The organism is Sorangium sp. So ce367, assembly GCF_051520455.1.
Taxonomy (GTDB): domain Bacteria; phylum Myxococcota_A; class Polyangia; order Polyangiales; family Polyangiaceae; genus Sorangium; species Sorangium cellulosum_B.
The window spans coordinates 12034802-12092472 of sequence record NZ_CP150334.1; the positions used below are offsets into that span (position 1 = coordinate 12034802).

The following is a 57671-nucleotide window of genomic DNA, read 5'->3' on the forward strand; positions in this document are numbered from 1 at the left end:
CGATTTCCTGGGCCGGATCGACTGCCAGGTGAAGATCCGTGGCTTCCGCGTCGAGCTCGGGGAAATCGAGGCGGCGCTGTGCGCGTGCCCCTCCGTGCGCGAGGCCGTGGTCGTGCTCCACGAGCACGCGCCCGGCGACATGCGCCTCGTGGCATACGTCGTCTCGGACTTCGGCCTGAGCGGCCCTCCGTCGCGCCCCGCGGGCGGGGATCGGCGGCAGGGAGCGGACGGCGTGGACAGCGCCGGCCCCGCGAGCTGCGGCCCCGCGTCCCGCGACCTGTCGAGGAGCCTGCGCCGGTCTCTGCAGGAGAAGCTGCCCGACTACATGATCCCGGCCGCGTTCGTCGTGGTGCCCTCGCTGCCGCTCACCGCGACCGGGAAGGTCGATCGCCGGGCGCTGCCGCCGCCCGACGCCGGCCGGCTGCACACCGGAGCGCCGGAGAGCACCCGCTCTCCGATCGAGCGCCGGGTGGCCGAGATCTGGGCGTCCGTCCTCCATACCGACCGCCCGGAGGTGGACGATGACTTCTTCGAGCTCGGCGGAAACTCCCTGCTGGCGGCGCAGGTGCTCCTCCAGGTGCGGACGGTCTTCCACGTCGACGTGCCCGCGCGCCGGCTGTTCGAGTCACCCACCCTGGCGGGGCTCGCCCGCGCCGTCGAGGAGGCGCGGCGCTGGAAGGCGCGCGGCGCCGCGGCGTCGATGGGCGCGATCGACCTCCGCGCGGAGGCCGCCCTCGCTCCCGACATCCGCCCTTGCGGCTCGTTCGTCGACACGGGCGCTCCGCCTAGCCATGTCTTCCTCACCGGCGCGACGGGGTTCCTGGGCGCCTTTCTCGTGCGCGACCTCCTCACGCAGACGCGCGCCACGGTCCATTGCCTGGTCCGCGCTCCCGACGCCGCCGCGGGCCTGGCAAGGATCCGGCAAAGCCTTTCGGACTATTCGCTCTGGGATCCCGCGGCGAGCGCGAGGATCGTCGCCGTGCCCGGCGACCTGAGGGAGCCGCTGCTCGGGCTCACCCCGGCTTGCTTCGAGGCGCTCGCGCAGCGCGTCGACGCGATCTACCACGCCGGCGCCGAGGTCAATTACATCAAGCCGTACGCGTCCCACAAGGCGGCGAACGTGCTTGGGACACAGGAGGTCCTGCGGCTCGCTTGCCTGGGCCGGACGAAGCCCGTGCATCACGTCTCGACGATCGGGGTCATCGGCCAGATCGGCTATTTCACCGGCGCCCAGACCGTGCGGGAGAGCGACGACCTCGATCGCTGGGTGGACCACCTCCAGACGGACATGGGGTATTCCCAGAGCAAGTGGGTCGCCGAGAAGCTCGTGTGGATCGCGCGCTCGCGCGGGGTGCCCGTCACCGTCTTCCGCCCCGGGTCCATCCTGGGTCACAGCCAGACGGGCGCCGCCAACGTGACCGACTTCGTAAGCAGAATGATCAAAGGCTGCGTCGAGATGCGCTGTGCTCCCGACCTCCCCGCGCAGAGCAAGGAGCTCGTGACGGTCGACTACGCCAGCCGGGCGATCGTACACCTCTCGTGCCTTCCGGGCTCGCTCGGGAAGGCGTTCCACCTGGTGCCCCCGCCGCCTCGGCGGCTCGATCTGAACGGCTTCTTCGATCTGCTCGTCTCCCGCGGCTATCCGCTGGCACGGCTGCCGTACGCGCCATGGTGCGAGCAGCTGCTGGAGCGGGTACGGCGCTCGGTCGACAGCCCGTTCCTTCCCCTCCTGCCGATGCTGACCGAGAAGGTCCACGGCGACCTGACCCGCTGGGAGCTGTACGCGCGGATGCCCGCCTTCGACTGCCAGAACACGATCGAGGGGCTGGCCGGCACGGCGATCGCGTGTCCCCCCATGAACGCCCGGCTGCTGGACACGCTCCTGGCGTATTACCTGCGCAGCGGGCACCTGCTCGCCCCGGCGCCGGCCGAGAGCGGCGTGCGCCCGGCCGCGCCGAGGGCCCGCGGCCCGCTGCGATGGCAAGACGTCGCGCGCCTGCCGCGGCGGGGCGCGCACGGCTGAGCGCGCCTCCCACGCGCGCCACGCGCGCTGCTCGCGGAGGCTGTCCTCGCGGAGGCCGCGCGGGCTACCCGCGATCCTCTTCCCGACGCACCTTCACCGCACAGGCCTTGTACGACGGCTGCCGGGAGTACTGGTCGAAGGCCGGGAACGTCAGCTTGTTCGTGATCTCGTAGTGCATCGGCACGAAGATCTCCCCGGGCTTCACCGAGTTCGTGACGAACGCCCGCGCCTTGATCTCCGCGCGGCGGGACGCGATGACCACCCACTCGTTCATCTCGATACCGATCTTCTTCGCGTCGACAGGGCTCAGCTCGACGTAGATCTCCTTCGGATAGAGCCGCTGCAGCACCGCCGACTTCTTGGTCCGCGTCTGCGTGTGCCACTGGCTGGAGCTCCCTCGCCCCGTGAGCAGCGTGAACGGATACTGCTCGTCGGTCGGCTCCGGCAGCTGGCGCGGCGCCTGGAAGGCGAACTTCGCCTTCTGATCCGGGCGGTAGTACTGGCCGTCCTCGAACAGCCGCCGCTCGTTCGTCTCGAAGGCAGCCCCCTCGGGGTACGGCCACTGGATGCCGCCGCGCTCGTCGAGCATCGTGTAGCCGTCGATGCCCGTGATGTCGCACGGCTGCCCCTTCGAGAGCCGCTTCAGGATCTGGAACACCGCCTCCGGGCTCTTCCACTCCTTGAACAGCTCGCCGCAGCCCCAGTACTGGGCGACCAGCTGGAAGATGTGAAAGTCCGCCAGCGCCTGGCCCGGGGCCCGCGCGACCTTCTTGACGAGGCCGATGCGCCGCTCCGAGTTGATGAACGTGCCCTCCTTCTCGGCCCACGAGGCCGCCGGGAGGACGAGGTGGGCGCGCTCCGCCGTCTCCGTCGTGGCGTACATGTCCTGCACCACGAGGAACTCCAGGCGGCCGAGGAGCTCGTGCAGATCCTCCTGGTTGATCCAGGAGTGGGCCGGGTTCGTCGCGATGATCCAGAGGCCCTTGATCTTCCCCTTCAAGATGCCTTCGATGATCTGGTCGTAGGCCAGGCTGTTCCGGGTCGGGATGACCTCCTCCGGAATGCCGAGGATCCCGGCGATCTTCTTCCGGTGCTCCTCCTTCGTGAAGTCGTGGCCGGCGAACAGGCCCGTCGTGTTGCTGAACATCCGCGAGCCCATCGCGTTGCACTGGCCCGTGATGGAGTTCGCACCGGTGCCGGGACGGCCGATGTTCCCCGTCATCAGCGCCAGGTTGATGAGCGACTGCGCGACCCGCACGCCCTCGTGGCTCTGGTTGACGCCCATGGTCCACCAGAACGACACCCGCTTCCCGTGATGGATCTTCTCCGCGAACGACGCGAGCTGCGCCTCGCTGAGCCCCGTCGCCTCGGAGACCCGCGCCGGCGTGAAATCCTCGACGTGGGCCTTGAACGCCTCGAAATCGACGGTGTGCGCCTCGATGTACGCCGGGTCGATCCACCCGCGCTGGATGAGGATGTGGGCGATTCCATAGAACAGCGTCAAATCCGACTTCGGCGCGAGCGCGTAGTGCGCCGTCGCCGCCATCGCCGTCTCGGTCTTGCGCGGATCGACGACGAGGATCTCGGGGCGGTTCTTGTTCTTGCAGAGCCGCTCCCACATGATCGGGTGGGCGATGCAGAGATTCGAGCCGACGAGCACCACGACGTCGGACTCCTCGAAATCGCGGTACGTGTAGGGCGGCGCGTCGAACCCGAACGCCTCCTTGTACGCGACAACCGACGTCGCCATGCACTGCCGGGTGTTGCCGTCCCCGTGCAACATGCCCATCCCGAACTTCGCGAGCGCCCCGAGGAAGGCCATCTCCTCGGTGACGATCTGCCCGGTGCTGATGAAGGCGACCGACTCCTTGCCGTGCGCCTCCTGGATCGCCTTGAACCGATCGACGAACGTGCGGAGCGCGACGTCCCACTCCACGCGCTCCAGCTTCCCGCGCGCGTTCCTGAGGAGCGGCGTTGTCGCGCGATCGGTCGCGCGGAGCGGCGTGAGCGCCTCCCAGCCCTTCGGGCACGCCATCCCGAGGTTCACGGGATAGTCCGTGTTGGGCGAGAGGTTGATCGCCTCCCCGTCCTTGAGGTGCACGTTCAGCCCGCACCCGGTCGAGCAGAACCCGCACACGACCGTCGTCGTCTGGTCGGGCTTGAGCCGCGCAGGCACCCTCCCGAGGCCGAACTCGCCGGGCGTGAGCAGCAGCTCGCGCGTCAGCGGCCCGTTGCGCTGCAAGAGGAGGTTGTCCGCCTGCTTGGGCGCCGGAGACGGCTTTTTTGCACCGCTTGCATCGCTTGTCGTCATCAGGAGAGCCCTCCGGGCATCTTGGAGGCGGGCGCCGCTGCGAAGAAGAGATACCGCTCGAGGAACTCGCCCGCGAGGCAGAACAGGAACGCCACGACCGCCATCGCCATCAGAACTTCAGAGCTCACGCCGCTGTTCGGCGCCGAGAAGAGGCTGAGCGCCGGCAGGACGATGCCGCCGAGCGCCCCGCAGGCGAAGCGCCAGCCCGTCGCGCCCTTCAGCTCCCCCGTCATCAGGATCGCGCTCCGCTTGAGCGTCGAGTGGCTCCGCTTCCGGAGGTGCCGGAACATCGACAGCTCCACGAGCAGCTTGAGCGCCGTCACCACGCACAGGAACGCGCTCAGCGCGCGGAAGCCCCGGGTCAGGAGCAGCGCCGCGTGCTCGGCGCTCAGGAGCAGCCCGATCATCAGGACCGTCGAGCTCCCGAGGATGGCCGCCGTCGTCGCGAACTTGAAGCCCGTCAGGGCCCCGCGCCAGTGCTCCCGCTGCGTCGCCGCGTACACCATCACGGAGCAGAAGACCCCGAGGATCCCGCTCAGCGCGACCGCATACGAGAGCGGCGCCTGCAGGTGCTCGATGGGGGGCAGCGCCGAGAGCACAGGGAGCGTCGGGAGCGCGGGCAGCCAGAATGACGCCGCGTACAGCGTCGCGGCCCCGGCGAAGAGCGAGAACCCCAGGATCTCCCGGCTGAGCCACGACGTCTTGAGCCCCAGGAAGGCCCGGAACGCGAACTGCGGCCGGCCAAGGTGAAAGAGGCTCGCCTTCAGCGCGGCGATCCCGAAGACGAGCGCGAACGTGGCGCTGTGGCCGCCGAAATCCCGCGTCGCCTGCGCGCCGAGCAGCTCGTTGAGGGCGAGGCTCACGCAGAACGCGCCCACCGAGAGCTGCGTCAGCACCAGCATCGCGACGAGCGGAGGGTGGGAGTGCTCCCGGCTCACCTGGTAGAAGTCCGCGGGGAGCATGTTGCGCGGCAGCGACTTCTGCGTCTTGTAGCTCGTCGTCGGGATCGTGATCTCCGGCGCCGCCGCCCCCGGCAAGAAGAGGCTCGTCTGGCTCTCCTGCACGGCCTGCTGCTGGTCGACCATCGTGATCCGGATGGCGCCGTTCGGGCACGACTGCACGCACGCCGGGGCCTCGTCGTTGGCCAGCCGATCGCTGCACATGTCGCACTTGCGCACGATCCCCCGCTCCGGGTTGAACTTCGGAGCGTCGTAGGGACACATCAGGATGCAGTACTGGCAGCCGATGCACTGGTCATCGAGGTGCTTGACGATGCCGGTGATCGGGTCCTTCTCGTAGGCCTTGACCGGGCACCCCGTCATGCACGCCGGGTCCAGGCAATGGTGGCACGCCGTCGTCACGCTCTGCTGCGCCGGCGCCTGGGGCGTGCCGCCGTGGAGGAGCCCGACGGAGCGCCAGACCTCGTTGTCGTCGAGGCCGTTCAGGCTGTGGCAGGCGGTGACGCACGCCTTGCAGGCCGTGCACGCGTCGAGGTCGACCTCGAAGCCGTACTGCTGCCCGGGCTTCGGCTTCTCGAGCGGGATCAGGTCGCGGTAGTACTTGGACTGCGCCGGGAGCGCGTGCTCCTCGTGCATCTTGGAGAACTTCTCGACCGCCGTGAGCTTCTGCTGGTCGGCCAGGAGCGAGTCCAGCAGGCTCTTGTTGTTGTCGTGGATCTTCGGCGTCGAGTTGACGATGGGTAAGCGAAAGTGAGTGTCCGAGACCTTAGCAACGCTCATCGAAATTCCCTGTCTACCCGGCGCGGAAGCCCAGCCCCGAGAACTCCAAGAGAGACACCGCGAACGGCGGCGCGCCCGCCGCACGGAAGCGCCTGGCGCTGGCTCGCCAGGTCATCCCGTCAGCTCGCCGCCGCGAGCGGCTCCGCCGCGGCCTGGATCTCGACCCGCCCGTTCCGGACGCGGGTGGGATACACGGGGATGAGCACGTTCGGGTCGTCCAGGCACTGACCCGACCGCAGATCGAAGTTCTGCTTGTAGATCGGAGAGGCGATCTTGGGCACGCCCCCCTTGTCCCCGACGATGCCGCGGGAGAGGACGAACGCCTTGCTGAACGGGTCGAAGTTGCTGATGGCGTAGATCTCCTCGCCCTCGCCGACCCGGACCACCGCGATCTGGCGCTTCCCGACGAGCGCGCAGACCCCCGTGTTCGGGATGATGTCCTCTACCCCGCAGACGTCGACCCAACCCTGGGCCGTTGTCTCGCTCCGAGGCGCCTTCGAAGTGTGCAGCTCGCTCATGACGGTTTCCCTCAGACAAGGCCCCTCGGCCCTGCTGTCAGATCATCTCCTCGACGACGTTCGACTTCTCCTGCCACGCCGCGGGGCGGTGCTGCGCGCGCTCGCTGACGAACACGATGCTCCGGTCGGGCTCGCCGACGTTCACGAACTGGCGGAACTGCTTGAGCTTCTCGGGGTCGTTGACCGCGGCCTTCCACTCGCACTCGTAGGTCGCGATGAGGTGGGCCATCTCCTTCTCCAGCTCCTCACAGATGCCGAGCGAGTCGTCGATGATGACCTGGCGGAGGTAATCCATGCCGCCCTCGAGGTTGTTGAACCACACCGACGTGCGCTGGAGCCGGTCCGCCGTGCGGATGTAGAACATCAGGAACCGGTCGAGGTACTTGATGAGCGTCGCCTCGTCGAGATCCGAGGCGAAGAGCTGGGCGTGCTGCGGCTTCATCCCGCCGTTGCCGCAGAGGTAGAGGTTGTAGCCCTTCTCCGTCGCGATGATGCCGAAGTCCTTGCCCTGCGCCTCGGCGCACTCGCGCGCGCAGCCGGACACCGCGGACTTGAGCTTGTGGGGGCTGCGCAGCCCCTTGTAGCGGTTCTCGACCGCGACCGCGAAGCCCACCGAGTCCTGCACGCCGTAGCGGCACCAGGTGCTGCCGACGCACGACTTCACGGTGCGCAGCGCCTTGCCGTACGCGTGCCCCGACTCGAAGCCGGCGGCGATGAGCTCGCGCCAGATGTCGGGCAGCTGCTCCAGCCGCGCGCCGAACAGGTCCACGCGCTGGCCGCCGGTGATCTTCGAGTACAGGTTGTACTTCTTCGCGACCACCCCGAGGGCGATGAGCTGATCCGGCGTGATCTCGCCGCCCGCGACGCGCGGGACCACCGAGTAGGTGCCGTCCCGCTGGACGTTGGCCAGGTAGCGATCGTTCGTGTCCTGCAGCGGGAGGTGCTTCTTGCTCAGGATGTGCTCGTTCCATGTCGACGCGAGGATCGACGCCACCGCGGGCTTGCAGATCTCGCAGCCCTTGCCCTGGCCGTGGCGGGCGAGCAGATCGTCGAACGTCTTGATCTGGTGGATCCGGACGAGGTGATAGAGCTCCTGGCGCGAGTGGTTGAAGTGCTCGCAGATGTAGTTGTTGACCGCGACGCCGGCCTTCTTGAGCTCCTTCTTCAGGATGTCGGAGATCAGCGTCGTGCACGATCCGCAGCCCGTGCCGGCCTTGGTGTGCGCCTTGATGCCGGCGACCGTGACGTGCTTGTCGTCGCAGATGGCCGAGCAGATGGCCTTCTTCGTGACGTTCAGGCACGAGCAGATCATCGCGGTGTCGGGCAGCGCGTCGACGCCGAGGCCCGCCGGCTTCGCGCCGTCCCGCGCCGTGACGATGAGATCCTCCGGGTGCGGCGGGAGGACGATCTTGTTCTGCACGAGCTGGAGCAGCTGGCCGTAGTTCGCGGCGTCGCCGACCAGGATGCCGCCGAGGAGGAGCTTGCCGTCCCCGCTGACGACGAGCTTCTTGTAGACGTTCGACGTCGCGTTCATGAAGCTGAGCACGCGCGCGCCCTGCTGGGTCGCGAACGCGTCGCCGAAGCTCGCGACGTCCACGCCCATCAGCTTGAGCTTCGTGCTCATGTCGAAGCCGCTGAAGGTCTCCTTCCCGCCGGTGATGGCGTCGACCGCGACCTTGGCCATGTGGTAGCCGGGCGCCACCAGGCCGTAGAGCTGGCTGTTGTAGCTGGCGCACTCGCCGATGGCGTAGATGTCCGGGTCCGACGTCTGACAGCGCTCGTTGATGGCGACGCCGCCGCGGTTCCCGAGCGCGAGATCACACGCCCTCGCGAGCTCGTCCCTCGGGCGGATACCGGCCGAGAAGACGATCATGTCGGTCGAGAGCTCGCTCTGGTCGGCGAAGACCATCCTCGCCACGCGGCCGTGCTCCGCGACGATCTCCGTCGTCGACTTGCTCGTGTGCACGTTCACGCCGAGCGACTCGATCTTCGCCCGGAGGATCGCGCCGCCGGCGTCGTCGACCTGGAGGGCCATCAGGCGCGGCGCGAACTCCACGACGTGGACCTGGAGGCCCATGTTCTTGAGCGCGTTGGCCGCCTCCAGCCCGAGCAGGCCGCCGCCGATGACCGTGCCGACCTTCGCGACCTTGGCGTAGGCGTCCATGGCCTCGAGGTCGTCGATCGTGCGGTAGACGAAGCAGCCCTTCGCGTCTTTGCCCTTGATCGGCGGGACGAACGGATACGAGCCCGTGGCGAGGATGAGCTTGTCGTAATAGACCGTCTTCCCCTTCGCCGACGTCACCGCCTTCTTCCGCCGATCGATCGAGACGGCCTTGTCGTTGAGGTGGACCTGAATGCCCGCCTCCTCGTAGAGGCCGGGCTTGACCATCGAGAGATCGTCGGCCGATTTGCCGTTGAAGAAGGCGGACAGGTTCACCCGGTCGTAGGCGAGCCGCGGCTCCTCGCAGAAGGTCGTGATGTTCCACTCGCGCAGGAAGCCACCGAGAACCATGTTCTCGATGAACTTGTGCCCGACCATGCCGTTGCCGATGACGAGGAGGTCCTTCTTCTTGCTCATGAAACCCACCTTTGGACCCGGTGAGTCCTTCTCACCGTCACTGCCGCGCTGCCGTCCGAACCAGGCGTCAGCCACAGTCCCGGACCAAAAACTGTGTACTGTGGGCTCTGTTTCGCAACTGTTTCGCAGGAATAAATTGTCGGCCCGACGGCGCGCACGGCCTCTTACACAATGGCCTCTCCCACCTCTGCCACCTCTGTTTCATGCATGTTTCGCGGCTTTTGACGGGCACAACAAGGCCCCGAGCGCGTCAGCCCGCGTCAGCGCCGATGAAAGGAAATGGGCGCAGCGTTCAGAACTGGAAGAGCCTGTTTCAGCGATGTATCGCGCGCCTGGCGGGAGGCGCGGCTGCATTGCACTTCTGAAATGGAGCGCGGGCCAATCAGCCGCGGGGGGCGGCTTCGGCGAGCAGGGACAGGAGCTGCTCCGTTGCAACCGGCTTGGTGAGGTGCGCGTCGAAGCCGGCTTCTCGCGAGCGGCGGCGGTCCTGGTCTTGCCCGTAGCCGGAGAGGGCGGCGATGTAGGCGCGCGTGAGCTCGGGCTCGGCGCGCAGGCGGCGGACGACCTCGTAGCCGTCCATCCCGGGCAGGCCGATATCGAGCAGGACGAGATCGGGCTTCGACGCCCGCGCGGCCTCGAGCGCCGCCGGGCCGTCGTGGGCCATCGAGACGGCGTGGCCGTGGAGCTGGAGGACGCGCCGGAGGCCGTCGGCGGCGTCGACGTTGTCGTCGACGAGGAGGACGTGGAGGGCGCGCGGCGCGGCGCGCGGAGGGGCGGCGCCGGGCGCTTCCGGAGCGGGGGCTTCGGCGGGCGCGCTCGGCGCGCCGGCGAGCGGGAGCCAGACGCTGATGGCCGTCCCCTCGCCGGGGCCCCCGCTCAGCGCCTCGACGCGGCCGCCGTGCAGCTCGGCGAGCCGCTTGACCAGCGTGAGCCCGATCCCGAGGCCGCCCTGGGAGCGGTCCAGCGTGCGCCGGGCCTGCATGAACGGCTCGAAGACGCGCGGGAGCAGCTCGGCGGAGATGCCGACGCCGGTGTCGGTCACCCGGATCCGCGCGTCGCCGTCGATCGCGGCGCAGGCGAGCGAGACGCGGCCGCCGGGGTTCGTGTACTTGATCGCGTTGTTGAGGAGGTTCACGACGACCTGCTCGAGCCGGACGCGGTCGCCGTGCACGAAGACGCCCGGATCCACCGACAGGACGAGATCGTGCCCGCGCTGGACGAGCAGCGGGCGGACCGACTCGACGGCGGTCTCGACGACCGAGGCGACGTCGAGCCGCTCCCGCTTCAGCTCGATCTTGCCCCGCGTGATCCTGGAGACGTCGAGGAGATCGTCGACGAGCCGGACGATCGTCTTCACCTGCCGCTCGAGGGTCGCCAGGATCTGCCGGTCGTCGCGATCCACGCGCTCGCCGGCGCTCATCTGGGCGCTCATCTGCAGGAGCTCGAGGCCGGTGGTGATGGGCGCCAGCGGGTTGCGGAGCTCGTGCGACAGCATCGCGATGAACTCGTCCTTGCGCCGGTCCGCCTCGTGGGCCTCGCGGTAGAGCCGGGCGTTCTCGAGGGCGACGCGCCGCTCGCGCTCGACGAAGGCGGCGCGCTCCTCGTGCAGGCGGGCGCGCTCCATGGCCTGCGCGCACTGGCGCGACACCGCGACCAGGAACTCCTGCTCTTCCTGGTCGAACGGGCGCGGCTCCGCGAAGCTCAGCCCGAGCACGCCGATGGGCCGCTCCTGGACCACGAGCGGGAGACAGCAGAGCGACACGGTCGCGCCGGACAGCACGGCGCTCGCGATGCGCGGGTAGCTGGCGGAGCACTCCTCGCGCGAGCGCAGCCAGACGGGCGCGCCGGTCCGCAGCGCGTCGGTGAGCGGGAGGGCGGCGTCGAGGGGCATCTGCCGGAAGCGCTCGACGGTCTCGCGCTCGTAGCCGACCTCCTTGAGGCACTCGAGCCCGTCGCCGGCCGTCACGACGATGGTGCCGGCGTACGCGCCCGCGGCGGCGACGCCGATGTCGACGACGACCTGCGCCACGGCCTCGCTGGTGAGCGCGTCGGCGAGCGCCGCCGTGATCCGCTGGAGGCCGGCCATGCGCTGCGCCGCGCGCTCGGCGGCCCGGCGCGCCTCCTGCTCGGCCAGGAAGCGCCGCCGCGCCTCGGACTCGGCGTCGCGGGCGATGTCGTAGAGGCGCACGCGCTGCAAGGCCACCTCGATGCGCTGCGCGAGCTCCTCGGCGAAGGCGAGATCGGCGGCGTCGCAGGTGCGATCCACCTCTGCGGACGCGAGCGTGAGCGCCGCGAGGACGCACCCGTCGCCGCGGATGGGCACGATCACCGCGGAGCGGCAGCCGAGCTCGCGCAGGGCGGCGAGGTGGTCCGCGCCGGCCAGCGCGTGGTCGGCGAGGTCGGGGAGGAGCCGGCCGTGGCCGCCGTGGAGCACCTCGTGCAACAGCGACGTCCGCGTCCCGGGCTCCGGCAAGGGGCGGCCGAGCCGAGTCAGCCGTGCTGCGAGCTCCGCCTTGGCCGGATCGGCGTGCGCGACGACCCGCGCGTGGACGGAGCCGTCCGGTTCGAGCGTGTGGATGGTGCACAGATCGGCCACCGAGGTGACGGCGAGGGCCGCGACGCGCCGGAAGCCCGCGTCGCGGCCCTGCGCCGGATCGAGCGCGGCCGACGCGTCAGCCAGGAAGCGCCGCGCGTCCTCGGCGCGCTTCTGCTCGCTGACGTCCGAGACGAGCGCGAAGAAGCCGCGCACGTCGCCGCTCGCGCCGCGGTGGGGGATGTACTGGATGCGCACGTGGCGCCGGCCGCCCTTCCGGTAGGTGAGCCGCGACTCGAAGTCTTGCGGCCGTCCGGCGAGCACCGCGGCGATGTGCGGCTTCACGGCGGCGTAGGCGGCGTCGCCGATCACCTCGCGCACCTGCCGGCCGACGATGGAGCCGCTGTCTTCGCCGAACCAGCGCTCGTAGGCCCGGTTGACGACGCCGTAGCGCTCGTCGCTGTCGATATACGAGATGAGCGCCGGCAGGGCGTCCAGCAAGCGCTGGAGCTGCTCGGCTTCCATCGTCACGCTCGGCTCGCCTGCGCTCATGAGACCGCTCTCGTGCGCCGTGGCGGGGGCTTCCGGCCTACGCATGTGCGCGTAGGCATATCCGCAATCCTCGCTGATCGCCACTCGCCGGTTCGCGGCGGTCCGGCTCGAGCGTGCTATGGTCGCCGCCGATGCGGATCCTCGTTGTCGGCGCGGGCGCGGTGGGCGGCTATTTCGGGGCGCGGCTCACGCTCGCCGGGGAAGACGTCACCTTCGTCGCGCGGGGCGCGCACGCCGAGGTGATGCGGTCCCGCGGGCTCATCGTCCGCACGCCGTCCGGCGAGCTGCGCACTCCCCCGCTCCGTGTCGTCGAGCTCGACGGGGCGCGCGGGCCGTTCGATCTCGCGCTCATCGCCGTGAAATCGCCGTCGCTCGCCGCGGCGAGCGCGAAGCTCGCCGGGCTGCTCGCCCCGGACGGCCTCGCCGCGCCCCTCCTGAACGGGCTCGACTCCGAGGACGTTGTTGCGCGTGACGTCGGCGCGCAGCGCGTGATCGCCGCGATCGCGTACATGTCCTCGGGCGTCGCCGGGCCTGGCGAGATCGAGACGCTCGCGCCGACGCGCGCCGGGCTCGCGCCCTACCGGCCCGGGCAGGAGGCGCGGGTCGAGGCGACCGCCGCGCTGCTCGAGCGCGCGGGCATCCCGGTCCGCCGCGGGGCGGACCACCGCGCCATGCTCTGGGAGAAGATGGTCTGGAACGCCCCCTTCAATGCGATCTGCGCGCTGACCGGCCAGCGCGCCGGCGTGGTCGCGGAGCGGATGGAGGACCTCACCCGGTCGGCGATGCTCGAGGTGATCGCGGTCGCGCGGGCGGAAGGGGCGGAGATCTCCGAGGCGACAGCGGACGCGATGCTCGCCCTCACGCGCTCCGAGTTCCCGCTCACCGAGCCCTCGATGCTGCAGGACGTGCGGGCCGGCCGCGCGACGGAGGTCGATATCCTCCAGGGCGCGGTGGTCGAGCGCGCGCGCCGGGCCGGGATCGACACCCCGGTGCTGCGCACGCTCGCGACCCTCGTCCGCGGCCTGTCGCCGCGGGCGAGCGCGCCCTCCGCGGGCCGATAGACAGACGTCGCGCTCGCGACGGAGAGGGGAGGGCGACGGCGGCGCGCGCCGCTTCCTGGGCGCGTGGGAGCCCTGGGAAACGCGTCGTCGCGACCGCCACCGCGGTGTCTCGGGTGCTTCGAGGAACGGGAGTTGAGCGCGAGGCGCTCATCTCACCTCCTGGAGTCGAGAGGAGAGGAGATGAGATGAGTGCCTGTCTTGAGACGCAGCGATCAGGCGCCGCCGGTGCCGCCCGCGCCGCCGGTGCCGCCCGCGCCGCCGCTGCCGCCGGTGCCGCCCGCGCCGCCAGCGCCGCTGGTGCTGGCCGCGCTGCTGGTGCTGGCCGCGCTGCTGGTGCTGCCCGCGCCGCCGGTGCCGCCCGTGCCGTCGCTGCCGCCCGTGCCGCCCGCGCCGCCCGCGCCGCCGGCACCACCCGCGCCGCCGGCACCACCCGCGCCGCCGGCGCCACCCGCGCCGCCAGTGCCCTCGTTGCTCAGCGGGAACGCCGGGTCGAGGCAGAAGAAGCCATCAGGCGTCTCGGCGCACTCGTCCGGTGCCTTGCACTCGCTGTTGTCCTTGCACGGCAGCTTCGTGAAGACGCAGAAGCCGTTGTCCGGGAAACCGATATTTTGGCAGCGGGCGTTCGGCAACAGGCAATCGTCGTGCGCCGTGCACGCCTTGGTGCAGGCGCCGAAGTCGCCGGCGCCGACGACCTCGTCGAACTGGTAGAGGCAGATACCGTTCTCGGACCCGCCGCAGTCGGACTCGAACGGATCGCCGCCGAAGCCGCAGAACTCGGTGCACGCGGTGACGCCGCCGGGGAAGCCCGCGCACCACCCGGCGCACGGGTCCTCCTCCGCGTCGCGGTCGCACGGGGTCCCCATCGGCAGGCCCTCGTGCGGCGTGTCGACGCACGCGTTCTGCCTGGGATCGCAGCTGCGGCCGGAGTCGGAGCACTGGGAGTCGGAGCCGCAGTTCGGCATGCAGACCGTCACGCCCTCCGCATCCTCACAGCGCAGATCTTCGCGGCCGTGGCACTTGAACGGGTCGAGTTCATCGTTGATGAACTCCAGCTCGGGCTCTCCGAAGGCGCAGCCCAGGTAACACATGCCCCCGAGGCAGGCGCTGCCCTCGCCTTCACAATCGCCGTCGTCGATGCACTCCATCGTGCAGTACCCGCCCGCAGGACCGACGTCCCCGTCCGACTCCAGGGCGCACACGCCGTCCGGCCCGCAGTCGGCGTCGGCCGTGCAGCGGGTGCCGAGGAACTCGGCCCTGCTCCCGCCCGCGCCTGTGGTCGCTGCGACTCCCGATGACGAGCTCGTGGTCGAAGAGGAAGAGCCGCCGCCTGCGCCCCCGTCCGAATCGTCGTCGCCGCAACCGATGAAGCCTGCAGAGAAGGCGACCGAGGTGAGCAGGATCGCCGAAATGCGTTGCACTTTCATTACTGTCTCCCGAGCCAGGAGGCCCTGCCCACATCGGGCGCGCCTTCATGTGATCTCGGGACGGTAACGGAATCGGTTCGGCTCCGCCATACCGGACGGGCGGGGGCGCGCTCGATGTCACGCTCCGCGGAAAGCCCCCGTGGGAGCGGATGGCGCTCCAGGTGGGCCGGGATCAGGACGTCAGTGCGACGACTGATGGTCTATTTTTCAGGTGATACCCGACTGGACCGCTACGCGGATTTCGTGATTTTTGACGTACCGTACGGCCCTCGGGTCGGCGCCGGTGAGCGGCCAGCGATACGTTGGGTCGATCGCGGGCTCCCGCGCCAATCGCCGTCCGCAGGAATGCGACGCGCTTCTGGCCCGCGGCCACCAGGCCGGCCGGGATCACCGCGCGCGGCGCGGGCGCACAGGCTCGCGCCGCGCGGGCCCGGGCTCCGCGCCGGCGTCGCCGAGCGGCAGCGCGCGCTGCGCGCCGACGTCGTAGATCAGGTGGCCGGCGCCGTCGGGCCGGGCGGCGGGGTTCAGCGCGTGCTGAGCCTGCGCGCCGGGGCCGAGCAGGTGGACGACCGCGAGCCCGCGCGCGACGAGGGCGTCGGCGATGAGGCGGCGGTGACACCGCCACCAGAGCGTCTCGGCGCACAGGAGGGCCATTCGCCGTCCAGCGCGCGCTTCCGCCTCGAGCTCGGAGAGCGCGCGCTGGAACGCGGCGGTCTCCATGTGATCGGCGTAGGCCCGGAAGCTCGCGTTCTCCCAGGCGACGTGCGGCGAGTCGGCCCGCCCGGTCCGCCGTCCGCCGAGGGCGTCGCCGCGGAAGACGTAGGTCACCCCGAGCCGGGGCAGCGCCTCGGCGAGCGCGGCGCGGCCGAGGTGAGGGGAGCGGCTCGATCCCGGGAACCTCCGGACGTCGACCAGCGTGTCGGCCGGCCCCTCGCCGAGCAGCTCGACGAGCTCCTCCAGGCTGCGCGTGCCGTGGCCGACGGTGAAGACGGTGTCCACGGGGAAGAGCTTTGCGCCCCGGCGGCGCGCGGGCAACGCCGGGAGCGGGGCGCCCGTGCGCGCTACCCGATGGAGCGCAGCAGATGATCGAGCGCCCGGCGCTCCTCCGCGTCGGTGACCGACCTCAGCGCCCGGTTCACCTCGCCGACGGCGGCCGCCGCCAGCAGCGCGACGGCCGCCGGGTCGGGCGCCCCGCGCGCGCGCAGCCACGCGAGCGCTTCGTGCTCGGTGTTGACGACGATGTGGCTCCGGCTCGCGTCGTAACGGATCGGCCGCCCTGAGCGGCCCTCGACGACGGCGCGCACCGGGGACCCCTCGAGGTTCATCCGGACGATGGCCTCGTGGAGCGCGGCCGCGAGCGGGCTCCCGGCGGCCGCCTCCTGCCCCGCGGGCGTGGCGCCTGGCACCGGGGCCGCCTCGCCGCCGAGCAGGCCGAGCACGCTGCGCCACAGCGCGATCGCCCAGGCCCGCGCGCCGCTCGAGTCGGGCGGCGCCTCCGCGGCGGGCGCCTCCGCGGCGCTCGAGTCGGGCGGCGCCTTCGCGAGGGGCGCCTCCGCGCCGCCGGTGGCCGCGGGCGCCTCCGCGACGGGCGCCTCCGCGCCGCGGGCGCCCGCGGCGGGAAGGCCCGTCCCGGAGGCGGGGCCGATCTCCTCCGCGATCGCCACGGCCGGGGCGGGCGTCGCCGCGAGGGCGCCGAGCTCGCGCAGCGCGCCGGGGGCGGCGCGGTGGCGCAGCACCTCGACGAGCGGCGAGCCGTCGTCGAGCAGCACGAACGGCGGCGAGCCGTCCGGGAAATCGCCGTCCGCGCTCCCCCGGCGATCGGTGATCCACAGGCAGCCGCTCGCCGCGAGCTCGGCGCGGATCGCCGCCGGGCCGACGCTCTCCCCGGAGGCGGTCTGTGCCGCGAGCTTGCCGCCGGAGAGGCGGCCGAGCAGGTGCAAGTTCCAGAGGTACGGCGCCGCGGCCGCCTGATCCGAGAGCTCGGCCGCCATGGAGGCCGCGGCCTCCATGGCGAGCTCCGCGATGGCGTCCCAGCGCGCCTCGCGCGGCGGCCACACGAGGAGCCTCCCCTCGACCGGCGCGAGCGGGGCCACGCCGGTCGTCCCGGGGCCCACGCCCGCCCCGCAGCGCAGCGCGACCGGGGTGAAGCCGCCGCCGTCGCCGCCCTCGCCGAGGATCGCCGCGGAGGGCGCGGCGACGAGCACCTCGGGCGCGCGCGGCCACCGCGCGGGCAGCCACAGCGCGCCGATCACGAACAGCGGCCGGGGCCAGGTGGTGGCGACGTCGATCCACCGCGTCGCGAGCGCGTCGCCGGGCGGCGCGAGCCGGGCGCGCAGCCACCGCGCGGCGGCGTCGCGCACCGCCTGCCGGAGCCTCGACGCGTCCCCGCGGCCCTTGAGCCCGTCGAAGGCGCGGTTCGGCTCGAGCGCGTCGTCGTTGACGGCCGCGCACAGGGGCCACCCGTCTCCGGCGTCGAGCGCGCAGAGCGGGCGGCGCCCCACGTGCACCGCGATGCCCGCCGCCCCGGCGTGCTCCGGGGCGAGCAGGCCGATCTCGCCGTGCGCCGGCGGCGCGCCCTCCTGCGCGCCGGCCGGCTGCTCGAAGGGCAGGATCGCGAAGCACGCCGCGCGCGCGGCCGCGTCGAGGCCGACGGCGGCGAGCGGCGGCGCCGTGAGGCGCTCCTCGGCCGCGCGATCGCGCGCGACCGCGTCGGTGATGTCCTTGACGATCACGGCGGTCGCGAGCTGCAGCCGCTCGGGCCTGCTCAGCGCGAGGACCGGCCGCTCGTAGCGCTGCTTCGGGTAGGGCGGCGGCGTCGAGGTGCACAGCCACTCGGCGCGCGGGTCGCGCCGGAGGTCGTCGAGCGAGAAGAGGTTCCCCTCGATGTCGTGGAAGAGCGGCGCGCGCGCCGCCTCCGCGACGACGCGCTTGCCCTGGGCCAGCGTCTTCAGGACGGCGCGGCGCGCGTGGCCCCGCGCGAACGGCGGCAGCTCGTCGAAGCGCGGCGCCAGCGCGATCAGGTGGCGGCCAGCGGCCTTGGCGAGGCGCGTCAGGATCGCGCGCGAGGCGTCCCTCGACGGGTCCGCCGCGCCGGCGCGCACGAGCAGGCGCAGCGGGATCGGCAGCTCCACCTCCACGCGCCGCTCCGCGCCGTCGGGGCCGACGAAGCGGGCGTCCGACACCGGCCCCTCGACGATCTCGATCTCGCCTTCGAGCCCCTGCACGCCGAGCGCGGCGGCGCTCACCCGCAGCAGCGGGTGCGAGGGCGCGCCTGGCAGCGCGAGCGGCGCGCGCGGCTGGCCAGCGGCCCCGCGCGGGCCCTGCTCCTGCTGCGCCTTGCTGGCAGACGCGCGGCGCTCCTGCTCGGCGGCGGCGCGCTGCCGCCGCGCCGGCACCCCGCTCTGCGCCAGGAGGGCGCGCCCGCCTGCCCACCGCATCAGGGCCGCGCGCTCTCGCGGGTTGCGGGCGACGAGGGGGTGCCAGGAGAGCGTCTCGAAGCCGGGCGCCGCGTCGAGCACCGGGATCGGCGCGGGCGCCGGGTGCGTCGCGTCGAGGGTCTCGAGCGAGCACGCGACCTCCTGGCCGCGCGCGTCGAGCATCCCGAGCAGCGGCAGGCGCCGGATGCGGGCGGCGAGCTCGCTCGGGGCCGCCTCGAAGGGCGCGCTTCCGGGCGCCCGCGCGCGCGCCTGGAGCGCGTGCGCGCTGTCGAGGAGGTAGGCGCTCACGCGGGCGTCCGGCCTGCCGCGCTCGCGGAGCGGATCGCCCCGCAGGCCGAGCCGCGCGCGCGCTGCGGCGTCGCCCTCCAGCGCGGCCACGAGCGCCTCGAGGAGCGCGCGCTCGACCTCGTGGACGGCGGCGTTGTTGCGTGGCGACAGGAGGCCGTCCCAGCGGCTGTTCGGCGCCGCCGTGTCGTCGTCGATCGCGATGGCGGCGGGGCTGAACAGCGGCGCGGCCTCCAGGGTGGCGAGGGGCCGCGACGCGTGGTGCCACACCTCCACCACCGCGTCGCTGGGCGTGGCGAGCGCGAGGAAGCCGGGGCCGCTGACCTCGAGGACGGGCGCGCCGGCGGGGATCGCCCCGAGCCTCTCCAGGGACACCGCGAGCGCGTGCCGCCGCGCCGGCCCTCGCGCCGCGAGCTCGTCCTCGGTGAAGAGCCCCGGGCCGTAGGGGACGAGCTCGCGCTCCGGGAGCGCGGCGGCGAGCCAGTCGAGCTCGCGCTGCGAGACGGCGAGCACCAGCCTCCGGTCGGCCGCGTGCCCCCGCGCCCCGGGCGGCGCCGTGCAGATGCCGCGCGCCGCCCGGGAGAGCGTGGAGAGATCGCTCACGCTCACGAACAACCCCGCCGTGAACGTGGGCCAGATCCGCGCGTCCAGGAGGCCTTCGAAGCGCTCGGGGGCGAGGCCGTCGTCCGGGGGCGGCGCCGCGCCGCCTCCGCGCCGGGGGCCGCCGTCCCCTGCGCCGAGGCGCAGAGGGGCGCAGAACGCCGCGCCGATCGCGGCGCGCAGCGCGGGCCTCACGCGCGCGAGCTCGCTCTCGGGCGCAGGCGCGGGCGTCGTCGAGCCTGCGCCTGGCTGAGCGTCCCCCGGGCTGAAGAGCCGCTTCGCCTCGCGGTCGGCCGCGGCGATCGCGAGCTTCAGCGCGTGGCGGACGGCGCGCCAGAAGCGCGCGTCGCGCTCGACCCCGTCGTACGCGAACCGCGGCCGCACGCGCCCCTTCCACGCGAGCGCGATCTCGACGGGCAAGGGGACGGCGGCGGGATCGAGCTCCACGGTCTCGAGGTGCCGCCCGTCCACGAACACCCGGACCTCCGCGCCGCGCGGGGGCTCGCGGGCGTCGGCGAAGACCGCGAGCTCGCCGCGGAGCCCGGCGAGCGGCCCTTCGTCCACCTGGAAGGCGTCGCGGAACGCGTGCTCCGGGGAGGGCGGCACGACGGGATCGCCGGTCGCGTGCAGGAGGAACGCCCTGCGGCGCTCGGCGCCGAGCTTCACTTGTTCGATCATGGCCTCGGCGTCGGCGAGCGGGAGCCCGGCGAGCGCGCGCTCGACGAGGCCCCCCGGGCTCCAGACCACGTCGCCGGCCCAGGGGGCGAGCTCCTTCGGGAGCCTCGCGTCGCCGCGGAACAGGAAGAGCCGCGGCGCATCGTGCGCGTCGAGCGCCGCGAGCGACGTCGGCCGCCCCCGCCCGTCGCGGAGCAGCGGGAGCTCGCGCACGGCCTGCGCCTCGGCGGGCAGCTCGGCGCCCGCCCGCATCGCCCCGGTCGCGACGCAGGCGAAGGCCGCGAGCGCGTCTGCGAGCCGGTCGCTGTCCTCGTCGACGACGAGCGCGCCGTCGGGGACCGCGCCCTCGCCGCAGACGAGCGCGGCGAGGGTCTGGATGGCGTCGAGCAGCGCGCCGGCCGCCGCCTCGCGGAGCCGCGCGCGGAGGGGCGCGTCCTCGCGCACCGCCGAGCGCGACGCGTTGGTGGGCAGCGCGTCCGCGTCGACGACGACGCGGACCGGGAGCTCGACGCCCTGGTAGGGCGCCGAGGGGAACCGCGGATCGAAGCTCCAGCGCTCGCGGACGAGCCGCACGCCGCGCTCGAGGTAGTCGACGACGGGGAGGTCCGAGGGCAGGGGAGCGGAGATGGGCGCGGCGAGGGGGCGCGAGCGGGGCGCCGAGCTGGCCGGACCTCCTTCGGGCTCGGGGGGCGCGACGATCTCCAGCGCGGCGCGGCGCGCGCCGCGCACGTGGAACGGCACGCGCACGAGCACCTGGAGATCGCTGCTCGGGAGAGCGCGGCGCAGCGGCTCGCCGGCGAGCGCGATCGGGATCGGGAAATCGCCGGTGGCTGCGGCGAGGTGCGCGAGCTCGGGCGGGCTATCGCCCGTGATCGCCCGGCGGAGCACCGACCAGCCGAGCCTCCGCCGCACCTCGATGCGCAGGCCGGCCGCGGGCATTCCGGGCGGCCTCGGGACCTCGTCGCAGGCGGGGCCGGCGGCCGGCGCGGGCGCCTCGGCGGGCGCCTCGATCAGGTCGGGCGTGAAGCGCACGCGCGTGCAGCTCGCCCCGCTGCCCTTGCGGGACGGCCCGGTCGTGAGCAGGTCGACGCGCGCCGGGCGCAGCCCGAGCGCCGCGTTCACGCCGAGCGCGAGCAGGCGGAGCCTCCGGGACGCGGCGTCGGGCGCGGCGTTGAGCACGTGGTCGAGGAGGCGCTCCAGGGCGGGCCCGTCGGGCGGATCTCCGTCGAAGGTCACGACGACGTCGTCGGCGTCGTAGCGGAGATCGATCTGCGTCGCGCCCCCGGCCGCCGCGGCGCGGACGAGCTCGAGCAGGTAGAGGTCCAGGTCGACGAGCAGGTGCTCCCTGAGCTTCTGGACGGCGCGGCGGGCATCGACGCGGATCGCGCCGCGGGCGACGACCCGGCTCACCGCTGCGACCCCCTCGGCGCGGGGCGCGCGCCGCCTGCGGGCGCCCTCTCGCCGCGCGCCGCCCCCGCGCGTGGCGGCGGGCTCGCCGAGAGGTCGAGGAGCCGGTCGCTGTCCTCGGGATCGAGCGGCCCCTTGGCCTCGACGAGCAGCGCGCGGGCGAGCAGGTTGCCGGCGGTCACCGCGTCGACGGCGGCGCGCCTGCGCGCGAGGGCCACGGTGTCGCTCTCGATGTTGAGGTAGAGGGCGTGTCCTGGCGGGAAGCGCGCCGCGCGGCGCACGACCTCGCGCGCCGCGTGGCAGCTCTGCTCGGGCCCGGCGCGCTCCCCGCTCCCGGGCAGCAGGAACCCGCTGCGCTGGCGGAGGGCGCCCTCGACCTGGCAGAGGCTCACCCGGGCGACCCCGTGCCGGGCGCGGGCGAGCGCGTCGGCGATCACCTGGAGGAGCGCGGCGTCGGCCGCGCGGGCGCGTTTCGGCTCCTCGCGCTCCTCGCGCACGAGCAGGTACGCGGCGTGCGCCTTCTCGACGCGCGCCGCCGGGAAGCACCGCTTCAGCAGCGCCCTGGTCGCGGGGTGGTTGCACAGCACGACGGGCAGCCCGCCGCGGGCCATGGCCGCCGTCAGCGCGTCGGATCGCCTGGCCACGAGCAGCGGCTCCCGCCCCGGCGCGAGCGCCCGGAGCCCCGCGCGGCTCCGGTCGCCGGCGACGGGGCTCGCGAGCGGGAACGGGATCTCGTCCGGATCGAGCGCGGTCGGCGGCGACAGCGCTGCCTCCAGCATCGCCGCGTAGGCGGCGGCGCCCTCGGCCTCGCCGGCGGCTGCCGCGGCCGCCGCCTGCGGGAGGCGGGCGGCGAGCTCGCGCCGGAGCGGACCTTTGACGAGCTCGCGCACGCGCGCGATCGCCTCCCAGAAGGCGTCGTCGCGGCGCACGTTATCGCGGCTCAGGGTGTGCTGGAGGTGGGGGCTCATCACCTTGAACCGCACGCCCGAGAGCCCGCTGAAGAGCTCGTCCGCGGTCTCGAACAGGGTGAGCCCGCGGTTGTAGAAGCCGGCGAAGCTCTGGCCGTGCTCGACGGCGGGGTCCCCGCTCGTGGGCTGCGCGAGGTGCTGAGCGCCGGCGGAGGGGCCGACAACGACGGTGGTCTCTTCCTCGACGGCGGTCACGGAGACGGGCGCCGCGATGGCGAGCGGGGCGTCGATGCGCACGGCGCCCGTCCGGGAGCCCCCCTCGTGGTCTGCGATGCTGAGGGTGATCTCGCGGTCGGCGTGGCGGCACCACCGGCGGAGCGCGGCGTGCGCGCGGCGCGCGTGCTCGACGAACGCCTCCCGGTCGAGCCGCTGGAGCAGGGTCACGCGTGTGCCGCTGCCCTGGCGCGGTCCGGCGTCCTCGAGCTCGTAGCTCGTGTCGCTGTGCAGCCGCAGGAGCCATGCCTTTCCGTCGCGCCACGTCTCCACGTCGACCTGCTCCGGCTGGAGGGCGAACACGGAGACGAAGCCGACGCCGTATTTCCCGATCTTCGTCGCGTCCCCTTCCTTCGACGAGTTGAAGAGGGTGAGCAGCGGGCCCTCGATGTCCTCGCGGCTCATGCCGCACCCGTCGTCGGTGACCGAGGTGGCGCACGCGCCGGGCAGCGTCTCGACGCGCACGGCGATCTTCCGCGCGCCGGCGTCCATGCCGTTCTGCACGAGCTCCCGCAGGAAGGCGTACGGGTCGGCGAACTGCTGCACCATGTCGGCGACCGGGCCCGGGGGCGGCGGCGGGGGCGCAGCGCGGTCCTCGCGAGAGGAGCGGTAGGGGGCCATGCGTCCTGCGAGGTTATCACACGGCGGAGCCGCGGTTGGAGGGGGGCCTGCGGGGCTGGAGGGGTGGAGTCTGTGCGAGCGGAGACCGGCCCTATGGCCGGCGCAGGTGCGACCGGTGCAAAGCTCGAAGTGGAGAGAGCGGGGGAGACTCTGCGTCAGGACATGAGGCCGAGTACGAAGAGAGCGTCGGACCAGAGCGGCCAGAGCGTGCGGAAGGGGTGGGTGGCCAGCAGCAGGCCGCCGTTTGGAAGGCGCCGGACGTAGTAGGGCGAGTGGCGCTCGATGAACCGGACGTGTCTCCCCGTGGCGACCTGCACCTCGTAGGAGGCCTCGCCCTCCCTGGGCTCTTCGATGATCTCCTGAACGAGCTCGCGCGCGCGAGGCTCGACGGCGCGCCATGCTTCGTCCGGCACCGCCGAGGCTTCGAGCGCGCCGACCAGCGTGGCCGGCGGCATGGAGAGCGCCGCGAGCACTTGTTCGCGCGTGAGATCCTCGTCGCCTACGAGGCGGGCGCGTGGGACGCGCCGAATGGCGTCCGGGCGGGTCGGCCGCTCGGCCCGCGATCGGGACGCATCGCGGTCGAGGTCGTCGTGCTCGTCGACGCGCTCGACGGTGCTTGCGACCCCGACGCGCGCCCCTCTGGGAGCGGCTTCGACGCGCGCATGCAGCGCGTCCATGGACAAGCCCGCGGCGCGCTTCACGATGTCGCCGTCGTGGATGTGCAACCACGACAGGGCGAGATCCCGCGCGATGCTCGCGGCATCGGCGTGGTAGGTCGCACACGCCTCGACGGGCGCGGGCCAGCTGGAGACGGCCGCGCACGAGCCGGTCGTCACGCGGGGACGCGCGTCCGGCGCGCACAGGCCGAGCAGGATATCTTCCATGTCCTGCTCGAACTGCATCGAGATCATGGCCGCCTCGGCCTCCACGGAGCGCGCATCGTTGCCGATGGCGATCTCGAGGCAATACGGGTAGAGCCCCTTCCACTCGTAGGTGTGTATGCGCAGAGGGCCGCTGGCCCACCGGCGTTCGTGTTCTTCACCATAGCAGTCCAGGCTCAGACCATACCTGGCCAGCCATCTCCACTTCGTGCCGAAATCCACACATATCTGCGAGCGTGCCTTGAAGGCGGGACGTGTCGCCGCGATGACCTCGTCGAGGGGAACCCTGCTGCGCCACAGGTGTTCGGAGGATCCAGGCGTGGAGAGGCTGACATCGCAGAGTCCCCCCGGGTAGACGAGCGCGGAGAGGGCCGCCGCGAAGGCGTCGAACCGGTCCGCCTCGTCGCACCACGCATAGAAATCGGGTCCCCGTTCACTCCGCGCTTGGTTCATATACCGACGCATCGAGAGCACCTATCTGACTTGCAGAGCTCCGACCACCGCTCTTCGCACGTCTCTTGCCGCGAAGAATAGCACGAGCTCAGCGCCTGGAGCATGTCACGGTGAGAGGCCCGACGGCCGAGAGAGAGCGGATGCCCACCCCCGGCCCGTGCTCGGCGCTCCGCGCCTGCGCGCGGTCCGCCCCTCCCCAATCGCGCGCTCCGCGCGCTCAGGGAGGGGGCGCCGTCTGGTACCTGCGGCCCGGGTGCGGAGTCCGGATAAGCGACGACGTCGCACGACCGGCATCAGGACATCAGGTCGAGCAGGAAGAGAGCATCCGCCCAGAGCGGCCAGAGCGTGCGGTAGGGGTGCGTCGCCAGCATGACACCGCCGCTCGGCAGACGCCGCACGTGGTAGGGGGCGTGGCGCTCGATGAACTGGACGTGCTTGCGCGAGGTGACGTCCGCCTCGTAGGTGGGCGCGCCCCCCTTCGTGGCTGCGCTGGTCTCAAGCGCGGCCGATTCGACCGAGCGCCATGCATCGTCCGGCACTGCAGAGGCTTCGAGCGCATCGAGGAGCAGGCTCGGAGGTATATCAAGCGCCTTGATGACGGTTTCGCGCGTGAGCTCGGCGTCTCCCTCGGTTGCGGCGCGCGCTCCGCGACGAACGGCCTCGGCGCGCGTAGGCCGCATGTCTCTCGATGCCGCTGCGGCCCAGTCCATCCGCATGTGCTGGCGCACGAGCTCGACGTCGCCTGCGATACCGACACGCGCCCCACGCGGAGCAGCGTCGATGCGCGTGCGCAGCGAGTCGAGCGACATGCCCGCCGTAGTTGGCGTTTTGTAACCCTCGTTCAGATGGACCCATGAGAGGGCGAGGTCGCGCGCGATCGACGCGACGTCAGCGTGGTAGGTCGCGCATGTCTCGACAGGGGCGCCCCAGTCCCCGACACCCACGCATGCGCCGGTCTTCACGCGCGCATGCACCTCCGGCGCGCAGAGGCGGATCAGGAGATCCTCGATGTCCTGCTGGACTTGCATCGACGCGATCGCCGCCTCGATCTCCACGCCGCCCAGGCCCACGCCCAAGGCGATCTCGATGCGCGACGGGAGCACATCCCTCCGGTCGAACGGCGACCCGCGCAGCGGGCCGGATGGGTACCGGCGCTCGTACTCCTCGCCGAAGCACTCGATGCCGAAGCAGGACCAACGCCCAGATCTCAGCTGCACTCCGAAGTCCACGGAGACGTGCGTATTCGCAGCAAAGGCGGCACGTGTCACTGTGACAACCTCGTCGATGAGGATCGAGCGACGCCATATCCTGGCAGGAGTGTCGAGCGAGGTAATGTCGACATCGCAGCGCCCCTGTGGGTGGACGAGGGCGACCAGGGCCGCCTCGAACGCCTCAACTCGGGCCGCCTCGTCACACCAGGCATAGAACCAAGGGCCTGAATCGCTCATACCTGGATGACCATCACCAGATTCTTGAGCCCTTTGATAGTGATGCGCTCGCCCGTGCTCACCCTGACCAAGTAGTCGTCCACTATCTTCAAATCCTCATTGTTGAGCGCCGCGCCCTTGGGCATGATCAGCTCGACCCTCTGAACATCTCCGGCGAGTCCCTTCTTCTTGAGTGCCTCCATTGCGTTCGTCAACTGCTTGAGTGCCTTATCGACGTCGATGCTCCCCTCCTCAATCGACTTCACCTCGGAGAGAGCGAGCGCGTTCCCCTGGTGACCGACAGGAAATCGGGAGCCTTGGCAAGGTCGGTGAGAGGGGGTGACTGCTTCGGGATATCCAGCACTGTGCGCACGCCGTCATCCCCCACCCCGACGAGCGCCCGCCCGTCGTCCAGCATGAACTTGGCCGCCTTCTTCTCCATCGCGTCGAGCGATTTGCTCGTGACTGCCCCACGCAGCGTCTTGTACCAGGTGCGCCGCGGTGCGCGCAGGGCCGTGGCGAGCTCCTCGCCCATCTGCGCGATCTCCTCGGCAACGCGAATCGCATCCGGCGTCAGCCCGCCAGCGCGACGGACCGCGCGCCACATCGGCCCGACCGCCCCGAGCCCGAACCCCACCCCCGAGAAGATCCGCTCCTCGGTGCTGAGCTCCTGCCCTGACGGCAGGCACCACGCCTTGCCCGTCACGGCCTCGCACAGGTCGAGCGCCGGCCCGACCACGGGCACGAACCCCACCCCGATGCGCGTCGTCGCGTGGACGAGCGTCTGCATCACCTCCGCGTACGCCCCGAACCCCTCGGCGACCGTCGACATCGCCCCCGCGAACGCGCTGATCGTCTGGTAGAGCTGCGTCTGCTCCAGGTCGAGCCCGTCCCCCGTCCACTGGTTCAGGCTATCCTTCATCTGGTCCGCGAGCGCGTCGAACCGCGGCTTCAGCACCGTGTCCACCTGCGCCCGCAGGTCCGCCGGCACCGGCGTGTCCACGAACCAGTCCGACGCATCCATGTACCGCCGCACGACCGCGGTGATCCGGTTCTGCGCCTTGAGGAACGCGTTCGTCTCCGCGAGCGACACCCCCATCCGGTCGCGCAGCGCGATCTCCAGCGCCGCGCTGTTGGCCCGCCACGCCCGCACGTTCGCCACGAAGTCGGCCCGCGCGACCACCACGTCGCCGCTCACGTCGGCCTCCAGCGTCGCGATCACGCCGTCCGCATACGCCGCATAGGGGTCCCTCCCCTCGTCGAACGCTCCGTCCACCTCCGCGATGTCCGGCACCTCGACCCACGGCACCTCGCTCTCGCCGAGCGCGTACGCCCACGGGTCGTCCGGGTTCCACCCCTCGGGGTTGGCCGTCGATGAGGACGGCTCTGCAAGGGCGGAGCACGGCTCCGCGAGGCGGATGCCCACCCCCGGCCCGTGCTCGGCGCTCCGCGCCTGCGCGCGGTCCGCCCCTCCCTAATCGCGCGCTCCGCGCGCTCAGGGAGGGGTGCGCCGTCCCGCAACTCCAGGTGGGAACCTGAGAGCGAGAGCAGGCGGGCAACTCGCGTCAGGACGTGATGCCCAGTAAGAAGAGGGCGTCGGCCCAGAGCGGCCAGAGCGTGCGGTACGGGTGCGTCGCCAGCACCACGCCGCCGCTCGAGAGGCGACGCACGTGGTAGGGGGCGTGTTGCTCGAGAAACCGGACGTGTTTGCGCGTGGTGAGGTCCACCTCGTGCGCGGGCGCGCCCTCTGCGATTATTTTCATGATCTCGCGGGCATAGGGCTCCACGGCGCACCATTCATCGTCCGCGAGCGCGGACGCCTCAAGCGCGTCGAGAAGCACTTCGGGTGCAGTATCAACGGCCCGTAGAACTGCTTCCCGCGAGACCTCAGCGCCGCCTTTGACCGCGATGCGCGCCCCGTGCGGAGCAGCGTCGACGCGCGCACGCAGCGCGTCCATCGACAACCCCGCGGCGCGTTCCACCTTGTCGCCGTCGTGCAGGTGCACCCACGAGAGAGCTAGATCACGCACGACCTCCGTGGCCGTCGCGTGGTAGGTCGCGCCGATTTCGATCGGGGCGCCCCAGTGCCCGAGCTTCGTACATCCTCCGGTCGTTACGCGCCTGCTCGCGCCCGGCGCGCATAGGCGGAGCAGGAGATCCTCCACGTCCTCTTGGACAACGAGTGACGCCATGGCCGCCTCAATCTCGACCGATCTCGCGCTGGCGAGCAAGCCGACGGGCAGGCGAAGCGGGAGCAGTTCCTCCTTGTCGAACGGCGACATGCCGAGAGGACCTGAGGCGCCGCGGCGGAGCTGCCCGTCGCCGCAGCAGTGGCCGCTGAAGCCTAACCCACGTCCGGAGCTCAGCGTCACGCCGAAGGACGCCCAAGCGTACGCGTCCGTGCCGAACTGGGCATGCAGCGTCGCAGCGACTTCGTCAATAGGAATCTCATCGCGCCGTGTGTCGAGTATCGACAGGCTGCTACAGAACCGCCACGGGTGAACGAGAGCCGACAACGCCGCTGCAAATGCGTCGATTCTATCCGACTCGTCACACCACGCGAAGAACGAAGGGGTTGATTCCCTCAAAACCCGCTGACCGCTTGACTCGCTCATATCTCGATGATCCTGACAAAATGCTTGAAACCCTCTCCGGAAATCTGAACGGTCTTGCCTGTAGCCTTGTCGAATAAATAGCCATTCTTGATGATCTTGTTGTGATCGTCGAACGCCACGCCCTTCTTGATGATCATCTCGACTCTTGTGACGTCGCCGGCGAGCCCCTTCTCTTTCAGCGCCTTCAGAGCGTTCGTCAACTGTTTGATCGCTTCCTGGACGTGCGTTCCACTTTTCGCCTCGCTCACTGCCAGTTTGTTCCCTCGGGTCACCGTCACAAAATCGGGCGCCTTCGCGATGTCGCTGTAGGGAGGAGCCGTCCTCGGTATACCCAGCACCGTGCGCACGCCGTCGTCGCCAACGCCGATCAAGGCCCGCCCATCGTCCAGTAGGAACTTGGCCGCTCTGCGCTCGAACGCGTCGATAAACTTGGTGGTGACCGCCCCGCGCAGCGTCTTGTACGATGTTCGTCGGGGCGCGCGCAGTGCTGTCGCGAGTTCCTCGCCCATCTGCGCGATTTCCTCGGCAACCCGAATCGCATCCGGCGTCAGCCCGCCGGCGCGACTGACGGCGCGCCACATCGGCCCGACCGCGCCGAGCCCAAACCCCATCCCTGAGAAGATCCGCTCCTCGGTGCTGAGCTCCTCCCCCGACGGCAAGCACCACGCCTTGCCCGTCACCGCCTCGCACAGGTCGAGCGCCGGCCCCACCACCGGCACGAAGCCCACGCCGATGCGCGTCGTCGCGTGGACGAGCGTCTGCATCACCTCCGCGTACGCCCCGAACCCCTCGGCGACCGTCGACATCGCCCCCGCGAACGCGCTGATCGTCTGGTAGAGCTGCGTCTGCTCCAGGTCGAGCCCGTCCCCCGTCCACTGGTTCAGGCTATCCTTCATCTGGTCCGCGAGCGCGTCGAACCGCGGCTTGAGCACCGTGTCCACCTGCGCCCGCAGGTCCGCCGGCACCGGCGTGTCCACGAACCAGTCCGACGCATCCATGAACTGCCGCACGACCGCCGTGATCCGGTTCTGCGCCTTCAGGAACGCGTTCGTCTCCGCCAGCGACACCCCCATCCGGTCGCGCAGCGCGATCTCCAGCGCCGCGCTGTTGGCCCGCCACGCCCGCACGTGCGCCACGAAGTCCGCCCGCGCGACGACCACCCCGCCGCTCACGTCGGCCTCCAGCGCCTCGATCACCGCGTCCGCGTACGCCGCGTACGGGTCCCTCCCCTCGTCGAACGCTCCCTCTACCTCGGCGATGTCCGGCACCTCCACCCATGGCACCTCGCTCTCCCCGAGCGCGTACGCCCACGGATCATCCGGGTTCCATCCCTCGGCGCGCGCATCCTGCGTCGCGAGGTCCGCCACCTCGTCGGCCTGCGCGCCGAACTCGTCCATCAGTCGCGCGAGCTCGTCCTCCAGGTCGCTGACGCTCTTCTTCAGGTCGTCGACGAGCTGCTCCATCGCTGCCCGCGTCGCCGGGTCGACCACGTCCTCGTACCGGTCGAGGATCGCGTCGAGGTCGGTCCGCGAGATCTCGTCGAGCGGCCGGTTCACCAGGTCGTGCAGCTCCAGATCGAGCTGCCGCAGCAGATCCATCCGCGCCCGGAGGTCCGCTATCTTGGCGGCGTTCCGCAGGATCGCCTCCATCAGCTTGCCGAGCGCGACCTCCAGCTCCGCGATGTCGCGCGCGAGCGCCGGGTTGATCTCCGGGAGGCCGAGGTCGGCCACGGTGCTGCCCTCGAAGCCGGTCCCATCGCGGCGGATGTCGAAGAGCGGTTTGTTGAGCCCGAGCGGCTCGGAGACGAGGTGCACCACGTCGTGCGCGTGGGTACACCAATCGCTGCCGTTCGCGGTGTGGACTCCGAAGTAGAACGCGTTGGTACCCGTGCGGAGCAGCACCGAGTCGAACCCCGCCTCGAGCGTGTTGCTCAGCGAGCCGTCGCCTTCGACCTGCAGCGCGCCCGGGATCCCGTAGGTGGGCAGGGGCGTCTGGTTCACCTCGAACATGGCGTCTCCTTCCGTCTCCAGCTCGCCGCTCGCGCACGAGTCGACGTCCTGGCGGCTGCTCCAGAGGATGGTGTACGGCGTGCCGGCCCACACCAACGACGGCGCCAGCACCGCCAGCGCCGTGACAAGCGCGACGAGCTTCTGGACCACCACGGAGCTCCGGCCGCGCAGCGCAACGTCCTTCGAGCCTCTCATGTCCCCTCCGCGCCGCGCACGGCGGCGTCATACGCGATCGCGGCGCCCTTCACGTCGCCCGCGTCGAGCCTCGCCTGCGCTGCGTCGAGCTCCGCCGCGCCCATCCCCTTCTCCCGCAGCGCCGCGAGGCCCGCCGCGATCTTCTGCGGCAAGCCCGTCCTGAGCTCGGCCTCCGCGGCGTCGAGCTGCCCTCGGAGCGCCGCACACCCCGCCTCTCGCCACGAGGACGACGCCGCCTCGCAGAGCGGCCGCATCTGCACCAGCGCCAAGAGCTCCCCGCACCGCTCGGCCAAGAGCGGCAGCCCGAGCTTCTCGCTCATCGGCGGCGCCGCCGACAGCGCCGCCGCCCGCGCGCGCGCTCCCTCGCTGAACGCCTCCGAGGCCTTGCGGCTCCGCGACCGCGCGCTCGCCTCGCGCTCCCCTCGTCTGCCTCCAGCGCGACGAGCGCCTGCCGGCGCAGCGCGATGCCGCCGAGCAGCGCCGTCGCCGTCGCGTCGCTCCGGGCGACGCGCCGCTGCGCGTAGCCCAGCATCGCGCTCAGCGAGCGCAGCGCCCCGGACGTCATGTCCGGCACCACCGCGCCGTGTGTCGCAAGGACCTCCCTGTGCGGCGCGATCGCCTCGTCGAACGACACCGCGAACGCCCGGAGCTCCGCCGACAGGTTCATCACCTCCGCGGCGAGCTCGCTCGGCGCCCGGCTCGCGTCGCGCGCCGCCGCGAGCACCGCCTGCTCCACGCCGTCGAGCCCTTCTATCGCCGATCGCGACGCCTGCGCCGAGAGCGCCGCGTACGCCGCCATCTCCGCCGCCTCGGTCGCGCGGTAGGCGGCGAAGCGCGCCGCAGCGCCCGCGTACCTGGATTGCAGCGGCGCGCCCTCGTCCCTGGCTCGATCGAGGATGGCCTGCACGGAGGCCATCGCCAGCTTGTCCGCCGCGATCGCTGCGGCGAGGGGTTCCCGCTCAGCGCTCGCCTTGCCGGTCATCGCCTCGTTGAAGTTGTCGGCCGCATGGATCGGCTCTGCCTGGAGGGCCTCCTCCTGGCGATCCCTGATCAGCCGGAGCAGCCTGCCGAGCTCGCCGTGGAGCGTCGCCCGGAGCGACTCGGCGTGCTTCCTCTCGTCGCGCACATAGGACACGACACGATCGACGGTGTCGAACCAGGCCCCGAGCTCCGCCTCGTTCGCGATGAGCTCCTCGGGCGTCACGCGACCCGACCACCGCGCCCACATGAATATCGGCAGCTCGCCGTCCGCCTCGGCCTTGTTCCACGCGCTGGCCGGGCCCTCGCTCGCGTCGACGCAGTGCTCGACGACGCCGGTATTCGGAATCGCGCAGATCCTCCCGCTCAGGGGTTCGTCGTCGCGATCCCACAGGCACCCGGGCACGGTCGCACCAAGCACCAGGGCGGCAAGGGCCGCCGCAACGATCGTCGCCAATCGCACCGTTCTCATCTCATTGCCTCCACCCCGCGATATTTCTCGCCCAAGCACGCTCGCGCGCCCGTTTCCCAGGTGCAAGCGTGCTCACGAAAGCGGTGGGACATTGCTCGGCCGAGGAGCACGCCCTCGAGCGCCATGTCGTCCGTCCTCAATGCTCGGACCGTCGCCGGACCGGGGAGGTGTCCTCCGGTGCATCCGACGGGAGTCTGTGGTGACGCCAGGGCCGTCCACCGAAGCGCAGGGGAAGCAGGGAGGTGCGGCGGTCGACGCTGGAGCCGCTCCGCGGGCGACGAGCCCAGGGCGAGACGACCCTGGAGCCGTCAGAAAGGCGAGGTCCGGCGGCCCCGGAGCCGCCGATTGCCTCGGAAGGGCTGCGCCCGCGGCGACGCCCGAGGGGAACGGCTCAGAGCGCGCTTTGCCGCGGGATCATCGCGTTTCCCGGCCGTGGCAGCGCGATCTGGGGAGCATGGGGGCCGCTCTCAGGCGCCGCCGGCGGTCAGTCGCCTTCGAGCTGCAGGGGAGATTCGGGCGAGGCGGGGGGCAGCGCGTCGTCCTCCTCGGCTGCGGTCCGGCCGGGTCTGCGGCCGGACGGGCGCACCTTGGCGGCGAGATCCTCGAGGCCGGCGAACGTGAAGCTCGCGGCGAGCAGCGTGGCGGCCTGGCCGAAGCTCTTGTCGCTCTTGCGCATGGCGTTCTGCTTCGCGCGCAGCGTGGCCTCCTTCTCCCGCTCCTCGGTCGCGACCTTCGCGAGCTGCCGGCTAGAGCTCCTCGGAGTGCGCGGCGCCGGGAGGCTCCGCGATCGCGATCCGTGGTCCGATCTCTCTCCACCTTTGCACCGGCGCTCGGTTCACCTTCCTTCGCCCGTTCCCCGGCTGCTCCGGCGTTGTTGTCCTACCCGGCGCTTCCGGGTGGAAGAGCCCTCCACCGCGCCTCGGTATCGACGGGAACCCGCTGCTTTCGTTACGCTTCCTGATCCAGCCCATGACTCGTCCCGAAGATGCTGCCCGGAAGAACATCGACGATGCGCTGACGACTGCCGGCTGGGCCGTGCAGGACAGGCAGGCGATGAACCTCGATGCGGCGCATGGCGTCGCTGTCCGGGAGTTCCCGTTGAAGCGCGGTCACGGCTTCGCCGACTACCTGCTCTATGTCGGCGGGGAGGCGGTCGGCGTGATCGAGGCGAAGGAGGTTGGCACCACGCTCACCGGGGTGGAGGGGCAGACCGAGAAGTACTCGGCCGGGCTCCCGGACCTCCTCCCAGCGCCGGTGCGGCCGCTGCCGTTTCTTTACCAGTCCACCGGCGTCGAGACGGCCTTCACCAACCGGCTCGACCCCGACCCGCGCAGCCGCTCCGTGTTCCACTTCCACAAGCCGGAGACCCTGAGCCGCTGGATCACCTCGGAGCCGGTCTACCTGCCCCGCGTCGATGGACGTCCCGATCCGCTCAGCCAGCGTCCCGCGTCCTTCCGTACGCGGCTGCTCACGTTCCCGGACGTGCCCGAAGCGGGCCTGCGGGTCGCGCAGGTGCGCGCGGTGCGCAACCTCGAGGTGTCCCTGCGCGACAACCGGCCGCGGGCGCTCATCCAGATGGCCACCGGCGCGGGGAAGACCGTTGCGGCGATCACGTCGATCTACCGGCTGATCAAGTTCGGCGATGCGAGCCGGGTGCTGTTCCTCGTCGACCGCGACAACCTTGGGCGCCAGGCGCTCAAGGAGTTCCAGCAGTACGTGACCCCGGACGATGGTCGAAAGTTCACGGAGCTGTACAACGTGCAGCGGCTGACCTCGAACAAGCTCGATCCGGTCGCGCGCGTGGTGATCACCACCATCCAGCGCCTGTACTCGATGCTGAAGGGCGAGGCGGACCTCCCGCCCGGCGCGGAGGAGCTCGGCCTGGCCAGCATGAGCGAGCTGCTCCGGGAGCCTGCGAGGCGCTCACCGTCATGCGCGAGGACTTCTGGGCGACGACGAGCAACAAGCAGCTCAACTTCGTCCAGCACGTGAAGACCATCCTCGCGATCCATGGGCGCGCGGCCGTCGTCGTGCCAGACAACGTTCTCTTCGAGGGCGGGGCAGGGGAGACGATCCGCCGCAAGCTGCTCCACGACTGCGACGTTCATACGCTGCTCCGGCTCCCCACAGGCATCTTCTATGCGCAGGGCGTGAAGGCGAACGTGCTCTTCTTCGACAAGAAGCCCGCCAGCGAGAAGCCGTGGACGAAGAAGCTCTGGGTCTACGACCTCCGCACGAACCAGCACTTCACGCTCAAGACCAACCCACTCGCGCGCGCCGATCTCGACGACTTCGTCGCTTGCTACAAGCCCGGTGAGCTGCACAAGCGGCGGGCGACGTTCTCCGAGAAGCATCCAACCGGGCAGTGGCGAGCCTACGACTATGCGGAGCTCATCGCTCGGGACAAGTGCAGCCTCGACGTCTTCTGGCTGAAGGACGAGAGCCTGGAGGCCTCCGAGAACCTGCCAGCGCCGGACGTGATCGCCGGAGAGATCGTGGAGGACCTGAGGGCCGCCCTCGAGCAGTTCGAGACGGTGGAGGCCGATCTGAGGGCGCGAGCGTCGGCCGGGAGCACCTCGCCGTGAGGACCTCCCTTCGTGACCCCACCCGGTCCGTCCCGGGGCGTCCCCTCTGTGTGACCGCTCGCGACCGCTGAGCTACCCTGCCGCCGTCGCCGCCCTGCACCGGAGAGGTGTGCTTGGGGGCGTGGCGGCGCGGCCTGCGGACCGGCGGCGGGGTCGGGGTGGACGCTGGCGAGCGCGCGATCGCGGCACCTCGCGGGCTTCTTCCCTGCCACGCCTGGTTGGTCGGCTTCAACGAGGCCGCCGCCTGCGTGGCGGAAGGTGGCCGACTTGAGGAGAGGGAAGCGTCCGGACAGGTAGGCCCCTACCGCCGCGCCCCGCGACAGGGCAGGCTGATCTCGGCATCACGCGGCGTTACACTCCCGGTCAAAGCCGAATAGGCAAGCGAGTTCATCCCATGGAATCCAGCCCGAACAGCGATCTCTATGTTGCCGTTATACTCTACGAGTCTTGGTCACCGGACCCATCGTACACACCCATGTACGAAGAGTGCTTCGCGCTGGTGCGCGCCGAAAGTGAGGAGCTGGCACGCGCGCGCGCCGAGCAACACAGCCGTGCGCATGAAACGTGCTTCAAGAATGTTCTAGGGCAGGAGATTCACTGGAAGCTGAAGCACGTCGTGGATGTAAGCCGTGTTCTTTCGGACACTCTTGATGACGGCGCGGACATCTACGCGCGGCACTTCAAGAGCTATGAGGCTTACCACGCGTTCGAACCGTTGCTCGGCGGCAGTATCGACTGACAGATGAATTGGAAGGGGGTGGAGCGTGCGCAGGGCCGTCATTGTCGGGATTGTGCTCTCAATCCTGTTGGGGACTCTTGCGTCGATCCCGCCATTGTTTGGTTCCTCGCTCGCGCTGGCTCAGAGCTGCAACACGAACGAAAACCTCGGCGACATCGCGACGTTGTTCATCGGTAGATGTTGCAAGGGATCCATTCTTCGTGAGTTCCCAGGCCAGCTGCTGTGGACAACGATCCGAGAGATCCGACGTGGAACAACAGCGGACCACAAGAAGGCTTGGAAGCTGCTGAACGACCGTCGTTTCACGAGGTAGCTTGAGGGGCGAAGGCCAGCGCACCGAAGCGTCGGCGATCACCGGTACGACCAGCACGCTCGCAGCCACGGCGGCAAGCGCCCACGACAGGGAGATACTGCGGTGACCTTATTCAGGAAACCTCCGAGGACCCGCCGGCGCCGGACGTGATCGCCGGAGGGATCGTGGAGGACCTGCGGTCCGCCCTCGAGCAGCTCGAGACGGTGGAGGTGCACCCGCACCTCTCACCACGTCTCCCGCTCCGGTCCACGCAAGCGGCGACTTCCCGTCCTCGGCCCACCTCGCCGTAGCTCATTCAGCGGCGAGCCGGCTCACCGTCTTGCCGCGGAGCGCCCGCCACGCTAGCGCTAGCGCCCCCACGTCGTGGCGCGTTTCTCCCGGCTCAATCGCATAACGGCCGCCAGGGAGCTCTTTCGCAGCCTGCTCCGTTCACGATACACTTATCCTTCTCTGTTCTCTGAGGAGTCGTGAGACTGATGGAATCTGCCCCCAGCGTGTTGCTCGGCGAGCTCTTCGCCCGCTCTGCCGATCTGCTCTTCATCGCCTCGGCCGACGGAGCGCTGCTCCACGGGAGCGGCGGACTGCGCGAGGCGCTGGGCCCCGGGGTCGAGGGGGGCGCGCTCCTCGCGGATCTCGCGCACCCGGACGATCGCGCCGCGCTCTCGGCGGCCTGGTCGTCGCTCCTTCAGAGGGACGAGCCCGTCTCGTTCAGCGTGCGCCTGCGCGACGGCGGCGGCGCCTACCGGCCGCTGTCGTGCAGCGCCAGCCGATCGTCCGACCGAAGCGCCGTCCTCGGCTCGCTCCGCCCCGCGCCGTTGGCCGTCGCGACCCCGATGGCCGACGACGAGCTGAACACGCTCCGGCTCAAGGCACGCATCCTCGACGGCCTCGTCGAGCACGTGGACCCCATGACGATATGGGCGCTCGACCGCGACGGGATCTACGTCTATCACGACGGCAAGTCGACCGCGAAGGCCGGGTTGACACGGGGGCAGCACGTCGGGCGCAGCGTCTACGACCTCTATGCGGCCACCCCGGAGGCCGCCGCCGAAATGCGGAAATGGTACGACGGCCAGGTACGCCGCGGTCGCGGCGAGGCGCACGGCGCCGACTGGGACACCTGGCTCATCCCGCTCCGCAGCGAGCCCGGCGGCGGCATCGACGGCGTGCTCGGGGTCTCGCTCGACGTGTCGGAGTCCAGGCTCGTCGAGAAGGAGCTGCGCATCCAGCTCGACCAGATCGCGGCGCAGCAGAAGGTGATACGCGATCTCTCGACGCCCATCATCGAGGTCTGGGACGGCGTGCTCACGCTCCCCATGGTCGGCACGGTCGACAGCGTCCGCACGGCCGAGGTCATGGACAGCCTGCTCGCGCAGATCGTCGAGAAGCGGGCGCGCTTCGCCATCCTCGACCTCACCGGCGTCGAGGTCGTCGACACCAGGGTCGCGAGCCACCTCATCCAGCTCATCACCGCCATCCGCCTCCTCGGCGCGGACGGCATCGTCGCCGGCATCAAGCCGACGGTGGCCCAGACCATGGTCGCGCTGGGCCTCGACCTCACCCAGCTCAACACGCAACGCAACCTGCGCGCCGCCCTCAACTACGCCATCCGGGCCATGACAGGCGCCCAGGGCGCCTCCTCCGCCGCGAGCCCCGCGCCCGGCAAGAGGCCAGCTCCCTGAGCGGCCTCATCGAGGCGGCTCACTCGTCCACGAGATCGAAGACGATGCCTCCCTGCGTCTTGATCCGGTGAGTCGACCGGTTCGCGCTGTTGACCGGAGAGGGCGTCAGCGGGTTGGGCGCGGCGCCCACGATGACCGGCCGATCCGGGTCGCCGTTCACGAAGGCGATGAGCACCTCGGTCCCCGGCTTGAGCGGGAAATGCGTGCCGTAGTTCGCTCCGGCGTGGTTCTGGAGCATGCGCACGGGCCTCGACGACACGCCGCCGGCCGCCCCCGTATCGAACAGGAACCGGATCATGTACCTGCCCTGATCGTCGATCTGCGCGTCGTTGCCCCCGCCCCCCGGCCCGGCGTCGACGATCCCCGTGACGACGCCGCTGATCCGGGGCGTCGGCGTGACGCGCGGCGGCCGGTACGTGTTCTTGCCCGGGATCGCGCGGAAGGTGTTCACGTAGCGCCGCGGCTCGTCGCTGCCGGTCAGCAGCGTCGCGCGGTGCTCCACCTCGACGAAGAGCAGATCGAGCGACTCCAGAATCGGGTGCCCTTCCAGCGCCGAGCGCGCGCCCGCGCCGAGCGCGCACACCGCGCTCCTGCCCGCGTACACGAGCTGCGTCGCCTGCCGCTCCTCGGCCCGGACCTGCGCCAGCGCCTTCCCCTCCGCCGGCGTCTTGTAATGGCCGCCGTACTCGATCACGCCGCCCGCATACCCGGTCGAGAGGACGTGCTCCGACGTCAGATCGAGCATCGGTTGCCGGTAGTTGTAGTCGCGGGCGACATACACGCTCGGCACCAGCCGCGATCTCGCCTCGAGCTCGAAGACGTCGCGCATGTCGGTGTTCTCGCGGAATTGGACGGACTCGGCGCCGGCCGCGGGCTCGAAGCCGGCGCCGTCGGTGAAGACCATCGTGTCCTGCCCGTCCTGGTGATCGAAGAAGAAGCTGATCCCGACGTGCTCGGCCAGACGGCTGATGAAGGCGAGATCGGTCTCCTGATACTGCACCGTGAATTCCCGCGGCGGGTAGGTGCCCGTCAGCCTGAGCACCACGTCGCTCCCGCTCAGGCCCACGAGCTCGAGCTTTTGCTTGATGAGATCCGGCACCGCCTTGTTCATCGAGATCTCCGTGGTCTCGACCAGCGCCAGCCGGTAGGCGCGCGGGACGATGTGCAGGCGGTACGCCCGGTGGTCGCGCAGGTTCGCGAGCATGTCGTGGACCTCCGCGACCATCCCGTGGACGCGCCGCACCTCGACCCTGTTCTGCTCGAAGACGATCGCGACGCTCTCGCCCGTGAAGGCCTGTCCGTCGACCTCGGCGTCGCGCGGACAGACCACCTCGACGTCGAACGTGAAGAGCTGGGAGATCGCCTCGCGCCCCGACAGTCTGCTCACCTGGACGAGGTCGGACGACAAGCCGGAGAGCTCGAGTCGAATGTCTAGCAAATCGGAGAGCCTGCTCGCCGTCCCCGTCGATCCCTCATTCGTGACCTGGGAGGGGGGCTCCTGCCGAGGGGCGCCTGAATCGGCGAGCCTGCTCACCGTCCTCGTCGATCCATCACTCTTGACGTGGGAGAGGGGCTCCTGCCGAGGGGCGCTTGATACGGCGAGCCTGCTCATCGTCGTCGTCGAATCATCGTTCGTGACGGGCGAGGGGGTCTCCTGCCGAGGGGCGTCTGAATCGGCGAGCCCGCTCGCCGTCGTCGTCGAATCATCGTTCGTGACGGGGGAGAGGGTCTCCTGCTGAGGGGCATCTGAAACGGCGGGCCTGCGCACCGACCTCGTCGGTTCAAGTTTCGTGGCGTGGGAGAGGGTCTCCTGCTGAGGGGCGTCTGAATCGGCGAGCCTGCGCACCGACCTCGTCGGTTCAAGTTTCGTGGCGTGGGAGAGGGGCTCCTGCTGAGGTGCGCCTGAATCGGCGAGCCTGCTCACCGTCTTCGTCGGTTCAAGTTTCGTGACGTGGGAGAGGGTCTCCTGCTGAGGGGCGCCTGAATCGGCGAGCCTGCGCACCGTCTTCGTCGAATTATCGTTCGTGACGTGGGAGAGGGTCTCCTGCTGAGGGGCGCCTGTAACGGCGGGCCTGCGCATCGTCGTCGTCGAACCATCGTTCGTGACGTGGGAGAGGGCCTCCTGCCGAGGGGCGCCTGAATCGGCGAGCCTGCGCATCGTCGTCGTCGAACCATCGTTCGTGACGTGGGAGAGGGTCTCCTGCTGAGGGGCGTCTGAATCGGCGAGCCTGCTCGCGGTCCTCGTCGAATCATCGTCCGTGACGTGGGAGAGGGCCTCCTGCCGAGGGGCGCCTGAATCGGCGAGCCTGCTCGCGGTCCTCGTCGGTTCAAGTTTCGTGACGTGGGAGAGGGTCTCCTGCTGAGGGGCGTCTGAATCGGCGAGCCTGCTCGCGGTCCTCGTCGAATCATCGTTCGTGACGTGGGAGAGGGTCTCCTGCCGAGGGGCGTCTGAATCGGCGAGCCTGCTCACCGTCGTCGTCGAATCATCGTTCGTGACGTGGGAGAGGATCTCCTGCCGAGGGGCGTCTGAATCGGCGAGCCCGCTCGCCGTCGTCGTCGAATCATCGTTCGTGACGTGGGAGAGGATCTCCTGCCGAGGGGCGTCTGAATCGGCGAGCCCGCTCGCCGTCGTCGTCGAATCATCGTTCGTGACGTGGGAGAGGGTCTCCTGCTGAGGGGGATCTGAATCGGAGAGTCTGCGCGTCGTCATCGTCGATCCATCCTTCGTGACGTGGGGGAGGGGCTCCTGCTGAGGGGCGCCTCGCCCGCGGGCGCCCCTCACGCTCGTCGATGCGGGCTCGGCGAGCTACCGTTTGCGATCGAAGCGTTCGTAAAGGCTCCTCCTCAAGGCGGGGGAAGGGGTCGGCAGCGCGGGGCGCTCGGGCGGTGGAGGCGGCGGCCTGCGGGGCGGCGGGGCCGGCGGCGGCTCGTCCGCCTCGGGGGAGCGCGCAGGCGAGGCGCTCAGCGTTGGCCTCGGCGGGGGAGGCGGCTCCGGCAGCAGCGGCTCCGGAGGTGGCGCCGCCGGCTCAGGAGCCGGGAGCGGCGCTGCCGCCGTTTCTGGCGCTTCCACGGCGGCTGGCACGAGCGCAGGGGGGGCCGCGAGCGCGCCAGCGCCGGAGGGGCCGGGCGCGCCGGCGACCGGCTCCCAGTCGTCTTCCATCGCGAGCGCGAGCGTGCCCGAGCCCGCGCGCTCCTCCGCCGTGACCGGCTCCCGGCTGATCATCGAGGGAGGCAGCGCGCCGCCCGGGGGCGCCGGCTGGAACGGGAGCGCCGGCTGGTCCGTCGCGCCGGCGTCCTCCTCGGGCAGCAGCGCCAGCGTCGCGGCGGGAGACCCCTTCGGCCCTTCTTCCACCGAGGAGATCGAGAGGGTCCCCGTGTCGACCCGCGGCCCGTGCGCGCCCGCGGCCGGCCCGGCGATGTCGCCGGGAGCCGACCCGGGGCGGAACGGCGTCGCCGCCGCCGAGGCGAGGGCAGCGGCCACCGCGCCAGCGTCCGAGAGGCTCACCGTGCGCGCCCCGGCGGCCGGCGCGGCCTGGGTCGCGCCCAGGGGGTCGCCGCCGTCGCCTCCCACGCCGCGCGCGCGGCCGGCCGCGTCCGCTGCCTTGGCGGGATCCTGGGCCGCGGCGCCCTGCTCCGCCGGCCTGTCGGGCCACTCGAGCGGCTCGCCGGGGAGCTCGACACCCGCCACGAGGGTGGCCGCCGCGAGCGCGGCCTCGTCGGGGACGACCAGGCTGCCCCGGAAGACGAGGGTGCAGCGCTGCTCGTCGCCGTCGATGCGCAGAATGTCTGCGTTCAGCTCGAGCGGGTGGCCCTCGCTCACGCCGAAGGCGGAGAGGCCGTGGACGCGCGCTCGACCGCGCGCCTCGGGCAGCCGCGTCCGGAGCCGCGGCAGCGTGGGGTGGAGCCCGTGGAGCTCGATCCACTCGCCGCCGCGCAGGTAACGCGTCCGCTGATCGGGGGGCGCCGCCTGGTAATAGGCCCACTCGAAGGGATCGGGGATCTCGGCGATGGCGGCGTCGAGCGCCTTGCGGGGCGTGGCCCCGAGCAGCCGCCTGCGCGCGGGCCAGGCGCGCGCGATGGGCCCGAAGCCGGCCGCGCGCGCCGGCTGGAGGGGATCGACGATGTTCGCCTCGGGCTCGGACGCGTCGCCCGTCGCCTGCACGCCGAGGAAGTTCTCCTGGTCGTTCTCGCCGCGGAGCGCCCGCTCGTACACGAGCGGCATCCGCTGGAACCCGGCCCTGTCCTTCACCAGGAGCTCCTTGTCGAGGAGGGGCCCGTCCTCATCGGAGATCGCGAGTCGCACGGGCAAGGCGTGCACGGGCGCGCCGGGCGGCGGCGCGTGGGCGTGGCCGGTAAAGAGCACGTCGGCGCGCTCAAGGTGCGGCGCCAGGTCGCTCGTGAGCCGGACGCTCCGCCCAGGGTTGTTGCCGTGATGGACCTCCCCGTGGACGACCTGCTGCGGCTCGACCCTGGGCATCTCCGCGTCCGCCGCGAAGGCGAAGGTGGCCTTGACGATGACGGTGATGTGGAGCTCGCCCCGGCTGCGCCACGCGACGGCGGCGGCGGCTGCTCCGTTCAGCGGCGTGACCCTCACGGGCCCGGTTGCGCCGTTCGTTCCACGGGTCATCGCGCCCTTCGCCGCGCCCTTCTCCGCACCGTTCGCCATTCCGCGGCGTTATAGCACGGCTCTCGTCACGAACTTGCCGCCGCACTGCCCCCATGCCACCCACGGCGATCATGAAGCCGGCTGGAAACGCTCGTGCGCTGGGATCGGCGCTCGCCCTCCTCGTCATGATTGCCTCGTTCGGCTGCGACACGGTGGCGACGCTCGTCGCGCCCGCGGTGCCGGTGGTCATCGAGAAGGCGACCGCGCCCGGGGAGCCCGCCGCGCCCGAGGATCCTGCCGCGCCCGAGGCGCCCGAGAGCCGGAAGTGCTGCTTCCGGAGCGGCGAGGGCGCCGCGAAGGTGTGCGAGAGCCAGGAGCGCTGCTGCTCCGGCAGGTACGACCGCAGCGCGTGCGAGGACTCGGGCGGTCTCTGGTTCAACAGCGCCGACGGCTGCGCCGGCGCCTGCTGAGCGTCTGGCGGGCAACGCGGGCCCCATCACCGAGCCCCGGCCCTGGTGACCTCGCGCCAGCCGGCCGTCGGCGACGGGCCGCCGTGCGCGCCTCGCCCCGCCAGCACCCTGCGCCGCGTGGTCGCCCTCGGGGATGAGGCGGCGGCGCAGGTCGTTCACGAGGCGAGCGGCCGGCTGCTCGTCGTGCCGCTGGGACCGGAGGGGTGGGTAGGCTTGCGCCGCTGACGGCCCGCACCCGGACAGGCGTTCGCCGATTTTGGTCGACACGCGCCCGGTTCCGGCGGGTGAAGAGCGCAGCGCGGGTGCTGTTCACTGACCGCATGGCTGGCGCACACCGAGAACGCTGAACAGATCGCGGCTCGTGCTCGGAGGTTCGTCTACCAAGTGATGGACAAACCTCCGAGGGGACCGTGCAGGCATCGATGCAAGATGTGAACTACACGGCCATTGGGGGTTCAAATGTCGTATCGTGCGGCCTCTTCCCTTAGGAGCGCAGGACCATTGTATCTACATGCTCGCCCAGCTTATCCGAAAGCCTGCTCTTCAGGGAGTTAGCTACGGACGCGTAGGCCGCCCAGTTCAGCTGCGTCGAGAGGGTGAAATAGTGGGTCGTCGGAATATGGGCGATGCCTCCTGCGAGCAGGTATCGCCAGGTGCTCGGTTGCGTATCGTCGGATTCAAGGTGGTACTGCACTGCAGAAGGATCGAATGAGACGATGGAGAAGCTGAGCGTGATCGGGTGGCGCGGGTCGCGACTCGCCGACACAGCCCCAATGCCGACATTTACGTAGTTGCTCATGTTCATGTCGTGAGCCCGACTCCACCAGAACTGGAGGGTGCTCGGCCCGCCTTCCGCCGGGGCCGCGACAGCGAGCGCGCGCCGCAGGACCATCGAAGGGGTCCGATAGCCCGCGGCAGGGAAACCGCTCGGGGCGCGATCGAGCAGCTTGGAAGCGAGCGATGCGTCGCGCCGATTCTCGGCGAAAGTCTGTGCGTCCAGCCCCATCGTGGCCACCTCGTCCGTCAGGATCCATCCGGTCTTCTGGAGATGCCTGACGAGAGAGCCTATGTAGCTCTTTTCGCTCATCATAAACCCCGACGATGGACCCCATTCGGGCTTCGTCTCCGCGCGGGCGGCTGCCTGCGCAAAGACCAATGTATATTTGATCGCTTCTAGCCATGGCGATTTGACGCTACACCCGATGACCAACAGGGTCCCGTCGACTGCGAGCAACGTCGTCTTCATGAGCTTGTCCCTTCGGCTCCGTCAAGCGAGCGCATCTGGATCCCTAAATCTCCAACGTAGTGCGGCGGATGTGCTGCAAGGTCGCGCCGGTGAGCTCGCGCCGAAGCGACTCCTTGTGCGCCCGATAATCGCCCATGTTGAGGCGCATCGTCGCGAACTTCGCCCTGACGAGGATGGACGAATGGTCATATGGTCGAAACCACGACTCCCAGCCGTCAATCTTAGCAATGAGTGTATAGTGCACGATCAGCATATTGGGTGTGCCGAATATGGAGATCAGGGGGCCCATTGCCATATGCTGCACCGTTTCCGACACATGAGCGTTGCTCACGTACCAGTCCAGAAATGCACGGACGCGCGGCGGCGGGCTCTTCAGGCGTTCTAGGAGCGTCTCCAGCATGTCCGCCGGATCGTATATGGCGCGCAGTCGCCGGGGGGAGGCTGCGCGTAGCGCGTCGACCATGATCTGCGCGGGCGTCACGGGGGTGCTGGGTTGTTGAGCGTACCCGTAGGCGCCCAGACCGTCTACGCGCCAGCCGATCTGTTGATAGGCCATCATCATCGCGTCATGGTAAGCGTCCGAGGTTACGTCCGTGCTCGCCTTACGAGCCTCCATCTGGGCCTTCGTGGTGGTGTAAGACCAGGCGTCGACGTCCTCCTGGCTTGGGGCGAGCCATCCCTTCAATGCGGTCCACGTGAGCACCCTGTCCGAAGCGATCAGGGAAACTTGGGGCATCTTTCGCCTCCTTGAGGTTGACGTTCGGCGCGCGCGGAAGGATGCCTGGCGGAACGCTCGACAAGCTTTCAACATGTTCGCGGCATATAGCTTCTCGATGCAGGATGAGCTCGCCGTAGATGCGGATACTCCGTGCGCGGGCCGCGTTGAAAGACGTGTCGAACAGTCCACGAGAGCATCCCGTGAGGGCCGAGGTTGCTAGAGGTCGAGCTCGGTTTGCTCAACGTGCTCTTTGATCTTTTCTTCGAGCCGCCCGATGAGGATGCTCTTGTATCGATTGTAAAGAGGCATGTTGAGCATCATTTTGATGCGGTAGAATTGGAGGTTCGCCGACGACGAGCGGTGGCTGACGAACATGGACCTCCAGCTGTCCGCCTGGTAGTCGAACGCGTAGTAGATGCAGTTGAACACGGGCTGCCCCAGCTCTACGACCAGAGGGCCGAACGACATCGTCTGCTTGGGCGGATTCGTGCCGACGTGAGACTTGCTCCAGAAGAAGGAGCAGAAATCGTGGATGCGGTTGTCAGTCCGCATGGCGTCGAGCAGGGCGCTCATCTGGCGCCGCTGTTTGCCCGTCAGGTAGGGAGCGAGGATGCGGGAGATAACCTGGGCCGGCACGATTGAGCCCTCGTGCCCTACCTGATAGCCCACCTTCTCGGCCTGGAGAACGTTCCAGCCAACGCGCTGGTACTCCAGCTTCAGCGTGTCGAAATATGCTCGGCTGGTTGGGTCTCTGTTGCTGACGCGCGCCGCCGCCTGCGCGAACGTCGTGGTGTAGTTAAATGCGTCGATGAATTCTTTGGGGACCGTTGTCCAGACAATGGTCTGATCGACGGCTATTACTTTGTGTTTTGCCATGAACAAACCATTGTGCGGTTGCGGTGCCCGTCAAGCATGCGGTCGCTGAAGGGTCAGCGGTCTATTCCAGGCTGTTGCTGCTGGCAGCAACCCGACAGATGCCAAATTCTCAGAAGATCGCGCCGTTGAGTCGCCCGCAGGCGCGGGCCGCCGCGCCTATGGGGCTCAGCGTCGGGGAGATCGGTTGATGTCATGTCGCTCGAAAGTCAGCTTGTTCTCGTTGCCAGCGCCCAGCTTCTGTTTTCTCCCTTGTTCCGGTTGCCCACATTGGCGCGTTTTGGAGCCATGGATCAGCTCCGGGGCGCGACGGCCATCTGGCTGGGAGGCGACGGTGCCCGTGGCTGGTGAGACGCGTCGAGCGAGCGGAGCGCAACGCGGCTGGTCGAGAGCCGCCCGTCGGCGAAGGGCGGCGTCCCTCTCTTCAGCGCTGGCGTCTGCGCCGTCCGCCGGCGTACGAAGAGGGGTGCGCGAGCTCGACACCGACGCCCTGCTCCGGCTCGTGCAGCGGGCCACGGGCCATGTCCCGTCGTCGATGGTCCCGCTGCGCGGGGGCGTGTCGTGCCGGCGCTATCTGCGCGTCGTGACGCCGGCCGGGACGGCGGTCGCGATGTTCGCGCCGAGCCCGGGGGCCGACGGCGTCGCGGTCGGCGCCGCTCCCCCGCGGTGGCCGTTTCTCGAGGTGCACGCGCTCCTCCGGGAGCGCGGCGTCCGGGTGCCGGCGCTGCTCGCCGAGGACTGCGAGCACGGCCTGCTCCTCCTGGAGGATCTCGGGGACGCGACGCTCTCGGCCTTCGTCGAGCGCGCGCCCGCCCGCCGCGCCGAGGTCTACGCGCTGGCCGCGCGCGATATCGCCCGGGCGCAGCGGGCGCTCGCGGCGCTCCCGAGCGGCTCGAGCGTCGACTCGTGCGCGCTCGACGAGACGCTCCTGCGCTGGGAGCTCGACCATTTCCGCGCGTGGGCGCTCGACGCGCGCGGGCTCAGGCTGGGCGACGCGGCGCGGGCCGAGCTCGACGCCGTCTCGGAGCGCCTCGCCCGGCGCATCGCCGCGTGGCCCCGGGGCTTCGTTCACCGCGATTACCAGAGCCAGAACCTCATGGTCGTTGACGCGGCGGGCGGGGGCCTCGAGATCGCCTGGCTCGACTTCCAGGACGCCCTCCTCGGCCCGCGCGCCTACGATCTCGCGACGCTCCTGAATGACAGCGCTCAGGACCTGGATCGCTCATTCGTCGAGGCCCGGCTGGACGACTATGCGGCGGCCGCCTCGCTCGACAGGCCGGCGCGCGACGCGCTTGGCCGGGAGTTCGATGTGCTCACGGTCCAGCGCAAGCTGAAGGACGCCGGCCGCTTCGTCTTTCTCGACCGCATCGGCGTGGATCCTACGTACCTACGCTACGTCGAGCCCGCGCTAGCGAGGGCGCGCGCCGCGCTCGCGAGGATGGGCGACGACGAGGACATGCGGGTGCTGGCGCGGCTCATCGCGTGGTGAGAGAGAATTGAACGCAAAGGCGCAAAGACGCAAAGACGCAAAAAAGACGAGAGAAAGGGGGGAGTGTGACCCTCGAATGCCATGTCGACGACCGTGGCCATCTCGTCGCGCTCAACCCCGTCTCTTTTTTGCGCCTTTGCGTCTTTGCGTCTTTGCGTTTGAATCTGACATGCCCGGTCGTCGGCCGGCCGGATCTCGGCCTCGGTGCGGCTCAGAGCTCCGACGCCTCGAGGAAGCGCTGGAGGAACGTGACGGCGGCTTGCTCTCCAGCCTCCGGGAAGCCTCCGAACATCGCGAACTGGTGCCATACCCAGCCGGCGTTCAGATAGGTATCCTTCTCGCTCGCCTCGAGCGAGGAGCACACGTGATCCCAGCGCGGGTTCGCCCCTGGGAGATAGCCGCTCTTGTCGGGCGGCAGGCGGGTCAGGCGCGCTTCCCTGGAGGGGCCGGGGAGCCTCTGCTGGAGCGCCGCGTTCGCGTCGAGCTGGTGGCCGCCGGTCATCCGCAGGCGGCGCGAGGCGTCGCCGCCGAGCCAGCGCGCGAGCAAGGCCTCGTTCTTCGCGATGCCGCGGGCGTCGAACGCGAACACCTCGCTCACGCGGTCCTTGTTGGCCGCGAGCGCCTGCCACAGGGCCAGTCCGCCGGCGCTGAAGCCCGCGAGCCCGAGCTTGCCGAGCCGCGGCCCGCCCTGTCCCGTACCGATCTTCCGCGCGCCGCAGAGGAAGCGGAGCGCCGCCTCGGCGAGGCCGGGCAGGCCCGCGGTCGTGGCGGCGCCGAAGCTCGCCCCGCTCGGCCACGGGTGCAGCATGACCACCGCCCTGCCGCTCGCGGCGAGCGCCTCCTCGAAGCCGCAGCGGACATAGACCCAGCGCGACTGGTCGCGCGGATCGCGCTCGAACACGTCGCGCGCCCAGAACGACGCGCCGGGAGACGGGTCGGGCGTGAGCAGGTATCGATTCAGCCCGAACATCTCGTGGCGCTGGTCGACCCGGGTATACGGGTACCCTTCCGGCCGGTAGAACACGAGGGCCGAGATCCCGTCGTCCGGCGGCGCCTTGCAGGCCTCCGGGACGCTCGCGAACCAGATCTTCGGATCCCCCGCGGTGGCGCCGAGGGCCACGAGCTCGGTCCCGGGCCGGTGCTCGCGCCGGTACTCGTCCGCATACCCGGCGTAGGCCATCCAGAACGGGGTGATATCGACGAAATCCGTCCTGATCTGGGCGAGCGCGAGGCCAGGCGCCGATTGCACGTCGACGAGCGGGTGAGCCTGCCCCAGCGCCGCGTCCGGGGCGGGGCTGAGCGCCGTCCCGCCGCTCGCCACGTCGAACGCCTGATCGACCGACAGGACCTCTTCCTCCAGGGCGGGGACGTCCTCGAAGGCGTCGAACGCCGCCGAGAAGCGCGCGCTGAGCGCGACGCGCGACGCCCCGGCGGGGATCACGAACTCGCGCCGCCCAGGGCTCGATCCCGCGAGCGGCAGCGGCGCGTCGTCGGCCGTCGCCTGCACGTCGGCGAGCGCGTCGGGCAGAAGCGGGCTGCCCGCATTGCGCCAGGTGACCCGGAGCCTCAGCGCCATGCGGCGCCCCGGACCGGAGGGCGCGCCCGGCGAGGAGGGAGCGCGGCGGCGTGGAGGGGGTCGACCGGGCCATTGCCGGCGAAGGGGGAGCGCTGCGGGGCGGAGGGCACGGGGCGCCCACGGTACCAGAGGGCGCGGCCCGCGGGCGAGCGCGACCGGGCGCGGAGGCCGCGCGGGGAGCCCCGAGAGGGGCGCTTCCCGTGTCGTTCGGCCGATCCCGCGGGCCGGCGCGCCGCGCCGCCTGGGGCTGTGTCTCCTCCTCGGCTGGCGCGGCGCCAATCGACTGGAGCTCAGCGGTTGCCGTTCGCGCAGTACCCGAACTCGACGGCCGATCCAGGCTTGATCTTGGCGTTCCAGCTCACGCCGGTGAACACGAAGTCGGTGCCTTGCTTGACGGCGTTGGTGTTCCAGAAGTCACGGAGCGTCGCGCCGTTCGAGGGCACGTAGAGCTTCCATGTGGTCTCGCCGCTGTCTTTCTTGGTCAGCTTGACGTTGTTGCAGTAGCCGCCCGTCCACGTCGAGTTGGGGGTGATGTCGATGGTGATGTCGCCGCCCTCCACGCGCACGCCGGTCCCGGGGTTGCCCCCGCCGCTGCCGCCGCTGCCGGTGGTGCTGCTGCTGCTGCTCGACGAGGACGTGGTGGTGCCGCCGCCGCCGCCACCGCTGCCGGAGGTGCTGGAGCTGGAGCTGCTGGTGGTGGAGCTGCTGGAGCTGGAGCTGCTGCTGCTCTTCACCCGCGCGATGAAGCTGTCATAGCCGGCGACGTCGCCCGTCTGAGAGAGCATGACGATCGCGACGCCCATGTCGACGGCCTTGGCGACGTTGCTCTCGTTGAGCCAGGTGGAGTCGACGTTGATCGGGCCGCCGCCGAACGTGTACGCGTCCACGATGACGAGCGGCAGGCTGAGCGCGGTGGTGATCTCCTTGTAGGTGAAGTTGTCGATCTTGCCGGTGGTGAACGGGAATTGCTTGCCCGTGAGGCCGACGTACTTGACCACGCTGCGATCCCAGCCGTCGTAGAAGTCGCCGACCGACGACGCCCACTTGGTGGCCGACGGGCTGAACCACGGGCTGAAGTCGATGACCACCTTGCACGAGGGGCAGCCCGCCTTGATGGCGCCGAGGATCTGGTTGATGAAGCTGTCGGACTCCGTCTCCGTGAGCGCGTTCTGCTGCGCCGTCTGCGAGAACTGGTACCAGTCCGGCTCGATGTGGATCAGCGCCTCGCGTCCTTGGAGGGCCCCGTTGATCCCTGACGCCGCCTTCTGGTAGGCGCTCGCCATCGAGGCGATGTTGGCGCGCACGTACGCCGCGCCCCTCTGGCACAGCGGTGCGCCGCTGTTGCCGTCGCAGTCGTTCTCGGACCCGAGCCCCTTCTTCGTCATGTCCGTGGCGATGTAGCCGAAGAAGTAGGGGGTCTTCCCCGCGTTGACGATCCGCGTAAGCTTGTTCTTATGTGTGCTGGTGAAGCCGCCCGATTGCAACCAGTCCCCGACGGCGACAACGTCGACGTTGGCGGGTCCGGACTGGGGCGGCGACCAGCTCTGGCTCCACTGCGGAGCGACGCCGAAGCGCATCTGCGATGCCGCCGCGGCCGCCGCTGCCTCATCGGCGAAAATCTCGTCCTCTTCGGAGGCGCTGGAACCATCGTCCGCGACAACGATGCACCCGCCGACAGCGGCGAGCAGGCACAGAGCTGCCCCAGCACCGAAAAGCGAACCCTTGATCTTCGTCATTGTCAATCTCCAAGTGACCGAGCGGCTCCGCGCCGCATCGGATTTTTCCGCTCCCGAGTGCCAGCATCGGCTTGGCACGGGGCGCTTGTTGAAAGGAAGGTTCGGAGAGCGTTGCAACGGCCGGGCCATCGTCTCTCCAGAGCGGAGAACGCCGGTTCACGGGCGCATTCCGACGGTGCCTGTCCGCGAGAGATGGAGAGTGGGCCGATGGAGTGGATCACCGAACCGGGGCACGGATGATCCACCGCGAATGGCCTGATTTCTCGGCGCAGGACGCCGGTAAGCGGGTAGTCTGCGCCCCGATGAACCAGGACCGTGGAGTGGAGCGATGAGCGCGCCCGCGCTCATCGAGATCGAGGACGCCGAGGTCTTCCGCGGCGACACGCGCGTCTTCGAGGGGCTGTCGCTGCGCATCGAGCAGGGCGAGAACACCGCGATCCTCGGGCCCAACGGCGCCGGGAAGTCGACCTTGCTGAGGCTGCTCTCACGGGAAATCTATCCGGTCCACCGCGAGAGCTCGCATGTGCGGATACTCGGTCGCGAAAGGTGGGAGGTGTCCGCACTGCGGCGCAGGCTTGGGCTCGTGTCGTACGAGCTGCAGATGGCCTATCCCCGGGGTGTGCGGGGCTCCGAGGTGGTGCTCTCCGGCTTCTTCGCGAGCGCCGGGCTGCACGAGCACGAGCCGGCGACGGCCGCGCAGCGCCGGCGCGCCGAGGAGGTGCTCCGCGATCTCGGCGTCGCGCACCTCGGCGACAAGCCCATCGCGGAGATGTCGGCCGGCGAGCAGCGGCGCTGCCTGCTCGGGCGCGCCCTTGTGCACGACCCGGAGGCGCTGGTGTTCGACGAGCCGACGACGAGCCTCGATCTGAAGGCCGCGTTCGAGCTCATCGATCTGCTCAGGCGCCTCGCGCGGAAGGGCAAGACGCTGATCCTGGTGACGCACCATGTGCAGGAGATCCCGCCGGAGATCGGGCGGGTCGTCCTGCTGAGGAATGGCCGCGTCTTCGCCGATGGCCCGAAGCGCGCGGTGCTGACCGACGACAACCTGTCCCGTCTGTTCGACGTGCCGCTCACCGTGGTCGAGCGCGACGGGTTCTTTCAGGTATTCCCCCGATCCCTCTGAGACAGGGAGTCTCGCCTTCACGTCTCACCCGCTTCGCAAAACGCACGGTTCGTCCTCTGCGCAGTGGAGAGATCAGAAAACGGTAGGCCCCCAGAGAGGGTGTTCTCGGCGCGGGGTGGGGGATGGGCCGATGTTTGAGCCTGAAACACGAGCCATCCGGCAACGCCGGATGGCTCGTGTTTCAGGCGAGTTCGGCGGGGCCCCCACCCCGCGCCGAGAACACCCTCTCTGGGGGCCGGGCAGCCCTGCGAGGTCCGCCCCCCGCGCTAGCCGATCTCCACCTTGCTCCACATGTCCCGCCGCATCCGCTCCTTCCGCCGGTCGGTCCGGGTCACGAGCCGGGCGGCGCCCCAGGCGGCGAGCAGCTGGCCCTCCTGGCCGAGGCCGGGCAGCACGCTCCGGCCGACGAGCAGGGTGCGCTCGATCGGCCCGCGGATCGGCTCGCCCGCGAGCCCGAGGTAGCCGGGCGGGTCGACCTCGAGCTGCCGCACCATCGGCTCGGCGCCCGGGGCCGCGCCCTTCAGCGCGGCGCGCTCGATGAGGCGGCGGCGCTGGCCGTCGTAAAGCCACACGGGCAGCCCGTCGTGCACCGAGTCGACGAGCACGAGGTGGCGCTCGAGGAAGGGGAGCTCGGCCGTGAGCGCGTCGAGCACCGCCTGGCGCGCCTCGAGCAGCGACAGCGGGCCCCGATCGGGGAGCAGGATCTCCGCCACGAGCAGCGTGTCGGTCGAGGGAGCCGGCAGATCGCAGCGCTGGAGGTGGACCACGGGGCGCCCAGGTCCGGTCGGCCGCGTCTGCCGCGGCGAGCTCGGACGGGCCCCGGAGGCGCCGTCGCTCGACACGCGCGGCGGCGCGGGCGAGCGGCCAGCCGACGCGGACGGGAAGGGGAACAGCAGCGCCTCGGGGCCGAGCGGCTCGGGCAAACCCTCGCGGCGCACGATGAGCGACACGACGAAGCGGCCGATCGACGAGGTGATCCGCGGCCACTCGCGCAGCGCGCGCTTGTGGATGCCCTCGCCGCCCGAGAGGCTCGCGAGCGTCTCGCCGTCCATGTCGGTGATGACGAAGCTGCTGCCGTTCGGGTGATCGTCGCCGTCGAGCACGACCCCCGCGGCGGTGCCGCGGCGGACGTGGACCGACGCCGCGCGCTCGTCGAGCAGGCAGCGACCGCCGTGGGCGAGGATGCGCTCGACGAGGAACTCCTCGAGCTCCTCCTCGCCGCGCGGGAGCATCATCAGCCCGCGCGTCCACGCCCCGTGCAGGCGCGCGACCGCGAAGGGAGGCGGGAGCGCCGAGAGGTCCGTGGCGAAGAGGACGGACTGCGTGACGATCGAGCGGAACAGGTGGCCGCGCGGGAACTCGACGAGCAGGTCGGCGTCGGGCTCGGCGCGCGCGTACGGGAGCATGCCGGCGTAGCGCGCGGTCTCGCGCCGCTCCCAGAAGGTGCCCGGCGGCCAGAGGGCGTCGTGCGAGAAGGCGTCGTCCGCGGCGCCGTTGACGTGGGCGAGCTCGGCGTAGAGCTCGTCGACGACCCGCCGGAGCTCGGGGAACTCGCGGTCGATCTCGCGGCCGAAGAGGACCATGTCGGGCGGCACGTCGAGGCGCCGGCGCGGCGCGACGGCCTGCAGCATGGGCATGGCCGGGACGATGCGGCGCTTCCAGGTCTGCGACTGGGCGAGCTCGACGAGGAAGCGGCGCCACGCGGGCGAGGGCTCGGCGAGCATCGTGAAGGCGCGCCGGCGGAGGACGTGCTGGTCGAGGCGGTAGGTGGGCGGGCGCTCGCCGTGCCCGACGACCATCACGGTGAAGTCGCGGCGCGCGAGGAGCGCCGCGGCCGTGAGCGCGCCGATGGACCGGCCCAGGACGATGACGTCGTAGTGCTTGTGGATCACGCCCCTTCCCCGACTTCTCCGACTTCCCCGGCGTCTCCCCGCGCGGGGCCGCTCTGGGCGAGCCCGAGCGCGGTCGCGACGCCGGCGAGCGTCGCGCGCGCTCGCCCGCCCGGCACGTCAGGCGGCGCGATCTGGAGGCGCCCCTCGGCGATCCACGAGAGCGCGCGGATGAGCAGGGCGTGCTCCTGGACGAGGATGCGCGCGGCGAGCGCGTCGCGGTCGTCCCCGTCGAGCACGGGGACGGCGGCCTGCGCGAGGATGGGCCCGGTGTCGGTGCCGGCGTCCACGAGGTGGACGGTGCAGCCGGTGACGCGCACGCCGTGATCGAGCGCCTGCTGCTGGGCGTCGACGCCGGGGAAGGAGGGCAGGAGCGACGGGTGGATGTTCACGACCCGGTGCGGGAAGGCGTCGAGGAAGGTCGTCGTGAGCAGGCGCATGAAGCCCGCGAGGACGACCCAGGTCGCGCCCGCCTCGCGGAGGGCGTCGACGACGGCGGCGTCGAAGCTGTCGCGATTGGTGAAGTCCCGGTGCGCGATGACGCGCGTGGGGACCCCGGCGCGCTCGGCGCGCGCGAGGCCCTCCACGTCGGGCCGGTTCGAGAGGACGAGCCGCACGCGGGCGTCGAGGTGGCCGGCGGCGATCGCGTCCAGGATCGCCTGGAGGTTCGAGCCGCGGCCGGAGATGAGGACGCCGAGATCGAGGGGGGGCATGGGGGGCAGATACTACGGCGGAGGCGGGCGCGGGAGAGATCCGGGGCGGAAGCGGCCGCCCGGGTCCCGGGGGGGGCGCATCGAGGGCTGCGAGGCGACCTCCGGGCCGCTCGCGCTGTCATTTGCGGCTGCGCACGCTCGCGCCTCGCCGTGGCCGGGCCCCTCTGGCCGGCCACCTACCAATGCCGCGCCGCTCGGGGTAGGGTGGCGGCGCCACGATGTCGGAACGCCCGCCTGAGCCGACCCTTACCGCCGACGAGGCCGCGAAGCACCGGGCGAGGTCCTACCTCGGGCGGGTGATCTCGAAGCGCTACCGCATCGACGAGGTCATCGCGATGGGCGGCATGGGCGCGGTCTACCGCGGCGAGCACGTGCACATGCACAAGCGCGTCGCGATCAAGATCCTGCACCCCGACACCGAGCGGCTCCCCGAGCTCGTGCAGCGCTTCGAGCGCGAGGCCATCGCCGGCGCCCACATCCAGCACCGGAACGTCGCGACCGCGACCGATTTCGGCGAGGCGGAGGACGGCTCGTTCTTCCTGGTCCTCGAGTACGTGCGCGGCACGACGCTCCACGAGATCATCCGGCGGGGGCCGGTGCCCGCCGCGCGCGCCGCCCTGATCGCCAGGCAGCTCGCGGCCGCGCTCGACGCGACCCACGCGATGGGCATCGTCCACCGCGACGTGAAGCCGCGCAACGCGATGGTCGTCGAGCCGCAGGGCGACCTCGTGAAGCTCATCGACTTCGGCCTCGCGAAGGTGAGCGTCGATCAGCTGCGCCGCTCCGTCGCGTCGCCCGAGTCCGCGCGGGCGGGGGCGGACTCGCTCCCGGTCCGGCTCACAACGGCCGGCGTGATCTTCGGGACCATCGCCTACCTCGCCCCGGAGTCGGCGCTCGGGATGGACTTCGTCGACGAGCGCGCGGATCTCTACGCCCTGGGCCTGATCCTTTACGAGATGCTGGCCGGCAAGCACCCGTTCCTCGCCAAGGATCCGGTCGAGCTCTTCAACCAGCAGCGGAGCGCGCCCGTGCCGGCGATCGCCGTGCACTCGCCCGGCGTCGTGGTCCCGCCTGCCCTCGAGGCGGTCGTGCGGCTCCTCCTCGAGAAGAATCCGCGCGCCCGCTTCGGGACCGCGGAGGAGCTGATCGCGGCGCTCGACGACGCGTGCGCCGCGTCGGGGATCGCGGTGCACGAGCCGCGGGCGGAGATGTCGTCGAGGGGGGAGATGTCCTCGAGGGCGGAGATGACGTCGGTGCCCGCGATCGCGGACGCGGCGCGCGTGCCGAGCAACCGGCCGCCCGTGCCCAGCGCGCCGTCGGGCGCGCCCGACGCGAGCGTCGGCGGCTCGTCGGCGATCCTCCTCGGCGATTCCTGCCTGGTCTCGCTGGAGGACGTCGCGGGCGCGCTGGCGCCCGCCGGCAGCGGCGCGGGCGCGCCGGAGGCAGAGCGAGCGCGCGCGTCGAGCGAGCCGGGGGAGGGTCGCGCGGACAGCGTGGAGCTGGCGGGGATGACGGCGCCCGTGGAGCCGGCGGGGGCGGCCTCGGAGCCGCCGGAGGGCGACGAAGACGACGAGGACGCCCTCAGCCACTCGCGGCCGACGCCGGTGCGCAACACGCCGACCCTCGTCGCCGAGCTGACGCGCGACTCGCGCCCGACGACGGTAGGCGGCGCGGCGTTCATGGCGCAGGTCGCCTTCGCGCAGGAGGCCGCCAGGGCCGACGCTGCCGCCGCGGCGGACGACTCGAGCGTGCCGGAGGACGCGCGCCCGACGACGGTAGGCGGCGCGGCGCTCATCGCCCAGGCGGCTTTCGCTCGCGAAGCAGCCGGCGGTGGCGCTTCTTCCGAGACCGATGACCCGCGGCCGCCGCGCGACTCGTGGCAGCTGCTCGATGCGGCGGCGCCGTCGCAGGAGCCGGCGACACCGGAGGAGCCGACGCTGCCGGCCTCGACGGCTCCATCGCCTGGGGAGGCAGCGCGGTCCGCCGAAGCGCCTGTGGCGACGGCGGCAACGGGACTCAGCTCCCTGCGGCTGTCGCTGGATGATCTCTTGTCGTCGCCGGGTCAGGCGGAGCGTCGTCCGGTAGAGCCCTCGGCGAAGAAGCCGTCGCCGTCGGGCGTGGAGGAGCGATCGTCGCCTGAAGCGGAGCAGGCGCCATCGAAGCCGCCGTCGTCGGCTGCGGCGGAGAGTTCGCCATCGAAGCCGCCGTCAGCGGAGCGTGCGTCGTCGAAGCCGCCGTCGTCGGCTGCGGCGGAGCGTGCGTCATCGAAGCCGCCGTCGTCGGCTGCGGCGGAGAGTTCGCCATCGAAGCCGCCGTCAGCGGAGCGTGCGTCATCGAAGCCGCCGTCGTCGGCTGCGGAGCGTGCGTCATCGAAGCCGCCGTCGTCGGCTGCGGCGGAGAGTTCGCCATCGAAGCCGCCGTCAGCGGAGCGTGCGTCATCGAAGCCGCCGTCCACGTCCGCTGTGGACCCGGCGTCCGTCGCGAAGCCGGCGTCGTCGAGGCCGCCGTCGTCGCCTGAAGCGGAGCAGGCGCCATCGAAGCCGCCGTCGTCGCCCGCGGCGGAGCGTGCGTCATCGAAGGCGCCGCCCGCGTCCGCTGCGGAGCCGGCGTCCGTCGCGAAGCCGGCGTCGTCGAAGCCGCCGTCGTCGTCTGCAGCGGAGAGCTCGCCATCGAAACCGCCGTCGTCGTCTGCGGCGGAGAGTTCGCCATCGAAACCGCCGTCGTCGCCTGCGGCGGAGCGTGCGCCATCGGAGCCGCTGTCCGCGTCCGCTGTGGAGCCGGCATCCGTCGCCAAGCCGCCGTCGTCGAAGCCGGCGTCGTCGAAGCTGCCGTCCGGGGCCGGCGCGGAGCCGGCGTCATCGCCGTCGCCCGCGCCCTCCGTGAAGGCGCAGCCGCCGCAGACCGAGCCTGCTCCCGTGGCGTCCGCGTCCCCGCCGCCGGACGAGCCGCCCGCAGAGGATGAGGCGCCCGTCTCGGAGCCGACGTCCGAGCGGATGAGCGGCTCGCGGCCAGCCTTCGCCCCGACGCTGCTGCGGGAGCTGGAGGCCGCCGAGGAAGAGCGCGTCGCCCGCGAGCGCGAGGAAGAGGCCAAGCGGAAGCTCGCGGAGGAGGAAGAGCGCGCCGCGCGCGAGCGCGAGGAGAAGGCCAGGCGAAAGCGCGAAGCGCGGGAGGCTCGCGCGTCGCGGCTGGGCCCCGAAGGCCTCGGCGGCCGCGTGGGCCGGCTGGCCCCGTACCTGGGCGGCGGCATCCTCGCGGCGGCGGTGATCGCGGCGCTCGCCGGCGGTGGGCGTGCCCCGCCCGAGCCGGAGCCCCAGCTCGGCTCCGCGAGGCCCCCCGCGAGCGCGCTCGCCACGAGCGAGCCGGCCCCGGCCGACGCCGCCGCCGTCCCCGAGACCCCCGCGCCCACGGCGCCGGCGCCCGAGGCCGCTGCGCCGGCGGCGCCCGACGCGCCGGCCGAACCCCCGCCCGATGAAGCGGCCCGGAAGGCGCTCACCGACGCTGTCAGGGCGCGCCGGTGGGTGAAGGCCGCCGACGCGATCCAGCAGCTCGCGGAGCGTGATCCGGCGGCGCTCCGCGAGCGCGCGCTCGCGATCGCGGCGCGCAACGTCGCCATCGCCATCGCGAAGACGGGCGAGGAGCACGCCGACAAGGTCTTCACGGCGCTCTCGAGCCGCTTCGGGACGGCGGGCATCGACGTGCTCTACGAGATCGTCGAGACCCGCGGCCGCTCCACGCCGGCCACCCGGGCCGCGAAGCTGCTCCGCGATCCGGAGATCGCGGCCCGCGGGACCCCCGCAGTCCGGATCTCCTTCGAGCTGCGCGACGCCACGTGCGGCGAGAAGCTCCCGTTCCTCGAGCGCGCCGTCTCCGAGGGCGACGAGCGCACCCTCGTCGTGCTCGAGACGACGGTGAGGCCCTGTTACAAGAAGAGCCGGGCG

The 57671-nt window shown here is 71.1% G+C and carries 38 protein-coding genes and 1 pseudogene (2 of these 39 running past the window's edge); 12 read left to right on the forward strand and 27 right to left on the reverse strand.

The annotated features are described in order from the left end of the window. Positions 1–2023 carry the 3' portion of a non-ribosomal peptide synthetase gene (locus tag WME97_RS45600; protein WP_437547359.1) on the forward strand. It extends 2006 nt beyond the left edge of the window, so 2023 of the gene's 4029 nt are visible here — the last part of the coding sequence; its start codon lies off the left edge, out of view; its stop codon occupies positions 2021–2023. Between the two features lie 64 nt (positions 2024–2087). Here WME97_RS45600 and WME97_RS45605 read toward each other — a convergent pair whose 3' ends face one another. The 5 genes from WME97_RS45605 to WME97_RS45625 form a co-directional block, all read right to left on the reverse strand. Next, positions 2088–4334, reverse strand: coding sequence for a molybdopterin oxidoreductase family protein (locus WME97_RS45605; RefSeq protein WP_437547360.1), 2247 nt, complete (start codon positions 4332–4334; stop codon positions 2088–2090). Further along, the gene (locus WME97_RS45610) at positions 4334–6073 is read right to left on the reverse strand and encodes a DmsC/YnfH family molybdoenzyme membrane anchor subunit (protein ID WP_437547361.1); all 1740 of its coding nucleotides are present in this window, start codon (positions 6071–6073) and stop codon (positions 4334–4336) included. Before WME97_RS45610 ends, WME97_RS45605 begins: the two co-directional genes overlap by 1 nt. A gap of 119 nt (positions 6074–6192) precedes the next feature. Beyond that, complete coding sequence (gene nirD / locus WME97_RS45615; protein WP_437547362.1) at positions 6193–6591, reverse strand: nitrite reductase small subunit NirD; 399 nt, start codon at positions 6589–6591, stop codon at positions 6193–6195. 37 nt (positions 6592–6628) lie between these two features. Further along, positions 6629–9169: a nitrite reductase large subunit NirB gene (gene nirB / locus WME97_RS45620; protein WP_437547363.1), complete on the reverse strand. Its 2541-nt coding sequence runs from the start codon at positions 9167–9169 to the stop codon at positions 6629–6631. A 382-nt stretch (positions 9170–9551) separates the two neighbouring features. After that, positions 9552–12254 carry an ATP-binding protein gene (locus tag WME97_RS45625; protein ID WP_437547364.1) on the reverse strand — a complete coding sequence of 901 codons (2703 nt, stop codon included), beginning with the start codon at positions 12252–12254 and terminating at the stop codon, positions 9552–9554. Positions 12255–12385: 131 nt separating this feature from the next. Here WME97_RS45625 and WME97_RS45630 point away from each other — a divergent pair, with 131 nt between their 5' ends. Continuing rightward, positions 12386–13315: a ketopantoate reductase family protein gene (locus WME97_RS45630; RefSeq protein WP_437547365.1), complete on the forward strand. Its 930-nt coding sequence runs from the start codon at positions 12386–12388 to the stop codon at positions 13313–13315. Positions 13316–13527: 212 nt separating this feature from the next. Here the strand turns inward: WME97_RS45630 and WME97_RS45635 are convergent, their stop codons facing one another. The 13 genes from WME97_RS45635 to WME97_RS45695 all read right to left on the reverse strand — a co-directional run bounded on the left by WME97_RS45635 (position 13528) and on the right by WME97_RS45695 (position 32651). After that, entirely contained in the window at positions 13528–14733 is a 1206-nt protein-coding gene (locus WME97_RS45635; RefSeq protein WP_437547366.1) for a hypothetical protein, read from the reverse strand. A gap of 393 nt (positions 14734–15126) precedes the next feature. Then, entirely contained in the window at positions 15127–15738 is a 612-nt protein-coding gene (locus WME97_RS45640) for a DUF488 domain-containing protein (protein WP_437547367.1), read from the reverse strand. Between the two features lie 62 nt (positions 15739–15800). Beyond that, a complete protein-coding gene (locus WME97_RS45645) occupies positions 15801–21146 on the reverse strand; it encodes a hypothetical protein (protein WP_437547368.1) in 5346 nt (1781 codons plus the stop codon). After that, positions 21143–22945, reverse strand: coding sequence for an ATP-binding protein (locus WME97_RS45650; RefSeq protein ID WP_437547369.1), 1803 nt, complete (start codon positions 22943–22945; stop codon positions 21143–21145). Before WME97_RS45650 ends, WME97_RS45645 begins: the two co-directional genes overlap by 4 nt. A 155-nt stretch (positions 22946–23100) precedes the next feature. Then, positions 23101–24279 carry a hypothetical protein gene (locus WME97_RS45655; RefSeq protein WP_437547370.1) on the reverse strand — a complete coding sequence of 393 codons (1179 nt, stop codon included), beginning with the start codon at positions 24277–24279 and terminating at the stop codon, positions 23101–23103. Between the two features lie 293 nt (positions 24280–24572). Continuing rightward, the gene (locus WME97_RS45660) at positions 24573–25496 is read right to left on the reverse strand and encodes a hypothetical protein (protein ID WP_437547371.1); all 924 of its coding nucleotides are present in this window, start codon (positions 25494–25496) and stop codon (positions 24573–24575) included. A gap of 227 nt (positions 25497–25723) precedes the next feature. Further along, a complete protein-coding gene (locus WME97_RS45665; protein ID WP_437547372.1) occupies positions 25724–25972 on the reverse strand; it encodes a hypothetical protein in 249 nt (82 codons plus the stop codon). After that, positions 25969–27132, reverse strand: coding sequence for a hypothetical protein (locus WME97_RS45670; protein WP_437547373.1), 1164 nt, complete (start codon positions 27130–27132; stop codon positions 25969–25971). The genes WME97_RS45665 and WME97_RS45670 overlap by 4 nt, the downstream gene beginning before the upstream one ends. A 139-nt stretch (positions 27133–27271) precedes the next feature. After that, positions 27272–28321: a hypothetical protein gene (locus tag WME97_RS45675; protein ID WP_437547374.1), complete on the reverse strand. Its 1050-nt coding sequence runs from the start codon at positions 28319–28321 to the stop codon at positions 27272–27274. Further along, the gene (locus WME97_RS45680; RefSeq protein ID WP_437547375.1) at positions 28318–30525 is read right to left on the reverse strand and encodes a hypothetical protein; all 2208 of its coding nucleotides are present in this window, start codon (positions 30523–30525) and stop codon (positions 28318–28320) included. Before WME97_RS45680 ends, WME97_RS45675 begins: the two co-directional genes overlap by 4 nt. Continuing rightward, positions 30522–30845, reverse strand: a complete 324-nt coding sequence (locus WME97_RS45685; RefSeq protein WP_437547376.1) for a hypothetical protein — start codon at positions 30843–30845, stop codon at positions 30522–30524. Before WME97_RS45685 ends, WME97_RS45680 begins: the two co-directional genes overlap by 4 nt. Further along, positions 30842–31975, reverse strand: a complete 1134-nt coding sequence (locus WME97_RS45690) for a hypothetical protein (RefSeq protein ID WP_437547377.1) — start codon at positions 31973–31975, stop codon at positions 30842–30844. The genes WME97_RS45685 and WME97_RS45690 overlap by 4 nt, the downstream gene beginning before the upstream one ends. Positions 31976–32459: 484 nt before the next feature. Next, positions 32460–32651: a hypothetical protein gene (locus WME97_RS45695; protein WP_437547378.1), complete on the reverse strand. Its 192-nt coding sequence runs from the start codon at positions 32649–32651 to the stop codon at positions 32460–32462. 377 nt (positions 32652–33028) lie between these two features. Here WME97_RS45695 and WME97_RS45700 point away from each other — a divergent pair, with 377 nt between their 5' ends. From WME97_RS45700 to WME97_RS45715, 4 genes and pseudogenes are all read left to right on the forward strand, one after another. Next, positions 33029–33967 carry a DEAD/DEAH box helicase family protein gene (locus tag WME97_RS45700; RefSeq protein ID WP_437555625.1) on the forward strand — a complete coding sequence of 313 codons (939 nt, stop codon included), beginning with the start codon at positions 33029–33031 and terminating at the stop codon, positions 33965–33967. Beyond that, positions 33892–34560: pseudogene (locus WME97_RS45705) on the forward strand (HsdM family class I SAM-dependent methyltransferase); the annotation flags it as partial. The gene WME97_RS45700 and the pseudogene WME97_RS45705, both read left to right, overlap by 76 nt. 394 nt (positions 34561–34954) lie before the next feature. After that, positions 34955–35299: a DUF4288 domain-containing protein gene (locus WME97_RS45710; RefSeq protein ID WP_437547379.1), complete on the forward strand. Its 345-nt coding sequence runs from the start codon at positions 34955–34957 to the stop codon at positions 35297–35299. 789 nt (positions 35300–36088) lie between these two features. Continuing rightward, the gene (locus WME97_RS45715) at positions 36089–37294 is read left to right on the forward strand and encodes an STAS domain-containing protein (RefSeq protein WP_437547380.1); all 1206 of its coding nucleotides are present in this window, start codon (positions 36089–36091) and stop codon (positions 37292–37294) included. Between the two features lie 19 nt (positions 37295–37313). Here the strand turns inward: WME97_RS45715 and WME97_RS45720 are convergent, their stop codons facing one another. Continuing rightward, positions 37314–38702, reverse strand: coding sequence for a type VI secretion system Vgr family protein (locus tag WME97_RS45720; protein WP_437547381.1), 1389 nt, complete (start codon positions 38700–38702; stop codon positions 37314–37316). A gap of 19 nt (positions 38703–38721) precedes the next feature. Here WME97_RS45720 and WME97_RS45725 point away from each other — a divergent pair, with 19 nt between their 5' ends. Beyond that, positions 38722–39033, forward strand: coding sequence for a hypothetical protein (locus WME97_RS45725; protein WP_437547382.1), 312 nt, complete (start codon positions 38722–38724; stop codon positions 39031–39033). Positions 39034–40100: 1067 nt separating this feature from the next. On the opposite strand, the gene WME97_RS45730 is transcribed toward WME97_RS45725, so the two are convergent. Next, entirely contained in the window at positions 40101–41960 is a 1860-nt protein-coding gene (locus tag WME97_RS45730) for a DUF2169 family type VI secretion system accessory protein (RefSeq protein WP_437547383.1), read from the reverse strand. A 71-nt stretch (positions 41961–42031) separates the two neighbouring features. Here WME97_RS45730 and WME97_RS45735 point away from each other — a divergent pair, with 71 nt between their 5' ends. Both WME97_RS45735 and WME97_RS45740 read left to right on the forward strand, forming a co-directional pair. Beyond that, a complete protein-coding gene (locus WME97_RS45735) occupies positions 42032–42370 on the forward strand; it encodes a hypothetical protein (protein WP_437547384.1) in 339 nt (112 codons plus the stop codon). A 45-nt stretch (positions 42371–42415) separates the two neighbouring features. Beyond that, positions 42416–42595: a hypothetical protein gene (locus WME97_RS45740; protein ID WP_437547385.1), complete on the forward strand. Its 180-nt coding sequence runs from the start codon at positions 42416–42418 to the stop codon at positions 42593–42595. Between the two features lie 259 nt (positions 42596–42854). Here the strand turns inward: WME97_RS45740 and WME97_RS45745 are convergent, their stop codons facing one another. From WME97_RS45745 to WME97_RS45755, 3 genes are all read right to left on the reverse strand, one after another. After that, positions 42855–43616 carry a hypothetical protein gene (locus WME97_RS45745; RefSeq protein ID WP_437547386.1) on the reverse strand — a complete coding sequence of 254 codons (762 nt, stop codon included), beginning with the start codon at positions 43614–43616 and terminating at the stop codon, positions 42855–42857. 43 nt (positions 43617–43659) lie between these two features. Next, on the reverse strand, positions 43660–44352 hold the full coding sequence (locus WME97_RS45750) for a hypothetical protein (RefSeq protein WP_437547387.1): 693 nt from the start codon (positions 44350–44352) through the stop codon (positions 43660–43662). A 198-nt stretch (positions 44353–44550) separates the two neighbouring features. Next, positions 44551–45210: a hypothetical protein gene (locus WME97_RS45755; protein WP_437547388.1), complete on the reverse strand. Its 660-nt coding sequence runs from the start codon at positions 45208–45210 to the stop codon at positions 44551–44553. A 463-nt stretch (positions 45211–45673) separates the two neighbouring features. On the opposite strand from WME97_RS45755, the gene WME97_RS45760 reads away from it, so the two are divergent. Further along, positions 45674–46696, forward strand: coding sequence for an aminoglycoside phosphotransferase family protein (locus tag WME97_RS45760; protein WP_437547389.1), 1023 nt, complete (start codon positions 45674–45676; stop codon positions 46694–46696). Between the two features lie 211 nt (positions 46697–46907). Here WME97_RS45760 and WME97_RS45765 read toward each other — a convergent pair whose 3' ends face one another. Both WME97_RS45765 and WME97_RS45770 read right to left on the reverse strand, forming a co-directional pair. Further along, positions 46908–48272: a hypothetical protein gene (locus tag WME97_RS45765; protein WP_437547390.1), complete on the reverse strand. Its 1365-nt coding sequence runs from the start codon at positions 48270–48272 to the stop codon at positions 46908–46910. 290 nt (positions 48273–48562) lie between these two features. Beyond that, complete coding sequence (locus WME97_RS45770) at positions 48563–50008, reverse strand: cellulose binding domain-containing protein (protein WP_437547391.1); 1446 nt, start codon at positions 50006–50008, stop codon at positions 48563–48565. 328 nt (positions 50009–50336) lie between these two features. Here WME97_RS45770 and WME97_RS45775 point away from each other — a divergent pair, with 328 nt between their 5' ends. Continuing rightward, a complete protein-coding gene (locus tag WME97_RS45775) occupies positions 50337–51131 on the forward strand; it encodes an ABC transporter ATP-binding protein (protein WP_437547392.1) in 795 nt (264 codons plus the stop codon). Between the two features lie 266 nt (positions 51132–51397). Here the strand turns inward: WME97_RS45775 and WME97_RS45780 are convergent, their stop codons facing one another. Further along, complete coding sequence (locus WME97_RS45780) at positions 51398–53023, reverse strand: NAD(P)-binding protein (protein WP_437547393.1); 1626 nt, start codon at positions 53021–53023, stop codon at positions 51398–51400. Then, on the reverse strand, positions 53020–53733 hold the full coding sequence (gene purN, locus WME97_RS45785; RefSeq protein WP_437547394.1) for a phosphoribosylglycinamide formyltransferase: 714 nt from the start codon (positions 53731–53733) through the stop codon (positions 53020–53022). Before purN ends, WME97_RS45780 begins: the two co-directional genes overlap by 4 nt. A 218-nt stretch (positions 53734–53951) precedes the next feature. Here purN and WME97_RS45790 point away from each other — a divergent pair, with 218 nt between their 5' ends. Continuing rightward, positions 53952–57671 carry the 5' portion of a protein kinase domain-containing protein gene (locus tag WME97_RS45790; RefSeq protein WP_437547395.1) on the forward strand. It continues 48 nt past the right edge of the window, so 3720 of the gene's 3768 nt are visible here — the first part of the coding sequence; the start codon lies at positions 53952–53954; its stop codon lies beyond the right edge, outside the window.

What these genes read in the sequence shown, in the direction of transcription:
- nirB (WP_437547363.1), bottom strand. Translation starts at nt 9,169, where the DNA reads ATGAGCAAGAAGAAGGACCTCCTCGTCATCGGCAACGGCATGGTCGGG.
- purN (WP_437547394.1), bottom strand. Translation starts at nt 53,733, where the DNA reads ATGCCCCCCCTCGATCTCGGCGTCCTCATCTCCGGCCGCGGCTCGAAC.
- WME97_RS45680 (WP_437547375.1), bottom strand. Translation starts at nt 30,525, where the DNA reads ATGAGAGGCTCGAAGGACGTTGCGCTGCGCGGCCGGAGCTCCGTGGTG.
- WME97_RS45625 (WP_437547364.1), bottom strand. Translation starts at nt 12,254, where the DNA reads ATGAGCGCAGGCGAGCCGAGCGTGACGATGGAAGCCGAGCAGCTCCAG.
- WME97_RS45735 (WP_437547384.1), top strand. Translation starts at nt 42,032, where the DNA reads ATGAAGCCGGCTGGAAACGCTCGTGCGCTGGGATCGGCGCTCGCCCTC.
- WME97_RS45710 (WP_437547379.1), top strand. Translation starts at nt 34,955, where the DNA reads ATGGAATCCAGCCCGAACAGCGATCTCTATGTTGCCGTTATACTCTAC.
- WME97_RS45755 (WP_437547388.1), bottom strand. Translation starts at nt 45,210, where the DNA reads ATGGCAAAACACAAAGTAATAGCCGTCGATCAGACCATTGTCTGGACA.
- WME97_RS45775 (WP_437547392.1), top strand. Translation starts at nt 50,337, where the DNA reads ATGAGCGCGCCCGCGCTCATCGAGATCGAGGACGCCGAGGTCTTCCGC.
- WME97_RS45700 (WP_437555625.1), top strand. Translation starts at nt 33,029, where the DNA reads ATGAACCTCGATGCGGCGCATGGCGTCGCTGTCCGGGAGTTCCCGTTG.
- WME97_RS45725 (WP_437547382.1), top strand. Translation starts at nt 38,722, where the DNA reads ATGTCTAGCAAATCGGAGAGCCTGCTCGCCGTCCCCGTCGATCCCTCA.
- WME97_RS45610 (WP_437547361.1), bottom strand. Translation starts at nt 6,073, where the DNA reads ATGAGCGTTGCTAAGGTCTCGGACACTCACTTTCGCTTACCCATCGTC.
- WME97_RS45765 (WP_437547390.1), bottom strand. Translation starts at nt 48,272, where the DNA reads ATGGCGCTGAGGCTCCGGGTCACCTGGCGCAATGCGGGCAGCCCGCTT.
- WME97_RS45690 (WP_437547377.1), bottom strand. Translation starts at nt 31,975, where the DNA reads ATGAGAACGGTGCGATTGGCGACGATCGTTGCGGCGGCCCTTGCCGCC.
- WME97_RS45630 (WP_437547365.1), top strand. Translation starts at nt 12,386, where the DNA reads ATGCGGATCCTCGTTGTCGGCGCGGGCGCGGTGGGCGGCTATTTCGGG.
- WME97_RS45695 (WP_437547378.1), bottom strand. Translation starts at nt 32,651, where the DNA reads ATGCGCAAGAGCGACAAGAGCTTCGGCCAGGCCGCCACGCTGCTCGCC.
- WME97_RS45715 (WP_437547380.1), top strand. Translation starts at nt 36,089, where the DNA reads ATGGAATCTGCCCCCAGCGTGTTGCTCGGCGAGCTCTTCGCCCGCTCT.
- WME97_RS45675 (WP_437547374.1), bottom strand. Translation starts at nt 28,321, where the DNA reads ATGAGCGAGTCAAGCGGTCAGCGGGTTTTGAGGGAATCAACCCCTTCG.
- WME97_RS45605 (WP_437547360.1), bottom strand. Translation starts at nt 4,334, where the DNA reads ATGACGACAAGCGATGCAAGCGGTGCAAAAAAGCCGTCTCCGGCGCCC.
- WME97_RS45650 (WP_437547369.1), bottom strand. Translation starts at nt 22,945, where the DNA reads ATGGCCCCCTACCGCTCCTCTCGCGAGGACCGCGCTGCGCCCCCGCCG.
- WME97_RS45770 (WP_437547391.1), bottom strand. Translation starts at nt 50,008, where the DNA reads ATGACGAAGATCAAGGGTTCGCTTTTCGGTGCTGGGGCAGCTCTGTGC.
- WME97_RS45685 (WP_437547376.1), bottom strand. Translation starts at nt 30,845, where the DNA reads ATGAGCGAGAAGCTCGGGCTGCCGCTCTTGGCCGAGCGGTGCGGGGAG.
- nirD (WP_437547362.1), bottom strand. Translation starts at nt 6,591, where the DNA reads ATGAGCGAGCTGCACACTTCGAAGGCGCCTCGGAGCGAGACAACGGCC.
- WME97_RS45745 (WP_437547386.1), bottom strand. Translation starts at nt 43,616, where the DNA reads ATGAAGACGACGTTGCTCGCAGTCGACGGGACCCTGTTGGTCATCGGG.
- WME97_RS45730 (WP_437547383.1), bottom strand. Translation starts at nt 41,960, where the DNA reads ATGGCGAACGGTGCGGAGAAGGGCGCGGCGAAGGGCGCGATGACCCGT.
- WME97_RS45655 (WP_437547370.1), bottom strand. Translation starts at nt 24,279, where the DNA reads ATGAACCAAGCGCGGAGTGAACGGGGACCCGATTTCTATGCGTGGTGC.
- WME97_RS45750 (WP_437547387.1), bottom strand. Translation starts at nt 44,352, where the DNA reads ATGCCCCAAGTTTCCCTGATCGCTTCGGACAGGGTGCTCACGTGGACC.